At 57.0% G+C, this 57,671-nt stretch carries 48 protein-coding genes and 2 tRNA genes (1 of these 50 running past the window's edge); 19 read left to right on the top strand and 31 right to left on the bottom strand.

All coding sequences use genetic code 11. From position 1 onward, the window contains the following. The 7 genes in view from wtpA to QMC91_RS05955 are tightly spaced (at most 46 nt apart) and all read right to left on the bottom strand, a layout consistent with a single transcriptional unit that may run on beyond the window. Positions 1-950, bottom strand: partial view of a tungstate ABC transporter substrate-binding protein WtpA gene (gene wtpA / locus QMC91_RS05985; RefSeq protein ID WP_300236738.1) — the 5' portion only. 76 nt of this gene lie to the left of the window's left edge; 950 of the gene's 1,026 nt are visible here — the first part of the coding sequence; it begins with the start codon at positions 948-950; its stop codon lies beyond the left edge, outside the window. Further along, positions 947-1,519 (bottom strand): molybdopterin-dependent oxidoreductase, encoded by a 573-nt coding sequence (locus QMC91_RS05980; RefSeq protein ID WP_300236737.1) that lies wholly within the window; start codon positions 1,517-1,519, stop codon positions 947-949. The genes wtpA and QMC91_RS05980 overlap by 4 nt, the downstream gene beginning before the upstream one ends. Further along, on the bottom strand, positions 1,516-2,346 hold the full coding sequence (locus QMC91_RS05975) for an argininosuccinate synthase (protein WP_300236735.1): 831 nt from the start codon (positions 2,344-2,346) through the stop codon (positions 1,516-1,518). Before QMC91_RS05975 ends, QMC91_RS05980 begins: the two co-directional genes overlap by 4 nt. A 5-nt stretch (positions 2,347-2,351) precedes the next feature. Beyond that, positions 2,352-3,527 (bottom strand): metallophosphoesterase family protein, encoded by a 1,176-nt coding sequence (locus tag QMC91_RS05970; RefSeq protein ID WP_300236733.1) that lies wholly within the window; start codon positions 3,525-3,527, stop codon positions 2,352-2,354. A 7-nt stretch (positions 3,528-3,534) separates the two neighbouring features. Beyond that, on the bottom strand, positions 3,535-6,432 hold the full coding sequence (locus QMC91_RS05965) for a PEGA domain-containing protein (RefSeq protein WP_300236732.1): 2,898 nt from the start codon (positions 6,430-6,432) through the stop codon (positions 3,535-3,537). Between the two features lie 46 nt (positions 6,433-6,478). Then, entirely contained in the window at positions 6,479-7,582 is a 1,104-nt protein-coding gene (locus tag QMC91_RS05960) for a hypothetical protein (RefSeq protein WP_300236731.1), read from the bottom strand. Positions 7,583-7,593: 11 nt separating this feature from the next. Then, entirely contained in the window at positions 7,594-11,199 is a 3,606-nt protein-coding gene (locus tag QMC91_RS05955) for a molybdopterin-dependent oxidoreductase (RefSeq protein WP_300236730.1), read from the bottom strand. 223 nt (positions 11,200-11,422) lie between these two features. Here QMC91_RS05955 and cas1 point away from each other — a divergent pair, with 223 nt between their 5' ends. After that, positions 11,423-12,361, top strand: coding sequence for a CRISPR-associated endonuclease Cas1 (gene cas1, locus QMC91_RS05950; protein WP_300236729.1), 939 nt, complete (start codon positions 11,423-11,425; stop codon positions 12,359-12,361). Here the strand turns inward: cas1 and QMC91_RS05945 are convergent. From QMC91_RS05945 to QMC91_RS05925, 5 genes are all read right to left on the bottom strand, one after another. After that, positions 12,358-12,630, bottom strand: a complete 273-nt coding sequence (locus QMC91_RS05945; protein ID WP_300236727.1) for an acylphosphatase — start codon at positions 12,628-12,630, stop codon at positions 12,358-12,360. The two genes, cas1 and QMC91_RS05945, sit on opposite strands and share 4 nt — an antisense overlap. Further along, positions 12,627-16,184, bottom strand: a complete 3,558-nt coding sequence (locus QMC91_RS05940) for a hypothetical protein (protein WP_300236725.1) — start codon at positions 16,182-16,184, stop codon at positions 12,627-12,629. The genes QMC91_RS05945 and QMC91_RS05940 overlap by 4 nt, the downstream gene beginning before the upstream one ends. Before the next feature lie 449 nt (positions 16,185-16,633). Further along, the gene (gene glmM / locus QMC91_RS05935) at positions 16,634-18,013 is read right to left on the bottom strand and encodes a phosphoglucosamine mutase (RefSeq protein ID WP_300236722.1); all 1,380 of its coding nucleotides are present in this window, start codon (positions 18,011-18,013) and stop codon (positions 16,634-16,636) included. 15 nt (positions 18,014-18,028) lie between these two features. Beyond that, positions 18,029-18,778 (bottom strand): molybdopterin-guanine dinucleotide biosynthesis protein B, encoded by a 750-nt coding sequence (gene mobB, locus QMC91_RS05930; RefSeq protein WP_300236721.1) that lies wholly within the window; start codon positions 18,776-18,778, stop codon positions 18,029-18,031. Then, positions 18,775-19,335 carry a DUF5806 family protein gene (locus QMC91_RS05925; protein ID WP_300236719.1) on the bottom strand — a complete coding sequence of 187 codons (561 nt, stop codon included), beginning with the start codon at positions 19,333-19,335 and terminating at the stop codon, positions 18,775-18,777. Before QMC91_RS05925 ends, mobB begins: the two co-directional genes overlap by 4 nt. 1,182 nt (positions 19,336-20,517) lie before the next feature. Here QMC91_RS05925 and xerA point away from each other — a divergent pair. From xerA to QMC91_RS05905, 4 genes are all read left to right on the top strand, one after another. Beyond that, a complete protein-coding gene (gene xerA / locus QMC91_RS05920; protein ID WP_300236717.1) occupies positions 20,518-21,435 on the top strand; it encodes a site-specific tyrosine recombinase/integron integrase in 918 nt (305 codons plus the stop codon). A 146-nt stretch (positions 21,436-21,581) separates the two neighbouring features. Then, positions 21,582-22,517: an SDR family oxidoreductase gene (locus tag QMC91_RS05915; RefSeq protein WP_300236715.1), complete on the top strand. Its 936-nt coding sequence runs from the start codon at positions 21,582-21,584 to the stop codon at positions 22,515-22,517. Positions 22,518-22,626: 109 nt separating this feature from the next. Then, complete coding sequence (locus QMC91_RS05910) at positions 22,627-23,982, top strand: mannose-1-phosphate guanylyltransferase/mannose-6-phosphate isomerase (protein ID WP_300236713.1); 1,356 nt, start codon at positions 22,627-22,629, stop codon at positions 23,980-23,982. A gap of 96 nt (positions 23,983-24,078) precedes the next feature. Further along, a tRNA-Gln gene (locus tag QMC91_RS05905) sits at positions 24,079-24,151 on the top strand. A 328-nt stretch (positions 24,152-24,479) separates the two neighbouring features. Here QMC91_RS05905 and gyrA read toward each other — a convergent pair. From gyrA to QMC91_RS05885, 4 genes are all read right to left on the bottom strand, one after another. Continuing rightward, complete coding sequence (gyrA, locus tag QMC91_RS05900) at positions 24,480-26,909, bottom strand: DNA gyrase subunit A (protein ID WP_300236712.1); 2,430 nt, start codon at positions 26,907-26,909, stop codon at positions 24,480-24,482. After that, complete coding sequence (gene gyrB, locus QMC91_RS05895) at positions 26,899-28,869, bottom strand: DNA topoisomerase (ATP-hydrolyzing) subunit B (protein WP_300236710.1); 1,971 nt, start codon at positions 28,867-28,869, stop codon at positions 26,899-26,901. Before gyrB ends, gyrA begins: the two co-directional genes overlap by 11 nt. 200 nt (positions 28,870-29,069) lie before the next feature. Then, a complete protein-coding gene (locus QMC91_RS05890) occupies positions 29,070-29,384 on the bottom strand; it encodes a hypothetical protein (RefSeq protein ID WP_300236708.1) in 315 nt (104 codons plus the stop codon). A 204-nt stretch (positions 29,385-29,588) separates the two neighbouring features. Beyond that, positions 29,589-29,813: a hypothetical protein gene (locus tag QMC91_RS05885; RefSeq protein ID WP_300236706.1), complete on the bottom strand. Its 225-nt coding sequence runs from the start codon at positions 29,811-29,813 to the stop codon at positions 29,589-29,591. 128 nt (positions 29,814-29,941) lie between these two features. On the opposite strand from QMC91_RS05885, the gene QMC91_RS05880 reads away from it, so the two are divergent. Then, positions 29,942-30,364 (top strand): secondary thiamine-phosphate synthase enzyme YjbQ, encoded by a 423-nt coding sequence (locus QMC91_RS05880; protein ID WP_300236765.1) that lies wholly within the window; start codon positions 29,942-29,944, stop codon positions 30,362-30,364. A gap of 88 nt (positions 30,365-30,452) precedes the next feature. On the opposite strand, the gene QMC91_RS05875 is transcribed toward QMC91_RS05880, so the two are convergent. Next, complete coding sequence (locus QMC91_RS05875) at positions 30,453-30,716, bottom strand: UPF0147 family protein (protein ID WP_300236704.1); 264 nt, start codon at positions 30,714-30,716, stop codon at positions 30,453-30,455. Between the two features lie 62 nt (positions 30,717-30,778). Here QMC91_RS05875 and QMC91_RS05870 point away from each other — a divergent pair, with 62 nt between their 5' ends. Next, a complete protein-coding gene (locus QMC91_RS05870; RefSeq protein WP_300236702.1) occupies positions 30,779-31,153 on the top strand; it encodes an Sjogren's syndrome/scleroderma autoantigen 1 family protein in 375 nt (124 codons plus the stop codon). Here QMC91_RS05870 and QMC91_RS05865 read toward each other — a convergent pair. Both QMC91_RS05865 and glyS read right to left on the bottom strand, forming a co-directional pair. Next, positions 31,144-33,375, bottom strand: coding sequence for a DEAD/DEAH box helicase (locus QMC91_RS05865; protein WP_300236700.1), 2,232 nt, complete (start codon positions 33,373-33,375; stop codon positions 31,144-31,146). The genes QMC91_RS05870 and QMC91_RS05865 overlap by 10 nt on opposite strands. Beyond that, positions 33,372-35,105, bottom strand: coding sequence for a glycine--tRNA ligase (gene glyS / locus QMC91_RS05860; protein ID WP_300236698.1), 1,734 nt, complete (start codon positions 35,103-35,105; stop codon positions 33,372-33,374). The genes QMC91_RS05865 and glyS overlap by 4 nt, the downstream gene beginning before the upstream one ends. A 299-nt stretch (positions 35,106-35,404) precedes the next feature. On the opposite strand from glyS, the gene QMC91_RS05855 reads away from it, so the two are divergent. Next, positions 35,405-36,013, top strand: a complete 609-nt coding sequence (locus tag QMC91_RS05855; protein ID WP_300236696.1) for a LuxR C-terminal-related transcriptional regulator — start codon at positions 35,405-35,407, stop codon at positions 36,011-36,013. A gap of 58 nt (positions 36,014-36,071) precedes the next feature. Then, the gene (locus QMC91_RS05850) at positions 36,072-36,734 is read left to right on the top strand and encodes a metal-dependent hydrolase (protein ID WP_300236694.1); all 663 of its coding nucleotides are present in this window, start codon (positions 36,072-36,074) and stop codon (positions 36,732-36,734) included. Between the two features lie 19 nt (positions 36,735-36,753). Here the strand turns inward: QMC91_RS05850 and QMC91_RS05845 are convergent, their stop codons facing one another. Beyond that, the gene (locus QMC91_RS05845) at positions 36,754-36,966 is read right to left on the bottom strand and encodes a hypothetical protein (RefSeq protein ID WP_300236692.1); all 213 of its coding nucleotides are present in this window, start codon (positions 36,964-36,966) and stop codon (positions 36,754-36,756) included. Positions 36,967-37,239: 273 nt separating this feature from the next. Here QMC91_RS05845 and QMC91_RS05840 point away from each other — a divergent pair, with 273 nt between their 5' ends. Beyond that, entirely contained in the window at positions 37,240-38,214 is a 975-nt protein-coding gene (locus tag QMC91_RS05840; protein ID WP_300236690.1) for a TIGR00341 family protein, read from the top strand. 75 nt (positions 38,215-38,289) lie between these two features. After that, positions 38,290-39,543 (top strand): SLC13 family permease, encoded by a 1,254-nt coding sequence (locus QMC91_RS05835; RefSeq protein WP_300236688.1) that lies wholly within the window; start codon positions 38,290-38,292, stop codon positions 39,541-39,543. Here QMC91_RS05835 and QMC91_RS05830 read toward each other — a convergent pair. The 6 genes from QMC91_RS05830 to QMC91_RS05800 all read right to left on the bottom strand — a co-directional run bounded on the left by QMC91_RS05830 (position 39,491) and on the right by QMC91_RS05800 (position 44,295). Further along, complete coding sequence (locus tag QMC91_RS05830) at positions 39,491-40,108, bottom strand: Clp1/GlmU family protein (RefSeq protein ID WP_300236686.1); 618 nt, start codon at positions 40,106-40,108, stop codon at positions 39,491-39,493. The two genes, QMC91_RS05835 and QMC91_RS05830, sit on opposite strands and share 53 nt — an antisense overlap. A gap of 86 nt (positions 40,109-40,194) precedes the next feature. Beyond that, on the bottom strand, positions 40,195-40,383 hold the full coding sequence (locus QMC91_RS05825; protein WP_300236684.1) for a hypothetical protein: 189 nt from the start codon (positions 40,381-40,383) through the stop codon (positions 40,195-40,197). A gap of 129 nt (positions 40,384-40,512) precedes the next feature. After that, on the bottom strand, positions 40,513-40,989 hold the full coding sequence (locus QMC91_RS05820) for a pyridoxamine 5'-phosphate oxidase family protein (protein ID WP_300236682.1): 477 nt from the start codon (positions 40,987-40,989) through the stop codon (positions 40,513-40,515). A gap of 105 nt (positions 40,990-41,094) precedes the next feature. Continuing rightward, entirely contained in the window at positions 41,095-41,607 is a 513-nt protein-coding gene (locus QMC91_RS05815; RefSeq protein WP_300236680.1) for a metallophosphoesterase, read from the bottom strand. A 95-nt stretch (positions 41,608-41,702) separates the two neighbouring features. After that, positions 41,703-42,932 (bottom strand): GNAT family N-acetyltransferase, encoded by a 1,230-nt coding sequence (locus QMC91_RS09985; protein WP_366944381.1) that lies wholly within the window; start codon positions 42,930-42,932, stop codon positions 41,703-41,705. A gap of 13 nt (positions 42,933-42,945) precedes the next feature. Beyond that, complete coding sequence (locus QMC91_RS05800; RefSeq protein ID WP_300236678.1) at positions 42,946-44,295, bottom strand: ATP-binding protein; 1,350 nt, start codon at positions 44,293-44,295, stop codon at positions 42,946-42,948. 206 nt (positions 44,296-44,501) lie between these two features. Between QMC91_RS05800 and QMC91_RS05795 the strand changes: the two genes are divergently transcribed. The 3 genes from QMC91_RS05795 to QMC91_RS05785 all read left to right on the top strand — a co-directional run bounded on the left by QMC91_RS05795 (position 44,502) and on the right by QMC91_RS05785 (position 47,996). After that, entirely contained in the window at positions 44,502-46,094 is a 1,593-nt protein-coding gene (locus QMC91_RS05795; protein WP_300236676.1) for an NAD+ synthase, read from the top strand. Then, on the top strand, positions 46,091-46,795 hold the full coding sequence (locus tag QMC91_RS05790; RefSeq protein WP_300236674.1) for an endonuclease III domain-containing protein: 705 nt from the start codon (positions 46,091-46,093) through the stop codon (positions 46,793-46,795). The genes QMC91_RS05795 and QMC91_RS05790 overlap by 4 nt, the downstream gene beginning before the upstream one ends. Before the next feature lie 796 nt (positions 46,796-47,591). Beyond that, entirely contained in the window at positions 47,592-47,996 is a 405-nt protein-coding gene (locus QMC91_RS05785; RefSeq protein ID WP_300236672.1) for a pyridoxamine 5'-phosphate oxidase family protein, read from the top strand. A gap of 271 nt (positions 47,997-48,267) precedes the next feature. Here the strand turns inward: QMC91_RS05785 and QMC91_RS05780 are convergent. After that, a tRNA-Ser gene (locus tag QMC91_RS05780) sits at positions 48,268-48,352 on the bottom strand. Between the two features lie 40 nt (positions 48,353-48,392). Then, a complete protein-coding gene (locus QMC91_RS05775; protein ID WP_300236670.1) occupies positions 48,393-49,478 on the bottom strand; it encodes a hypothetical protein in 1,086 nt (361 codons plus the stop codon). Between the two features lie 28 nt (positions 49,479-49,506). Between QMC91_RS05775 and QMC91_RS05770 the strand changes: the two genes are divergently transcribed. After that, positions 49,507-50,493, top strand: coding sequence for an archaeosine biosynthesis radical SAM protein RaSEA (locus tag QMC91_RS05770; protein ID WP_300236668.1), 987 nt, complete (start codon positions 49,507-49,509; stop codon positions 50,491-50,493). Here the strand turns inward: QMC91_RS05770 and QMC91_RS05765 are convergent. The 3 genes from QMC91_RS05765 to QMC91_RS05755 all read right to left on the bottom strand — a co-directional run bounded on the left by QMC91_RS05765 (position 50,490) and on the right by QMC91_RS05755 (position 53,541). Further along, positions 50,490-51,719: a TIGR00300 family protein gene (locus QMC91_RS05765; RefSeq protein ID WP_300236666.1), complete on the bottom strand. Its 1,230-nt coding sequence runs from the start codon at positions 51,717-51,719 to the stop codon at positions 50,490-50,492. The two genes, QMC91_RS05770 and QMC91_RS05765, sit on opposite strands and share 4 nt — an antisense overlap. A 185-nt stretch (positions 51,720-51,904) precedes the next feature. Beyond that, positions 51,905-52,513 (bottom strand): NTP transferase domain-containing protein, encoded by a 609-nt coding sequence (locus tag QMC91_RS05760; RefSeq protein ID WP_300236664.1) that lies wholly within the window; start codon positions 52,511-52,513, stop codon positions 51,905-51,907. Beyond that, the gene (locus QMC91_RS05755) at positions 52,501-53,541 is read right to left on the bottom strand and encodes a histidinol-phosphate transaminase (protein ID WP_366944380.1); all 1,041 of its coding nucleotides are present in this window, start codon (positions 53,539-53,541) and stop codon (positions 52,501-52,503) included. Before QMC91_RS05755 ends, QMC91_RS05760 begins: the two co-directional genes overlap by 13 nt. Positions 53,542-53,702: 161 nt before the next feature. Here QMC91_RS05755 and QMC91_RS05750 point away from each other — a divergent pair, with 161 nt between their 5' ends. The 4 genes from QMC91_RS05750 to QMC91_RS05735 all read left to right on the top strand — a co-directional run bounded on the left by QMC91_RS05750 (position 53,703) and on the right by QMC91_RS05735 (position 57,428). After that, positions 53,703-53,879 carry a type II toxin-antitoxin system ParD family antitoxin gene (locus QMC91_RS05750; RefSeq protein ID WP_300236759.1) on the top strand — a complete coding sequence of 59 codons (177 nt, stop codon included), beginning with the start codon at positions 53,703-53,705 and terminating at the stop codon, positions 53,877-53,879. A gap of 10 nt (positions 53,880-53,889) precedes the next feature. Beyond that, a complete protein-coding gene (gene ftsZ / locus QMC91_RS05745; protein WP_300236757.1) occupies positions 53,890-55,014 on the top strand; it encodes a cell division protein FtsZ in 1,125 nt (374 codons plus the stop codon). A 366-nt stretch (positions 55,015-55,380) separates the two neighbouring features. Then, complete coding sequence (locus QMC91_RS05740; RefSeq protein WP_300236662.1) at positions 55,381-56,241, top strand: coiled-coil protein; 861 nt, start codon at positions 55,381-55,383, stop codon at positions 56,239-56,241. 59 nt (positions 56,242-56,300) lie between these two features. Continuing rightward, complete coding sequence (locus QMC91_RS05735) at positions 56,301-57,428, top strand: DUF373 family protein (protein ID WP_300236661.1); 1,128 nt, start codon at positions 56,301-56,303, stop codon at positions 57,426-57,428. Positions 57,429-57,671 lie beyond the last annotated feature (243 nt).

The raw sequence follows: 57,671 nt of genomic DNA, 5'->3' as shown, positions 1-57,671 counted from the left end.
ACGAACTCCACAAACATATGCGCCTCTTTTGGGTGTGGGGCGTTGCGCGGCACGGTGATTGCGTAGACTATCGGCTGGCCGATCCGCTCGCTACCGATGGACTGGAACCGCTGGAACCCCAGGTTCACGCGCACCGTCCTGTAGTAACCGGCGTGTTCCGCTGAGCCGAGATCGATCTCAGGCGGAAGATCGATCCAGTGGAGTCCGTGTTCCTCAGCGACGCTCCGATACTCAAAAGCGTAGTCGATCCCGCCGGCATCAAGGAGCGAGAGGAGGTAGATGCTCCCGTCCCGTATAGCGACCTTCTCGGTTGCGGGTCTCATCCGTTCGGGAAGGGTGATCGTGGTCATCCCGTCGGAGACGAAAGGTCTGATCGGGGGGTTAAATGCACCACCGATGATCGCCTCAAAGAGCCCTGGTTCGTTGTAGTAATCCTCTGCAAGCGCTGTCACCATCAGCGCCCGGTAACCGCAGGAATCGAGCATCGGATTTGAGAAACCCACCCGCACATCCGGCCTGGCCAGGATGTGATACCAGTTCTCAGGCGTGATCTCGTCTGCGCCCTTACTCCGGTCGGTGTAGGCGATCACGATCTCGTTCTCGGCAAAAGGGATGTACCAGTCGGTGTAGTTCTCCTCCCCCTCGCCCATCGGGATGTACATCATATCCGGGATGAGGGATGCATCTGCGACCGCGACGACATCTATGGGTCTCCCGAGGTCTGTCACCTGTCGAATGGCCTGGATACTCCCGTGCCCCTCGAGCTGGACGTCGATTTCGGGGTGCTGACTCTCAAACTCGGCCTCAATCTGCTCAAAAGGGTAGAGCAGGCTCCCGGCCGGGACAACCTTGAGGACTGTGCGTTCCTGATCGGAACCCATGCACCCTGCAGTGGATGCAAGGATGACGAGGAGACCGATCACCGCCAGGAGGGCTACACCGCGGGTCATCGCCTCTTAACCTCGATCTTCTCTACCCACTTCACCCAGGGGCTTCCCTCGGTGATAACATCTGGCGTTTCTGAGATGACAACCAGCCTGAGCGGACCGCCGTTGTCGTAGGCCAGGGGTTTGCCGTCACAGTCGTAGGCCAGGATGACCTGGAGCGGCGGTGAAGGGATCTCGTGGAGGTTCTCATCGAACGTGAAGAGTTCCACACCCCTCACCTGAACGCCATCAAAGACCCACATGTAGCCGTCCGGCGCTGAGACGTAGACGAGATCGTCCTCCCCGACCCCGCCCACCATATCGAGCAGGTCGGTCAGGAGCACACCCCGGTAACGGTTCGGGCCGTATCTGATTCCGACAGTGGAGACCGCGTAGCCGTAACCCTCGACGGCGTCCATAGCCCTGATCTCATCGAGGCTGAGCACAATCTCGGTATCGCCGATAATTGTCAGGTTCCAGGCCGGGTAGTCGTCACCGCCGGTCGTCGTACCGAGGCATCCGGCCGCGAGAGCCAGAAGGCCGATGGAGAGCAGGAGGAGGGCGGGGTATACCCGGCGGCGCACCGGAATCACGCTCCTCTCCTGGCGCAGAGGATTGCTGCTCCAGCGACCGCGAGAGCGGTCACCAGCAAGGAGAGCGGGGCCTCTGTCGGTTTGACCGTCCCCGCCGGGGTGGTGAGGGATCCCGCCAGTGCTCCTCTCTCACCCTGGTATCCACCGGTGTAAACCCTGATCTCGTCCACCCACTTCACCGTAAGACCGCTGGTCGAGGGGTATAGACCGTCGTAGAAGTGCTGGGCGGCAGCCGGGAGCGTCTCATGCATATCCCAATTCCCGTAGACATGAAGCCCTTCAGGGTTGGTGGAGTTGTCCGCAAAGAAGACGATCCTCATCCCTGTGTAGTAGTCGGGAACGTAGCCAACCCCCTGTCTCTCGCCGACCTCAGGATCGGCGCCGTTGTACCAGCAGATCCCTATTGGCCCCTGACGGGGATCGGGTTCGTAGATGTTCTCGTATGGGAACTCGACGTGGTAGCCGTCGACCGCCTTTACCATGATCTCATCACCGGGGTTTGCGCCGCCGACCAGTTCGACAAGGTCACGAAGGTTCGTCCCCTTAACGGCCCCCCTGTCCTTGAAGTTGGTCGTCTCGTTCGGGTCCCACTTGTCCCCCTCAAATACTGGGCCCTGATGATAGTAGCGGGTCACCCCGTCCCCAAGGACCGGGAGGTTCTCTTCCATCCAGCGATAGTCAACCGTTGTCTCGTTCAGGATGGTCTTACCATCGTCTCCGATCTTTACTATCCGCAGTTCGGTCGTCGGTGCCGCCGATACGGCGGCAATCAATACCACGCTCACGCAGAGGAGCGCGAGCAGAATCCGTCTGATCTCTGCATGCAAAACCATCATCTCCATAATTCTGGTAGTCTCGTCACACCTGCAACTGATGGGAAGACACTCCACCACCCGGGCGGGAGGCGGACGGTCTCAATGACAGTCCCCCGCGGGTAGAGCTTAACCTCATCCTCGATAACCCTTGCAACCGGTATCATATCCATGATGATCGATTCAGGGCTGACTCTCGCCCGGAGATACCCGAGCGTCCCCTCGCACCCCATCCGATACCCTTGAGGCTTCTCATCCGCAAGCGGGTAGAGGGGGGCGCCACCACAGCCGATAACAAAGTAGTCTGTCCCGTTCACGCTGTAGCGCTCGTAAGCGTGGGTGTGCGCGCTGAAGACCGCGTCAACACCGTTCTCTGAGAAGATGTCAGCCCACTCGCCCCTGATCGCCAGATCACCGCCGGGATGGCTACGGTCGGCGCTGAAAGGCGGGTGGTGGAACGCCACGATCTTTCGTGGCAGCGGGGATCTGAGGTCTTCCTTGAGCCAGGCCGTCTGGGTCGGCATATCCGCCCAGGCGCGATCATTGCTGTCGAGGACGGTCACGTGGAGGCTCCCGGCGTCAAACGAGTAGTATGGAGGGAGGGCAAAGATCCTGGTGAACTCCTCCGCCGTGCCGTCATGGTTGCCTGCCACCGGTACCAGGGTTGTGTTTCTGAGCACCGGTCCTGCCACAGCGAAGAACTCATCCCACTCTGAGTCATCGCAGACGAAATCCCCCGTGTGGATAAGAAAGAGGATCTCTTCCTCTTCGGCGATCCTCTCTGCCACAAGGCGGTGCCTCTCGGTCTGGGTGAAGAGAGGTTTCTGGCCACGGGTGTCACCGTATATGATACAGGTAAACTCCGGGTCACCGAACGTCCTGAACCTGCAGTCTCCTGTTGTCTCGTTCCCGCTGACCACACGATAATGGTAGGTCGTTGCCGGGGAGAGTTCGCTGAGATGGGCGTGCTGGATGCCTTTCTCAGTCCCGGATGATGGGACACGGCGGGTCTCGCCGCCCTCAACCGGGGTGTACTCCACCCATCCACCGGTCTCACCGGTCGCCTTCCAGGAGACCACTGCCGAGTCGCTCGCGGTGCTGGTGACATAGGGGCCCCATACGATCCCTGCCGACACTGTCTGAATGAGTAACAGCGCAACCGTCACAGTTGCAAGTAGATTACAGTAACGTTTCATCTCCCATTCACTCCTTCAGAGTTACCAGGCAGCGGGTCGTTGTCCCGGGTTTCACCAGGACGTCCTCCATGGTTCTGGAATCGTTCTCCGAGACTACCCTGACCTCGTAGGTGCCGATACTCATCCCGGTAAAGGTGTGCGGCGTCTTCTCACCTGTGTAGCGGCCGTAGAGGTATATCCGGGCGTCCGGGACGTTACTCTCGACCAGGAGATCGCCGCTGGTGTATTCCTTGAGTGTGCAGGTTATGACGCCACCGGTTCTCGAGCCTTCCGGTATCGTGATCACCTCTTCGGCGGGGAGGTAGCCCGGCATTGAGACCAGAATGCGGTGACGCCCGGGGGAGAGACCGTCTATCCGGCAGGGGGTTCTCTCGCCTGTTGGGAAACCATCGATGATAACGATGGCACCAGGTGGGTTCGACCTGACATTGAGGGATACGGTCTCGCCCTTCCAGGGTTCGATCACGAATTTCATGCCGTTCTCAACAGACGAAGGCATGTTATACGAGAGGTATTGCCCGTCGTGGAGGACGGTTGCCCAGGCCACACCGCCGCCCTCAATCTCTCCCTCGCCCGGTATGGTGCCGGCGGGGAAGAGTCCGTTTAAGGTGAACCTCTCTCCGCTGTAGACCTCCGACTCGACACGGACGGTCTTTTTATACGATGGCGCCACGCCGTCGAGATGGACGGGCGTGATAGCGTCCGGGTAGACCCAGGTCTGGACGGTCTCGAACCGGTAACCGGGATCCACCTCTCCTGCAGAACCTTTGCTCGCCTCGACCTGGATGGTGTGCAGCCCTTCACGGAGACCGTAAATCACCCGGGGTGTCTGGCGTAAGAGGTTCTTGTTGTCGAGTATGATCGTCATCCCGGGCGGGTAGGAGGTGACATAGACCCCGCCCGAGTGGTTCTTCTCGACCCGGCCATAGGTGGGTGTCGCAACCGGGGTTGGTCGGGTCTCTTCGGGGACGTGGGTCTCCTCAACCTCAGGGACGGTGGTCGTGTTCTGCTCCGGTTCGACCGAGAACCCGAAGATCCTATACAGGAAGTCGAGTATCCTCTCGATCAAAGACTTCGGAGTCTCTCCCGATCCTGGCGGAGGTCCAGAGGTCACCCCGGCGGTTGTCAGGCAGAGGATGATGTTCCTGATCACCGCACCCTCCCCTTCCAGGCGGAGTTCGTTTGATGAACCATTCAGACAGGACAGCACGTCATACTCCGTGACAACGGGTTCGTCTTGCGGGATCCCGGTTATGCTGTGGCCGTTGAACGAGGCAGTGATATTCCCGCTGCCCACGATCAGCAACCTGGCATCGGAGACCCTGGAGGTTTCAGGCATCGGTTCAAACCTTAAAGAGGTCGCCTCATCCAGGATGATAACGCCCTCACCTATCCAGCAGATGATGGAGGAGGATGCGTTCTCGTCCATTTCCGCTGTAAGGAGGAGACCATCGGCGGTGATCCCTGGCGGGCAATGCACGGTAAACGTGGCGTTGTCGCCGGTGAGGTTTGCAGCAAAAGTCGCGGCCGTGGCGGTGGCGTATCGCCGATCCAGGGCGACCCCCTCAAACTCCGGTTCACCGGCGCTGCTGTTATCAATGTAGAGGTAACAGCGTCCCTTCGCCCCGTCGGGAAGGTGGTAACTAACAACGCTCCCGTTGGAGGTCGCAGAGGTGTTTGCCGGGAGAACGTCAAGCCTGCCGCGAAACTCAAACGGCCCGAGCAGTGAAAACAGGGTGGCGTTACCCGGCGTTGCATTCATCGCTGTCTCCGAGAGGGTCTCAGGCACGTTCTCGTTTATGGAGGTGAGAACGAGATCCAGAATGCTGCATTCGTCCTCCTCAACAACGACCGTCCGGCTGACGTTCCAGTAACCAGGCAGCACAAGTTCGATCGTGTGCTCACCGACCGGCACCTCATCAAGGATCGTGTCGGTGAACAATCCGGTCACCTCTCCGTCAAGGATGATGCTGGCGTTGCTTGGAACGGAAGAGACTGCGATGCTCCCGGTGATGGGGGTGAGGTTGAACTCAACCTCCTCAACCCTGTTTGCTGCGACCATAACCCATCTCTCATCCGGTCGGATGTAACCCTCCTTCTCGACCACGACGGAGTGGCTCCCCACCTCAAGGCCGACGAGGGTGTGCGGGGTTTCATGCCCGGTATCTTCATCATCGAGAAAGATTTTGGCCCCCGATGGAGTTGAGGTCACGTGGATACTCCCTGTGGGCTCTTCCTCGCTGTAGATGATGATCTCGCTTATGTACTGGACGGAAAGCCCGGTTGTTGTTGGATACTTGCCGTTGTAGAAGTACCAGTACTCCTCGTCAAAGCACTCGTGCATGTCCCAGACACCGAACGCATGGACACCGTAGGGGTTTGTCGAGGTATCCGCAAAGAAGACAAGACGCATGCCCGAACGGTAATCGGGGACGTATCCGTCTTTGTCGTGATACCAGGTTATCACCATCGGACCCTGTCGGGATTCAGGTTCGTAGACGTTACGGTAGGGAAACACCCTTGAGAGTCCGTCCGATGCCTTGATCCTGACAGTCTCTCCTTCCTTCATCCCGCCGACGAGGTCACAGATATCCTTGAGGTCGGTTCCCTTCACCGCGCCCATATCCTTCTCGAGGACGTTTGTATCCTCTTCCGGGTTCCAGGGGTCGCCCTCAAATACGGGTCCCTGATGGTAGTAGTGGGTCACACCATCTCCCTGAACAGGGAGGTTTGACTCAAGCCATCGGTAGTCGACCGTTGTCTCGTTTAAGATGGTCACGCCATCTGCTGCATACCTGACGACATGAAGTTCGGTTGTCGCTGCCATGGCAGCAGGTGCTGCCAGTGCCAGCAACAGACAGAGCGCAAGGATCGCCTGGTACCGGACTGAATGTTCAGGTATCATAATTCTCCGTCCTTAAACTCAAACTATCATACAGATAACCTTCTGGCTATCTCCTCCTCATCAGGACGTATGCTGCAACCACGATGACCAGGATGATAACGATGGTAACGATCACCCCGATCGGAAACGCAGCCGGTTCTTCTTCAGATACAGGTGTAGCCTCCGTTTCAGGTGCCGGTGTAGCCTCCGGGGATGTCCACGCAAGCGCGAATATGCTGAAATGCGAGACCTTGGCCGTGATGGTTCGGGTCGCAGGATCGACCGTAGCCGCTATCTCCTGCCATTCGCCGCTCTCGGGGTTGTACCACATGACCACTGGCCTGAGACCTTCGTCGATCCGCGCCCACTCGTCCTCAGAGAGGGTATAGGTGAGGCTGATCGGCGGGTCGAAGGTTGCACCGTCAGGGCCGCATGAGAGGGCGATTGCGATACTCGCTCCAGGTGGTGCCGGCGGGACTTCGGCCGGGTCAGCCTTTGTGCAGATGACCGCGGTGAGAGGGTTGCCGGCCGCGTCAAGGGCGGTTGTGCCTTCAGGTATCGTCAATGCGGCAACCCCGTCCTCCGTCCTGACCAACACCGGTTCTAGCACCACGCCGTCGCTCGATGCGGTCAGGGTGGCCTCTTCTGTGAAGGCCAGGGGGGCGATGGGGGCCCCGGGTTCGTAGACGACCTCTGAACCAGAAGAACCGGAGGTGCTGCTCCCACCCCCGCCTCCTCCGCCGCCGGTGCTCCCGCCACCGCCACCGCCTGCCGGTGGCGTGGTGGGTGTGGCCTCCGCGGCAACGCTCAGATCAAGGGCCGTTACCGCACCGGAGGTGAAGTTTGCGGTCTCGCCGGCAACCCTGCCGTTGACCAGGAAGGTTATCGGCGCTCCTTCCTGGTCCGCGGTTGCCGTCACGATCAGTCGGTTCCCGATGCTCGGGTCGGGACCACCGTAGCGTCCCGGTTCCACAATCACGACAGAACCGCACTCCACACCATCGATCGTGGCGGTGATCTCGGTCCCTACCGGTGCCGCGGATCCGCCTACCATCACGTTCCCGTAGAACTCGTGCGGCAGAACGGGGGGAGACCCCTCCGTTGCTGCCGCTGCCCCGGCGACAAGGCCGAGGAGGAGCAGGAGCACGATACCGTGTTGCTTCAACCACATACCCTTCATCCTCAGGCCCCGATGGCAGCGAGCGTGTCGGCATCGGTCATGTAGACCCAGTAACCCTGCATCGGCTGCATCGTGCGTTCATCTCCATGTCGGCCGCTTGCACCCCGGATGATAGAGACCTCATACTCCTGGTTCTCCGCATCAAACCCGATCAGGGTGGTCCAGTGATCACCCAGAGAGAGCAGGGTGGTTGCAGCGGACTCGGGAACGGTGTCCGTGAACCCGATCGCGTTCCAGCCCATGCCAAGGTCCTTTGTGGGCGGGACCTGCGGACCACCCTGAGCGAATGTCAGCTGGACGGTGCAGGCCTCGTTTGCATAGACCCAGACGCCGTCAAGCGGCTTGAAGGCATCGGCCGAGGCCGCCGCTTTCCACTCCTGCGTGATCCCGTCATAGAGCAGGATCGAGTGGCCGGCGGTACCAACGTTGTCGTAGAAGATCGCGAACGTGTTTGCACCATCCATGAGACGTTTCGGCGTGGAGACGAAGTTCCAGCCCTCTTCAAGGCTGATCGTAGCATCGGCTTCAGAGGGTTCCTCGACGATCGGCACGCCGGTAAGCTCGATCTCATCGATGCTCCCTACCCTCTGCTTGTTGGAGGTCAAGGCGGAGCCGACGAGTTTGAGCGGCCAGGTCTTGCCGTCCTTCGGTAGTGGAGCGCCGTCGATCTCGTCGGCGACGATGATGTTGTTGTTCCGCGCCACAAACGAACTGTTGAATGTGGCGGAGAAGTCGTCATCAGTGCCCTTTATGCCGTCCTTGCCGTAGTCGATGACGGTCACGTTGTAACCCGCCGCCGCGAGATCGTCACGGAATGGATCCGTGCCGTAATCGTGCTTGTTTGCATCGTCAACCCAGCCGCATAGGAGCCAGAGCGGCATCCCTGACCAGACATGTCCCTCATCATCCGTCCAGGTGGCACCGTGCCCGCCCAACGCGCAGGCCTTGCCCGACTCGAAGTAGGAGCGACTGATGTTATCGGTGATTGCACCTCTCAGGAGAAGCGTCCAGTCCTCTCGTGCGCCGGGTTTGATCGCAATGGTTGCGATGTTCTTGTTGGAAAGACCGGCAGCCGATGGGTACTGGATACCGTCAGCCCAGTAGTAGTGCCAGTATTCTTCAGCCAGGCATGTCCGCATGTCATCGTTTCCAAAGATCCCGTCGGGCGTGTTGAAGAAGAGGCGCGGGCCGTCACGGTAGTCGGGGACATACCCCCGTCCCTCTGCCCACCACGCGACGATGGCCTCACCCTGGCGTTCGAGCGGTTCGTAGATGTTGGTGTAGTTGAGTTTGACACTGTAACCATCAGAGGCGATAAGTTCGATCTCACCACCAACTGGGATACCACCAACCAGGTCACAGAGGTCGCGGATCGCCGTTCCTTTCACTACGTCATCGACTTTGGCCGGGTCCACGTTGATGTTCTCATCCGGGTTCCAGAGGTCGTCTGGATCGAAGGTGGGGCCCTGGAACCCGAGTCTAACACCGTTGGGTGCGCCGTATACCTCCAGGTTCTCCTCCATCCACTGGATGGTCTTTGTCGTCTCGTTCAGAACGGTCACTTCGTCGGAGGCGTAGCGGACGATATGTATGGATGGCGGCTCCTCGGGCTCCTGGAAGTCGACGAGCTGGATCCGCTGGACGTTCTTCACGCTCAGGCTCCCTGTAACCCCCGCGCCGACCAGCTGGAGCGGATAGGCGTTCCCGGTGATCGGGGTGCCGTTGACCTTGTTTGCAACGATGTAGTTGTTCGGTTTTGCCAGAATATCCTGGCTTGAGAACTCCTTGCTGTAGGGGTTATCCCCGCCGGAGGAGACGATCACGGTGTAGCCGGTCTCTGCAAGGGGGACGTTGAAGGCTCCAGAACCGTGCATGACATCGTCGTCGACCCAGCCACAGAGGACCCTCAACGGGACGCCGCTCCATGTGCTGACACCATCGTTATACGTCACGGCGTGGTAGCCGCACTCCTCGAACTCTTCCTTTGTCAGGAGATCGGTGATCTTTGGTCCCTCAAGACTGAGCGTCCACTCCGACTCCGTGATCTCATCCGGGAGCCCCTCAAGGGAGATCGTGGCGATATTGCCGACCCGCTGTTTCCCTGAGGTCACGCCCTTCCCGACAAGTTTCAGGGGTGCACCGTTATCCTCGGTGAGCGGGGCTGCGTTCATCTTATTTGCAACGATGAACGAATCGTTACGGGCGATATCGGCGCTGCTGAAGGTGGCGTTGAAACCATCAATCGCACTCACACGCACGGTGTAGCCCGCGGCCGCTCGTGTATCGTTCAACGCCCAGTGATTCCCGGTCGCCACGTCGTCGACAACGGCTACCAGGTACCAGAGCGGGATACCGGTCCAGACCTGATCTTTGTCATCGGTGTAACTCTTGCCGTGACATGCAACACCCTCCTCGAACTCTGCCTGGGTGAGCGTCCGGTTGAAAGCGCCCACAAGCGTGATCTCCCAGCCTTCGGAAGGTTCAGGGAGGCCTATGAGTTCGATCGTGGTGATGCCACCGATCAACTGCCCTGAACCGACGCTCGGACCGACGATCCGGAGCGGCCAGCAGGGTTTGTTCTTATCGCCGATGGTTGCAGGGAGTGGCTCGCCGTTTAAGGTGTTTGCGACGATTATCCCGTTGTTCCTCGCGACGCTTGCGCTATCAAAGTTGATATCGTAATTGTCGATTGAGGTGACCTTGATCGAGTAACCCTGCGCAGCGAGGTCGTCGTTGAAGGCGCCGGAACCGTGCCTTACATCGTCGTCGACTAGGCCAATGAGGTACCAGAGAGGCATTCCGCTCCACACATCACCGTTACCGTCGGTGTATGTGGCGGCATGTCCGCAGGCCACACCGTCCTCAAAGTAGTCCTGGTCGACCTCCTCCGTCCGTGCACCGATAAGAGCGACGCTCCATGTGGCTGGTTCCACCGGTGTCTCATCCGAGTCCTCGAGACCCACAGTGATCGTGATCAGCGCTGTTGCATCCTCCGGCGTCGGGTCACCGCCGTAGCAGAAGACGACCTGATCGCCTTCGGCAAGTGCCACGACGTTGATGCCGCCATCGTGGTTGCCATATCCATCCTTCAGGTCGCCGTTGACGTAACACGCCCACTTGGCCTTGCTTTTGATGTAAAGGTATCCATCGATGTCATCGAGCAGGAGGACTTCATCATATGCCCATCGCTTGTCGGTGACGTTGTAGGTGAAGCCCTTCAGTTCCGAGACCTTCTGGAGGGCGCCAAGAGGTGTCCGGTTGCTGACGGTGTAGGTCTCTCCGGAGTTGTATGCTGTGCACTCGAAAGTGCCCTCATCCAGCGCAACTGTTCCTTTGAAGAGAACGGTCTCGTCAGAGAGGATACCGGCGGATTCTTCATCCGGTGTCACCAGCGGTTCTTCCTCAGGTGTTACCCCAGGTTCCCCGTCGGTAGTTACCGTCAGGTCGTCGTCTGGCGCCACTTCAGAAATCAGAGTGGCATCCGCGATACCATCTCCGGGGCTCGCGCTCACACCCGGGAGAGTCTCCCCGACTGCCGGCAGTACCAGCAGCGAGCATAACAGCAGTACGAAAAGAGCGTACTGAATCTTTTTCGCCTTTTCATTCATGGAATCAACCCTTTTTGAGTCATCCCCTTTCCTGGACCCATTCCAGAAAAGTAACGATTTAAACTGGAACCGGGCCATGTAAATATTTTACAGTTAATTAACCCGCATAAGTTAACCAGATTATACCAGGGTCCCCTCCAGCATCGTAAAGACCTCACCATATCCGCCCAATCGATGCATTAATCATCAAAAACACTCCAATACTCATTTCCGGAGTGACTGGATGGCAGCAACGGGAACCTGGCTCCCTGTCTTCGGATATGGAGGGCACATAAAGGCAACGGCACAGGAGGTCATTATATCACGTGGGAGCGAGACCTGGCGTTACCCCCTCGACAAAGTGAAACACCTCCTCATAGTCGGCGGCCATACCCTCCATACCTCCGCGGTGACAAATCTCCTCAAATCCGGCGCTGCCATCACATTCTTCGATATCGACGGCACACCCGTCGGATGTCTCTACCCATACGGCTACCGCCAGGACGAGGAGGTAAGGCTTGCGCAGGAACGGGCCGCGCCACACAGGTTCGCCCAGCCACTCGCCCGGGCAGCCCTCCAGTCCAGGCTCCTTCTGCTTGGAGAACTCTCTGACCACCGTGGGGAGACGATCTTTTATTCCGGGGAACTCGAGTTCCTTCACCAGGTCAGGGAGGAACTCGAGGTCTCGGTCACGATGGAAGAACTTCGGAGACTCTCACGCCTGACCGCCGACATGTACTATGAGATCCTGGCCCGCACAATCCCGCCAGAACTCGGGTTCCGGCGCAGAACAAAACCTCCGCACACCGACCCTGTCAACACCATGTTCTCGCTCGGCTACGCGATGCTGTATGGAAACTGCTGCGTCTCGGTGGTCGGCGCACATCTCAATCCCGACCGCGGTATGCTCCATGAAGGCCCCGGGGGTCTTGTGTATGACCTCATAGAACCGCAGAAAGCCTCGATGGTAGACCGTATCGTACTTCGGTTCGCAAGGGAGGGTGTGTCCACTGACGATTACGAGTGCGGGGAGAAGAGATGTTACCTCGATCCTGCTATTGTGAACCTGCTGACCGCAGCGCTCCGCGAGTCCATCGACCAGAACCGTCTTGACGCCCAGGTACGCATCCTGCGCGACGCTCTACTCTCAAACGCTGAATTTCAGGTGCTCTACTGGTATTAACCGCTCCGCAGGATGCTGAACTCTGAGAAGTTGATGAGAGGGATCTCCCGCTGGACGATCTCACGGATTATAACATGCGGGCAACTGTAGAGCATGGAGACGAACTTATCCAGGATACCTGGATCGGCGGTTGCGATAACGCGAACCCTGCCGTCCGGCAGGTTCATCACCTCACCCACGACACCGAGATTTGTAGCGATCCTTTTGACGCATGCGCGAAACCCAACGCCCTGAACCCGTCCTGCAACACTTATCTCGATCGTCTTCACAGCCAGTACTCCTGAATGATCCTTATGGACATATCCAGTTCGTCATATATCGATTCTCTTGTTGCCTGGTCACGGATGTTCACCACCACGCCCACTGCCAGATCCAGGAGATCGCCTGCGTGGTCCTCGTAGCGCGCTGAATGGAGACGGCAGGCCATATCTCCTAGCGCGATCGCTCGTCGTGAGAGAGGTCTGATCCCGCCAGCCTCCTTTAGCGCACATTCCAGCATCCTCTCCGCTATCTCATGCTGTCCGGCGTCACGGGCGAACACATAGACCTCGGTGTAGTAGATCACCCTCTTCAGCCGGTCGTGTGTTGCGCCTACTGCGCGGTCGAGTGCCACCAGATCTTTTGTGGTGCAGTTGCCACGCCGTAACCGCTCGCGGAACTCCAGGATCCTGCCATAGACGGTGCCCTCCCATGACCCGGGAGCGATCTGATCCACCTGAACCGTGAGAATATAGCGGATTCGCTCATCCTCGATTGAGGAAGCGATAGCGGTTGCGCGTTCCCTGGCGGAGGAGTTGCCGGTTGCGCGGTAGAGTGAGTAGAGCAAACCGGCCACCCACAGTTGCGTCATGGCAATAATGAACGGAATCCGGATAGAACCAGCGGCACTCTCCATGCTCTCCAGGATCAGTTCGATCGCATCCTCATCGCCAGATGTCTCAGCAAACCGCGCTACATGAAATAGCAACGGGAGCCTGACGTAAACGGAAGGTATGCCTGCTACAGTCTGAGAGATTATAGAGAGGATCTCCTTTCTCGCCGCAGGTTCGTCAGCCATGTCATAGACCACTGAAAGCGCGTCCACGTAGTCGACCGGGTTGCCTATTCTCTGGGCCTGCTCGATCGCCCATTGGAGATCTTTTTCCTCACCGTTTGCAGCACAGATCTCCCTGAAGGCATGGATCAGATGCTTTCTGACGAGATCTTCTCTCTCCTCTCCGACGGACCCGACCATATCTTCTGCCTCATCAAGGTAGTCTCTGGCCTCTCTGGGGTCGATACCGGCCATGAGGCCTGCGAGGTCGGAGAGCATGATCGCACGAACCGCCGGGTCGGGGGTCTCGTTGATGGTCTCATGTAGCCTCCTTATGGTACTCTCAGCCCGCTCTCTCTCGTCGAGAACAAGGTAGGCGCTCGCAACACGGTAGATCCCGGAGTAGCGTGCATAAAGATCGGATGTGTGCTCGAATAGACGGTGCATCAGGTCGAGCACCGGCAATGAAGCCGTAGCCCCATTGAGTCCCTCAAGGAGGTATGCTGTTGCCTCATAGGGGTCGGCGGAGTCGAACTCCTGTGTCCGCTCTGTGAAGGGTGTGAGGATCCTCTGGATCATCGCGGTCCGTTCATACTCGTTCTCGATCTCCAGGGAGAATAGAGCCATTGGGATCACCAGGACGGCGTCCCTGGACTCCTGCATCTGTTCGAGCATGATATCGATGCAGTCTCCTATCCTTATCTGGAACGCCGCATCCGGTGTTCTGGTCTTGAGGAGGCTGAGCGCAGTCTCAAAAGGATCCAGGACGCCCTCGAATAACGCGGGTCTGGCACTTGAGCGGTTGTCCACGATCCGGATGCAACCGACCCGGACGTAGCCCTCGATGAGGGTCGCGAAGAGGTGCTGGAGAGAGGGATCGTGGGTCTCAACCAGGATGCGGGCCGATTCATCCAGCGCCTGGAGTGAACCGTGCTCTACCCCATATGTGATCAGTCCCTGAATAATGCTCTCCATCGCGATCATACACAGATCCTGTGCAAGCAGAGAGGTCAAGAGGATCCGCATACCCCGGAGCAGGTCAGGGTAGGCTTCCTGGACGGCAAGCGCGGTCACCTGGTTCGCGATACCGGCAAGCGTACTGGCCAGTCTCTTCTGTTCTATGATCTTGCAGGCGAGAGCGATTGAGGCCTGGAGGAGATGACGGTCGTTCCTGTCGGCGCCGATCCGCGCCATATCGATTGCGATCTTTGAGAACGCCTCCTCTCGCAGACCATGATCCGTGATCTGGCTCAGAAGGTCCAGCAGTGCGGCGGGTCCTTTATCCTTGATGAAACCGCGGTCGAGCAGGACGATGCTGCACTCGAGGAGAAGTGTGTCCTGTGATTGGTGCAACGCTGCGAGTTCCTTTATGGCCGGTATATGCCCGGCAACCTCATCGAGACTGCACTTCCTGCAGAAGTCGGTCAGTGCCTGCTGGATCAGTGTGTCGGCGATCCGGGTCTCCTCTCCGGCGAGGAGGATCTCGCGTATGAACTCTATCTCGTCGCGTCGGATAGCTTCTATGACCAGTTTGATGGCTGTCTGGAATAACAAAGAGTTGCCTTGCGGGTTACCCGCCTTCTTCAGGACGAGAACCGCCTGCCGGAAGTCGTCAACCCGGTATAGAGTCTCGCTGATCTGGTGGTAAAGCCTGGCGGCCTTCGCCCCGTCGCTGTATTCATCGACCAGCGGCACGATATCGGAGAGAACGGCCGGGTTGCCGCTCCTGGTGGCGATGGCGATCCCGGCGTTGACGATATCCTCGATGGGTGGAGGGGTGCTCTCTCCATGGCGGGCGACAAACTCAAACATCTTCTCAAGGAACCAGTAGTCCCCGCTTCTTTCCGCCTTTGCCAGGAGTTCATGGGCGATTACCTGGCCTGCCCACGGTTTTTTATCGGCAAGTTCCGTGAGCCGTCTGTATGTATCTTTCCTGTCCTTCTGGTGGTCGAGGAGCCCTACGGTCAGGATCGCCAGGATCTCTGCCATTCGTTCCTGTCGGATCTCGCGAATTGAGTCCAGAATATTCGCTATATCAGCGATCTCTGCTTTGAGGGGAGAACGCCAGGCGCCGTTCACGATATCGGAGATAGTGCCGGTGCGCTGGATCTTCTGTTCAATTCCGGCGGCGATCGATAGCCCCTGGATCAGGAGGCCCCGGTCTTTCGACACCATACCGACCGTGGCGATCGCCCGGGCCAGCCCGGCGCTGAGCTTCGCTCGCTCCGAGAGGGTGCTGATCTCTGGGAGCATCGCGAGAACGTGCTGCAGGATCTCGACGTTGCGGTGCTCCTCGCCGTAACGGATCAGGTGGGGGATGATCTCAGAGAGAATCTCCGAGCGGTATTTGCGGATGCTGATGGCCTCGAGAGTATTTAGCGCTCTCTCGATGTACTGCTCCTTACCCGTGTCTATTCCGCGAAGAACCAGTTCACCTGAGATCCTGGCGAGTATTTCTGATTGCTGGCCCTTTCGATTGAGTTTGCCAACCAGGGTAAAGATAGCAGAGATCCAGGCTTCGTCTGCGCTATCGATATACCGGGTTATTGCGCGGCGGGATGCTTCGGTAACCTCTTCTTCTGTCGGTTCGGTGACCAGGTTCAGTATATCTGGTTCTCCTCTCTCAAATGCCACTCCCGTGATAGCGGCGTTTACCTGCGCATAGAACTGTCGCTTTCCTTTCCTGGTGCGGGTCGTTGAGATCTCACGGACGGCTTCTTCAAGTTCCTCAGGATCGCCGGAGGTTATGGCGGATTTTACCATCTCTTCTATCGGTATGCTCCTATCCATCTCCTCTAGACCTCCGCGGTGGTCTGTCCTGCCAGGCCGTCACCAGACATAAGATTGTCATGCCACTATATGAATATTTTTTCTTGATGTTCCACATTGTTTCGTATTGAAAGTGATTTAGTGATTAAAATGGCTGGTTGCGTGAAAAATAATGACCAATATAAATCGAGAAATTAAAAAAAATTCACCAATCCCGTTACGGAAAATTGCAGGAAGATCGGGTTGGGTGGGGCGTGGTATCGCCGGTTGGTGGGGGTGTTCTGTATCCACGGAAGAGAGTGCCAGAGGACACGTCAAGACGGGGGCGGGGGATGCTAAACCACCCTCCCCGTCAGCCCCTCAACAAAAGGGCAAGTTGCCATCGATACAATCTCCAGGAGCGCACCTCCAGCGTTTAGAGTGAGACCCTCAGACAGTCACCACTAACTCCCCGATACGCTCCGCGGCATTTACGATCTATCAGCAGTGGGAACTCTCTTCGTTAGCACCCGCGCAATCTCCTGGTAGAGGCCGTCTGCAACGCGCGGATCCTTTGCCTCGACCATTATCCTGATCATCGGTTCTGTGCCCGATGCCCGCACCAGTGCCCAGGCGTTCTCTCTAAGGATCTTTATTCCGTCGATCTTCTCGATCTTCTCCCCGGAGAATGCCTCCTCGACAGCGCGAACGACCGTATGGGGATCGTTGGTATGATACTTCTCTTTGATCAGGTGGTATGCGGGAAGGTCGTCTATGATCTCAGAGAGTTTTCTGCCTTTATGGGTCGCGAGAACCGCCACCATCATGGCGGCGGTCATCCCGCCGTCCCGGCAGAACTGGTGGTCGGGGTATATCAGACCTCCGTTTCCTTCACCCCCAAAGACGACATCCTTTCCTGCGGCTATCAGTTCGATCATCCTCCTTGCGACATAGATGCTCCCCACGGGTGTGTAATCAACGCTGCAACCGTGCCTCTCTGCGATCTCCCTGATAAGGCTGGATGTGGCAACCGGGGTGACGATGATGCCGCCGGTCTTTTTCGAGCAGATATAATCCTCGATCAGCCCGAACTCGCAGTTCTCCTCGACATAACGACCTATTTCGTCGATAAAGGCCGCCCGATCAGCGTCACCGTCGTGCGCGACCCCGAAATCGGCGCCGGTGGCAACGACCATCTCAGCTAGCGGTTGCAGACCCTGAGGGCTCGGTTCGGGCATCCGGCCCGGGAACGTGCCGTCGAGACGGGCGTTGATCGTGTGAACCCGGCAACCCAGTCTGGCGAGTATGATCGGGGTCGTGAGCGCTGCCGGCCCCGAACCGGGATCGACGACAACGGTCATCCCCTCTCCGATACCGGGGGGGAAATGAGACGTAACAGCCTCTATGTAGTTCTCAAACCTTTCTGGAGCGATGGTCTCTCTGCCTACCGTGTCCCAGGTGGCCAGATCGAACTCTTCGGTAAAGAATCTCTCCTCGAGCTTGATGGTCTCCTCATCCGACATCTCGGTGCCGTCCGGTTCGATCACCTTCACGCCGTTATACTCCGGCGGGTTGTGTGATGCGGTGATCATGGCACCACCGGAGAACCGACCGCTCTTTATGATGTACTGCAGCGCCGGGGTCGGGAGGATACCGAGATCCAGCACGTCGCAGCCTGTCATCAGCAGCCCCGCCTTTAGGGCGTGGCTCAGGGCCTCGCCGGACGTCCGTGTGTCCCTGCCGACCGCGATAGTCCCCTTCCTCATCGATCCAAGCGCTGCGCCGATCTTATAGACGAGCGTGGGTGTCATCGTCTCCCCCGTCACTCCGCGCACACCGTTTGTTCCAAACATCCGCTTCTTCTTTTGCATCTACTTCATCACTCCTCAAACACCGTGTAACCCTCGTTTCAGACGGTCAATGGCACTCGCTGCCGCCGCAAACGCCTCCTGCCCGTGTTCTGCGAGTATAGCAACATATGTTATATCTTCTCCAGCATAGAGCCGCCCTTTTCTGTGGTAAACCCTGGCACCAAGGACTCCGGGAACGCTCTCGATCTCTCTCTGGACCCTTTCTGCCAGGTCATCGAGGCTCTCATCAAACTCGAGGTGATCGGTGCGCTCCTCCCCCATCCACTCCCTGACGATACCGTTGAACGTGAGGACTGCCCCTGCATGTGAGATATCGCAGTCGCGCTTGAGTTCCCTGACAAGTCCTTCCATGGTGTAGAAATCCTCGAACCTATCGAGGGCGGCGAGCAAGTCGTCGACGGAGGGGTTGCGTAGCACGGTGTTCTCACATTCGATGTCGCCTATCACGATCCGCGGGAACACCCTGGTCTTGAACCCCTCAAGGATGGCATACCTGACACCGGCGTTGCAGAGGATCTCGAGGGCGGCGTTGAGATCGGTCTCCTGCATGATGAAGACCGACTTCTCCTCATCGATGCCACAGGATATAGCAGCATCTGATTCATAGTATGCCGTGGTGTCCTTGCCGGGCTCGATAAAGAAACCGTGATGCCCAAGGTGTTTAACCACGCCAACGGGCCCGTCTGCGGAGAGCGCACCGATCAACCGCTTTATGAAGGTGGTCTTCCCGGCGTTTGAGGCACCGACGACCTGTATGATCTTCAATTCTCCTCCTCCTTCTCTTCCCTGTCGCTCTCTGCTTCCTGCTCATCTTCCTGACCGGGTCGCGCCTTCAGGATTACCGAGGCGGCCTCGGCCACGCCACGCATCACTTCGGTTATACGGTCCTCGATATCGATCTCGTCGTCGAGGTTCAGACTTGTCCCTTCAACCTCCAGCAGAAACCGGGCAACCTCGCTTGCCTCGAAGAGGATCTCGTCGAGTTCTTCAGCGGTGAAGAAACCGCACATTGCGCCGTAGAAGAATGTGGCACCGGATTTCTTCACCTTCTTCTTGAACGAACTCCGTGCCTGGTTGACCGCCTGCGGGGTGTAGGTGTCGATCATGAACGGGCAGAGTTCTGGAAGGTTTTCGCCGATAAACGTCATCTCCGAGCCTCCAGCGGTCTTAAAGTCTGCACAGAGGCGCGCGATAGCCCATTCACGGGCGGTGATGTAAGTGTGCTTGCGCAGGAACTGGTTGACCCGCTGGTAGGTGGCGCCGTCTACTTTCTTGAATTTCTGGTAACGGTTAGGGTCTTTGAAGTTCTCAGGATCATCCATTTTACCTATCCTCTTGTTGGTTTTGCTATTTCAATAAGTCTGGTCTGAAAGGGTGGGCCGGAAATTCAATTCTTCACTGGTTTTTCAACCAGGATATGGTTTGGGGGAGCGGGTCTCAGATTATTGCCGCCCACTTTTTGAGGTACGGTAGCCCAGCGTTTTCGGCGAAAGCGGATCCGGTTGAGCGGCAGACGATATAAAGGGACGTTACGCCTCCTCCTCTAAGGGGTGTGATACTACACCGATACGAGACGAGAAAGGATGTCGTCTTCAAGTTTCAGCGGGTCCGCTCTGAAGTTCTCGTTTCCACTTCCTTGCAAAACTTCTTGGGTCAGTCGCCGATCACTGCCCCCGATGGGGGGAGGTGGTTCAGCGAAAGAGAGTGGATGGTCTAAGTCAGATATATAGCAACATATGGTTTATGCGTAACTTTGTGGTTACCTCCCCCGGTACTGTTCCGCAGGGTAAGAAGGCGTCCTGACGCGCTATATTCTGTTTCTGGCGTTCCGGGAGAGTGTTTGAGTATACCATTCTATCAGCGCTGGAACCCTCTGGTTCCCGGCGTTCTGGCTCTCAATAATGGAGGACTACTACGGAGAGGATCAACTGGTTGTTCTTCCGTCCCATGACCCTGAATTGCAAAATTGGGTGGGGCAACCCGCAATCCGATGAGCAGAGCGCATTTCCCTGTGATCTTCGATCCAGGGCACCTTCATATCGCACTTTTAAGCCAGGATCATACCCCTTGTTGAATAAGATGGTCACCAGATGAAGAGATCTGACGCCTATGCTCATTTGTGGAGATTGTTTATGTGCGACAGAAATCGACGACTGGTATAGAGATATTTTTTTATATATCACTTTTTACTTTCACACCGCGCGGTAAAGGGTTCATATGCCTTCAGGGTAATGTATTCAACAGGGTTCTGCCCCCTCTTCCACCAGAGGGGGGCGACCCTCATCATACCTCCTAACTCCGAACCAATCAGCACCACTCCAATAATCTTTTTTAGAGAGTCGAACAGTCCGGGGCGTTCTGACTGTGGATCGAGGTTGTCTCAACTGCCTGACCAAAGGAGCGTCACCGGATCCGTTCCCGGTCGCGTCGGTGTCAGAGACAGGTTGCGCGGAATAGGCATTTACCGCAATTTTGATATACATTGGTATTTAATTAATTTTCCAATGGAAAACGCCTATTTCTCAGAATGGATGGATCGGTTCGGGGGTTACCTCCGGATGCGGAACTACTCTCCCCGAACCATCGAGAAATACCTCCAGACCATCAGGCGTTTCGCACGCTACGCCTGGATCCGGAAAAACCTGGATCCCGATGGCACTGGTTTCGATGCGGATCTTCTCGACGACGCCCCGCTGGATGCAGATGTCAACGTATCCACAGCGCTTGTAACCGATTTCTTCTCATACATCACCGAAAAGCGGAATTACAGGCCGCGGACGCTCCACCGGATGATCTCGACGTTATCATCGTTCTACCGCTACCTCTATGTTCAGGGCGCTGTTGCCGCAGACCCCATGATCGGGGTAGAGCGCCCCCGGATCAAGAATCAGGAGTTAAAATACCTCAAACACAGTCAGGTTATCCGCCTGCTAAACACTATAGAGGACGAGCGCGACCACCTCATAGTTCGCTTGATATATGCAACCGGCGTCCGGGTATCGGAACTCTGTTCCATAAACATCGAGGATATCGATTTTGAGGAGCACACGATCCGGGTCAGGGGAAAGGGGGACAAGATAAGGATGGTATTCGTAGACGACGAGACTCTTGAGGAGATCGAGCAGTTTATAGGCAACAAGATCGCAGGCCCGCTCCTCCCTGGTCAGCAGGGAAAGCACCTCTCGCCCAGGACCGTCCAGCACATATTCAGGCAATACGCTCCTCCAGGGATAACACCGCACAAGATCCGGCATTCCTATGCAAGCGAACTCTACCGGCGTTCAAGGAACCTCCGTGTCGTGCAGGAGAACCTGGGGCACACATCCATCAAGACGACCGAGATCTACCTGCATACCGACATAGATGAACGTAAACGCGTCTATCAGCAGTATTTCCCGCTCTCGAACGGGAAAGATGAGTAGCGGAATGATCCTTGCCAGAGGGACAGATAAACCATATGATGCTATATGCAACAACCAGGAAGAGACTGGCCCATACCTCCGGCCCACTCCTGGTTTTGGCCGCTTCCCGGCAACGCTCAAATCAGAAGAGCGCCTAACATACCGGTATGCGTTACATCGTCACCGGAGGGGCGGGGTTCATCGGTTCCAGTCTCGCAGATCGACTGGTGGCCGACGATCATGATGTTGTGATAATAGATGACCTCTCTTCTGGACGTCGGGAGAACATCGAGCACCTCCTCGACCATCCCGGAGTGACGTTTGTGGAGGGGAGCATCACCGACCTGGATCTGCTCCTCGATGTCTCTGTTGGTGCAGACGGAATATTCCATCAGGCGGCCATCGCGTCCGTCCCCCGTTCTGTTGCAGACCCACTGGAGACAAACGAAGTGAACGTGACAGGGACGGTGAACCTGCTCTGGGCCGCAAAAGAGTGCGGTGTCCCGGCGGTCGTGGCCGCCTCCACGTCGGCGATCTACGGCAACAGCCCGGTATTTCCCAAAGAGGAGAGCATGACACCAGAACCGCTCTCCCCCTATGCTGTCTCAAAACTCGCGGGTGAACATTACGGCAGGGTCTTTTCTGACCTCTACGGCATCAGGACGGTGTTCCTGCGTTACTTCAACGTCTACGGGCCCCGGCAGGACCCGAACTCTGAGTATGCCGCAGTGATCCCGAAGTTTATCACCCGGTTGCTCAAGGGTAACCCGCCGATAATCTACGGCGACGGAGAGCAGACCCGTGACTTCATCTTCGTCGCCGATGTGGTGCGTGCAAACATCATGGCGATGGAAAGCAGCGCATCAGGGGTCTTTAACATCGCCGGCGGAAGCAGGATCAGCCTCAATCAACTTGCATCCATCCTCTCGACGGTTACCGGTGTAAACCACCGGCCGGTTTATGATCCGCCTCGAGTGGGGGACGTGCGCGACTCGGTCGCCGCGATATCCAGTGCCAGGGAGGCTTTTGGTTTCTCTCCCGCCTACACCCTCGATGATGGTCTCCGGGAGACGGTGGCCTGGTTCCGGAAGATGATGAGATAATACGGTAAGGTCTCACCAATCAGTCTGCGCGGCAAAACCTCAGGTCTTTATCCTCAGTAAGTATAAATTAGACTACAACAACCATGCCTTGCGGCACGGGGTCGATTCCATGAAGACGATCATACTTGCAGGCGGGAGCGGCACCCGTCTCTTCCCGCTCTCGCGTGAGCACTATCCAAAACAGTTCATCCATCTGCTCGACAACGATTCACTCTTCCAGAATACCGTGAAAAGAGCGCTCCTCCTCTCCACCCCCCAGGAGATCACGATAGTCACGAACGCCGAACACCGCTTCCTGGTCAGAGACCAGCTCGCCGCCATCGGGTGCAACTGTCGCGTCCTGGTGGAGCCGGTGGGCAGGAACACCCTCCCGGCGATCTATTACGGTGTTCAGGAGATAGTCCGGGAGGATGGTCCTGACACTGTCGCCGTCCTCCCCTCGGATCACCTGATCACCGCAACGAGGGAGTTTCAGGAGGCTTTCCGCCGGGCAGAGCGGTTTGCAAAGGATTATCTTGTGGTCTTCGGGGTGCGGCCGACCTCACCACACACCGGATACGGCTATATCCGGCCCGGTGAGTCTCTCGGTGACGATGGATCGAGGGTGGATGCCTTTGTCGAGAAGCCCGACCTTGAGACCGCCATGAGATACGTCACCGAGGGTTACCTCTGGAACTCCGGGATGTTCTGCTTTGATGCAGGGCTCTTCCTCTCCGAGTGCGAGGTCTGCGCACCGGAAGTTGTCAGGGCGTTTGAGCAACCACTTGAGGATGCCTACAACAAGACACCTGCCCTCTCCATCGACTACGGGGTAATGGAGAAGACCCGGCGGGCGGTGGTTGTGCCGCTCGAATCTGACTGGAATGATGTTGGGAACTTCGATGCGGTCTACGCCGCCCTGCCAAAGAACGGTGATGGTAACGCCGTCCGCGGTGAGCATATCGGGATCGACTCCTCCGGGAACCTGATCATCGCCGACAGCCTTGTGGCCACCGTCGGTGTCCATGATATTGCCATCGTCGAGACGAAGGACGCAATCCTGGTTACCGCACGCAAAGAGGCGCAGAGGGTCGGCGAGATCGTGAAAGCCCTCCGCGATAGGGGGGATACACGTGCGCTATTTCACACGCAGGTTCACCGCCCCTGGGGTTCCTACACGAACCTGGAGGTGGGGCGGTCGTACAAGATCAAGCGGGTTACCGTCCCGCCAAAACGACGGTTATCGCTCCAGATGCACCACCACCGTTCGGAGCACTGGGTGGTCGTCACCGGATGCGCTGAGGTGACGATCGGCGATAAGACCTTCCTGGTCAGGAACGGCGAGTCCACCTTCGTCCCGGCGGGAAAGGTTCATCGGCTTGCAAACCCTGGTATACTGCCGCTCGAGCTGATCGAGGTTCAGATCGGGGAGTATACCGGCGAGGACGACATAGTCCGGTTCGAAGACGATTTTGATAGGAGATAGTGCCGGCAGGCACCCACAAAAACCGATATAATCCCATGATGCATACCAATATGGGCCGGCAGCCAGAGGTAGATGCTGCCCCGGTCTGGTTCTCCTACCCCCGTAGTGTAGTGGTCAATCATGCAGGACTTTGGATCCGGCGACGGCGGTTCGAATCCGCCCGGGGGTATCTGATTGTGTTTATATCTCTACGGTAAGAATGGTCCAGTGTTTTGAGTGAACATTCAAGAATCAGTTCTCCAACCTGGGAGGCATTCAAGTCCCTCAACAGATAGAGCAAGGACACTATCAAAAGGGTCAAATAATTCCACGAAATTCGCAGGATGCGTGGGTGCAGGTATTTCATGAAGATTCGCGCAGTGCCGCCTATCCAGAGAATAACGGTATTTGGGTTTTGAACCCTTCTCTGATGATTCCGGCGGTCACAAATAAGTAGCAGGAGTTCCTGAATGCTGGGAATTAGCCCTATTCTGATCCTAAAATGAACGTGTGGGCGCCTACTCCTCGTCTCTGTCCTCTGCATTCAGGATCGTGAACCCGACAACACGGTCACCGTCATCGAGTCTCATTATCCGGACACCCCGCGTGCCCCGTTTCTGGATCGAGATCTCAGAGACCTTCGTCCTGATCACGATCCCGGACGCGCTCATAACGATGATCTCGTCGTTCTCATAGACCGCCATCGACCCGACGACACCGCCGCTCCGGGCGTCGACAACGATGTTTCGCACGCCCAGCGTGCCCCTCCCGTGACCGCGGAACTCATCAAACTCAGTCCGCTTCCCAAAACCCTGCTCGGTGATGGTGAGGAGATGATCCCCTTCCACCACCGATACCGATTGCAGCGCATCACCGTTGCGCAACCTGATCCCCCGGACACCCATGGCGTTCCGGTGGACCGGGCGGACAGAGTCTTCATCGAACCGGAGACTCTGACCGAACCTGGTCGTCAGGATCAGTTCCTGGTTGCCGTCGGTCATCTTCACATCCACCAGTGCATCGCCGTCCCGGAGGTTGATGGCGTTGATCCCGGTCTGACGCGGTCGTGAAAACTCATCAAGTGCTACCTTCGCGACCGTACCGCCTCTCGTTGCAAAGAAGAGGTAGCGGTCAGGTCGGAACTCCCTGACCGGGATCACCGCCGTCACCCGCTCATCTCCAGCGAGGGGCAAGAGGTTGACAAGCGCTTTGCCTCTGCCCGTCCGCTGCCCCTCCGGGAGGTCGTAGACCTTCAGCCAGTAGACTCTTCCCCTGTCAGTAAAACAGAGAAGGTAATCGTGCATGTTCGCAACGAAGACTCTCTCCACACCGTCATCCTCTTTCGTGGCCATGCCTATGACTCCACGACCGCCGCGACGCTGGTTCCGATAGGCATCCATGTCGATCCGCTTGATGTAGTTTGAGGAGGTGAGCGAGACCAGCATCGGTTTGTCCTCGATTAAATCCTCCTTCTCAAGTGTCTCGACCGCTTCCACGATCCTGGTTCTCCGGTCATCACCATAGCGGGTGATGATATCGCGAAGTTCCTTCCTGATCTCGGCGAGGACGTTTGCCTCGGTGGAGAGGATCGTGCCGAGTCGCTCGATCTCCGCAGCAAGAGCGTCGCGCTCGGTCAAGATCTTCTGCTGCTCAAGCGCCGCAAGCCGCCGGAGTTGCATCTTCAGGATGGCGTCCGCCTGCACCTCGTCCAGCGTAAACTTCGCAACAAGCGCTTTCTGTGCCTCTTCAGTCGTACTTGAGGCCCTGATCGTCGCAATTACCGCATCGATATTATCGAGGGCGACGAGGAGACCGTGGAGGATGTGCATACGCTCCTGTGCTTTCGCGAGATCGAACTCAGTCCTCCGCCGGACAACCTCCACCCGGTGTTTAAGGAACTCGCCTATGATCTCCTTGAGGTTCAGGGTGCGGGGCTGGCGATCGACGATCGCCAGGTTGATGATCCCGAAAGACGATTCAAGCGCTGTGTGTTTGTAGAGGTAGTTGAGGATCACCTGTGGTGCCACCCCTCGCTTGAGGTCGATCACGATCCGCATCCCCTCCCGATCAGACTCATCACGGATATCGCTGATCCCTTCAATCTTTCTGTCGCGTACTAGGGAGGCGATATGCTCGATCAACCGCGCCTTGTTAACCTGGTAGGGGATCTCGGTGATGACGATCCGCGGTGTTCTGCCCTCCTCCTCGATCTCCGCGACACCGCGGATCACACACTTCCCCCGTCCGGTCAGGTAGGCGTCCCTGATGCCCTCGGTGCCCATGATGATCCCGCCGGTCGGGAAGTCCGGTCCCGGCATGATCCTCATCAACTCCGTTGTAGAGGTAACGGGGTTATCGATTACACGACAGATCGCTTCGCAGACCTCGCGAAGGTTGTGTGGAGGCATGTTTGTTGCCATCCCGACGGCAATCCCGCTTGAACCGTTTATGAGGAGGTTTGGTATCCGTGCAGGGAGAACCTCCGGTTCTTCAAGCGACCCGTCGAAGTTCGGAACCAAATCAACCGTCTTCTTGTCGATATCAACCAGGAGTTCCTCCGAGATCTTCGTGAGGCGAGCCTCCGTGTATCGCATGGCCGCAGCGGCATCCCCGTCGATCGAACCGAAGTTCCCCTGACCGTCCACCAGCGGGTAGCGATAGGTGAATGGCTGCGCCATCTTCACCAGGGTGTCATATATGGCCGCATCACCGTGGGGGTGGTACTTACCCATCACATCTCCGACAACACGAGCGCTCTTCCTGTAGGGTTTGTCGCTCGTGTTGCCCATCTCCCACATGGCGTAGAGGGTGCGCCGGTGGACTGGTTTGAGGCCGTCCCTCACATCGGGGATGGCGCGGCCGATGATCACGCTCATCGCGTAGTCGATGTAGCATGACTTCATCTCCTCCTCGATGTTGATCGGAACAACCTGCTGCTCAGATGTCAAGGTTGCTCACCTCTTTTGCATGCCGACGTATGAAGTCCCGCCTGGCGTCCACATTCTCTCCCATCAGTTTCTCGAAGATAGCGTTTGCGTATGCGGCGTCCTCGATCCGCACCTGCTTAAGGATCCTGTTTGCCGGGTCCATCGTGGTGCTCCAGAGTTGCCCTGCGTTCATCTCGCCAAGACCCTTGTAACGCTGGATTGAGACGCCCTTATCGCCCCACTCAGCCAGGATGGCCCGGAGTTCCTCCTCACCGTATGCGTATCGTTCCTGTTTACCCCTGGCGACCCTGTAGAGCGGTGGCTGGGCGATGTAGATGAACCCTTTCTCAATGAGTCCTGTCATGTAGCGGTAGAAGAACGTCAGGAGGAGCGTCCGGATGTGCGCCCCGTCCACATCGGCATCTGTCATCAGTATAATCCGGTGATAGCGGGCGCGTTCCGCATCGAAGGTGTCGCCGACACCTGTGCCAATGGCGGATATCAACGCCTGAACCTCGGCGTTCTTCAGGATCCTGTGCTCAGAGGCCTTTTCAACGTTCAGGATCTTTCCCCGCAACGGAAGGATCGCCTGGAACTTACGGTCCCGACCCTGTTTGGCCGAACCCCCGGCAGAGTCGCCCTCCACAATATAGAGTTCGCTCTTTGCCGGGTCACGCTCCTGACAATCGGCAAGTTTGCCAGGTAGCCCGGTCGATTCCAGCGAACTCTTTCGCCTGGCGAGTTCACGCGCGTTCCTGGCAGCCTCCCGCGCTCTCGCGGCCGCCATTGCCTTCTCCACGATCGTCTGGAGGGTTTTTGGGTGCTCCTCAAAGTAGTCGGTGAGGGAGGAGTAGACGAGTGAGTCCACAATACCCCGGACGTTGCTGTTTCCAAGGCGCATCTTGGTCTGCCCTTCAAACTGTGGGTTTGCCACCCGGGTGCTTATTACGGCGGCAAGCCCCTCTCTGACATCCTCACCGCGGAAGAGGGTATCGCTGTTCTTGATCAGGTTATTCCGGCGGGCGGCGTTGTTGATTGCCCTCGTTATGGCGCTCCGGAACCCCTCGAGGTGCGTTCCTCCCTCCCGGGTGTTGACGCTGTTGACGTAGGTAAAGACTGTCTCCGTGTATGAGTTGTTGTACTGAAGAGCAACCTCGACCTCGACCAGGCTCTCGGGATCACTCTTCTGGAAGTAGATGATATCGTCGTGGAGTTTCTCCTTCCCCTCACCAAGGTGGGCAACGAACTGGCGGATACCGTCCTCGAAGCAGTATGTGACAGAGTCACCGGTGCGCTCGTCCCGGAGTACGATCTTAAGCCCGCGGTTTAAGTAGGCGAGCTCGCGGAGACGGTGATCCAGCACGTCGTAATCAAATTCAACGGTCTCCAAGATCGAGCGGTCGGGCTGGAACGTTATCCGTGTCCCCTTGAGTCGTTCATAATCTATCTCTTCTGGAGCGGGGGTGCCGTAACGCGCCTCGTATCGCTCTCTCATATCGTCTTCGGTCTCGGGGCGACTCTCAAGTGGCTTTGCAACCTCTCCCCGCCGGAACTGCATCGTGTATACGTTGCCATCACGGTAGACCGTTGCATCAAGCCAGGATGCAAGGGCGTTGACCACCGATACGCCGACGCCATGCAGCCCGCCAGAGACCTGGTATGTACTCTTATCGAACTTCCCACCGGCGTGAAGCACTGTGAGAACAATCTCGAGAGCGCTCTTGCCATAGCGAGGCATCATGTCGACCGGGATGCCGCGACCGTTGTCTTCAACAGTGACCGAACCGTCACGGTTTATGGTCACCATGATCAGGTCGCAGAAACCGGCGAGAGCCTCGTCTATGGCGTTGTCCACGACCTCGTAGACGAGATGGTGCAGCCCACGAGTATCCGTGCTGCCGATATACATGGCAGGGCGTTCGCGTACAGGTCTCAGGCCTTCCAGTACCGTGATGTGAGAGGCATCGTAGATCTCGGTCATCCATTGACCTCCGCTGAAACGAGCGGTGCCCCTATCGCAGCAAAACTCACAGTAAATATTTGGTTTAGGGACACTTATACCTGTGGCTCAGGGGAAATTGCCGTCATTCACGCATATCCCGTTGCTCAGCGGTCCAGAAGATCGCACCACTACAGCAGGTCCTTGCGCCTGTGCCCCGCCTGGAGGTACACCTCCGTTCATCAGTCGTACTTCCCCACGTCAGGCTCGGCGATCCCGAGTTCCCGGTCGATCGCGATCGCGAGACGGTTGAGGAGGTGCTTTATGTCCGCTGCATCCTCTTTGTCCATGATGCCTGGCTGATGCCAGATCACCGCCTTACGGAGCCGCTCGACAAGTTCCTCGATCTCAGTCCCTCTGAATCGTTCCGGAAGGATAAAGTCATTCAGGTGGTCTGCAGCGCCATAGAATGCTCTTTCCGGTGGAAGGCCAAAATGCCGCGAAAGCAGCATAAGGTTGACGATGAATCCTCTACCAAATTCGCTTTTGGCGGGCATGATACCCTATGTGCCGCGGGGCAATATGAAAGATCCGTTTTTTGTGCACAGGATCGGATCTCATCGGATCTTCATTTTCTACCGATGGCGAAACCTTTACAGTTCCACCGGGAATGGAAGAGGGTTTTCTCCAGGTCATGGTGAAAAACCTCTCCCCGGCTATTTAAACCCGGCCGAACCCCCCGCTGCCGGTATAGCCTAAACTCAAAATTCGTGCTTTGCGAAGTAGCGGAGCGCCTCAGGTCGGTGCCTTTCAAGTTCGTTGAAGAAGTGCTTCACGAGTTCTGGATCGGAGTCGTTGATCGCCTCTTCAAGGGTGTGTATCAACCACCCCTCAATCTCCTGCTCTGAATCCATCGCATTCAGCACGACGACAACCGCCTCGTCCACATCCTTTCTGTTGTTCCACCGATAGGGCACGTCCACCATCTCCTGAGAAGAGATGTTCACCGTCCTCCATATACGGTTTGTGGCCCCGATCTCCTTAAAGCCCCCGCCGCATTTATCACGTTGCAGGAATATAACGGAGCATGTCAAAGAGGTAGGTGTCAGCGATGATGTACCGCCGGACAATCCAGATAGATACACACGGAGAGGGGGAGATCGTCAACCTCACACCACGGATCGCAGAGGTTGTCGACGGGAGCGGCGTGCGGGAAGGCATTGCAAACATCTTTGTCTCGGGTTCGACCGCCGCCATCACCACCATCGAGTATGAGCCCGGCGTGCTCTCTGACCTTTGCCGGGCGCTCTCGGTCATCGCACCAGAGGGCATCCCCTACGCCCACGATGCAGCCTGGGGCGATGGTAACGGTCGATCGCACGTCAGAGCGGCGATCGTCGGCCCATCACTCACCGTCCCGATCATCGGAGGCAAACTTGCGTGCGGGACATGGCAGCAGATCGTCCTCCTGGAGCTCGACGTCCGGTCGCATCGCCAGCGCACCGTTCACGTCACCATCATGGATGAAAACCACTAAGAGAGGGCAGATAGAGGGTTCCGGTCGGCAAAGCCGGCTAATCCCCTTTTCCGTTATGACTCTGCCGGGATCAATTAATTTGGACGATTCAGTCAAGAGGTACCGTTTCAAGTTGAGATACCAGTTCCCAGATCCTTGTCCGTGCATGGACGGGCATGTTCGGGTCGTTACTGACCTCGTCGATCATGGAGATCGCGGTTGCGGCACGAAGACCGATACTCTGCGACGCGTCAAGGAGAACAGATTTTGTCGAGTCTGCAACACGCCGGATGTTTCGTGGTATGGTGGAATCTTCGCTGATATTCTGCAACATCTGGATGCAGATCTGTATTGTTTCGTCTGGACTTGCCATGAGAATAACCCCTCTATTATTAATGCCATCCAGACATATATAGGTTAAAGGAGTTAAGCAAAATGACGGTTGAGCGGGCCGATGAAGTCATGGCAGAGTATCTCCTCAAAGGAGGGAAGATGCTTGCAAAATCCTGTAAGGTCTGCGGCTACCCTCTCTTTGAATACAAGGGAGAGACGCAGTGTGTCGTCTGCCCTCTTATGGAGTCAGGGGAACCCCATCCTGCCTCCGAACCCACCGCACCTGCCCCGGTTCAGATCCCGCAAATTGCGACAAAACCCGGCGAACCGGACGGTCTGGTGGCAGCCGAGATCGAGCGGACGATCGTCCACCTCTGTGAACGTGTCAGGGGTGAACAGAGGGCTGAAGACTGCCTGACGCTAATGAAGGCGGTCGAGCGTGGGGCCAGGGCCCTCGCAAGACTCGGTCAGCGGTAAGGTCTGCGGGCGAGATCCCATATGGCGCTGGCGGTCTTCTCCCCGATCCCGTCCACCGCCATCAATTCCTCTGGTTCAGCCTCGATTACCGCCTTGAGCGAGCCGAAATGCTCAAGGAGGAGTCTTGCACTCTTTAAACCGACGTTAGGGAACGCTGCAAGCACATACTCCTGTTCTTCCCGGCTCGATCGGTAGGACTTCTTCGGGTGCGCCTTTCGCTCCCCCCGCTCACCTCCCTCGCGCTGTGCAAGGACATAGAGCGTCTCAGCGGTGTCATCCGGATCACGCGTGCGGATCAGTGCCACACCCATATCAACCATTATGGCGGCAAGCGTCCCCCTGATCGCGTTCGGGTGGATGTTTCTAACCGCGTAGAGGTCGTCGGACCCCTCGATGATCAGGACGGGGCGTGGCACGGCATCGGCCATCGCATGAATCTGCCCGAACAGGTCACGTTCAACGAGGGTTGTCACGAAGTCCTGCACCGTCTTTCGTTCAATTAGTATTCGATCCCCTATGGCGTAATCACCGAGATCGAGTCTTTCCAGCGAGATCGATGCCCCGAGTTCGTGCAGGCGCTCGACAACCCTGGATGAGGTCTCCCGGTCATCGACTGTTATAGCAGGCCCGGACGATGTGAACGTCAGGATCTCCGTCTGCCGGGTGGTGGGGCTATGAACTGGAGCCGCACTCATCATCTTTATGCCCCTCATCATAGCCCGTTCCCTGTTCTGGCTCACGTAACGAAACGTCTCATCAGAGGTTCCTTTCGTCACCAGGACGATGATCGTGCCGCTGCCGCTCCTTCCTGTCCGGCCTTTGCGCTGGATGCTCCTGATCTCCGAGGGGACGGCCTCGTAAAAGATCACCATATCGGTCGATGGAACGTCGAGTCCCTCCTCCCCCACAGAGGTTGCGATCAGGCATTTAAGTTCCCCTGCCCGGAACCGGGCCAGGGTCGCGATCTGCTCTTTCTGCGAGAGTCCACGCTCCGCGTCCCTGGACGCCTGGCCGACGAACCGCTCGCAGGGAATACCTGCCGCAGTGAGAGTATCGACCAGCGTCTGGACAGTGTCGCGGTAGGTGGCAAAAACAATGATCCGGCTATCCGGATGCACTGCCAGCTGTGCCTGGACGAGTTCGCGGACGATCGAGGCCTTGGGGTGAAGTTCCTCTTTCCACCCCGCCACGGTCTCGACCAGTCTCCGATATGCTGGATCTGAGACAAGTCGTTTGCTTGCCTTGCTCCCGGAGTTCGAGGCGCCCTCCGCGCCGAGCCTTGCAAGGTAGAGTTTAAGCGCCTCGCTTCCCTGCGTCTCGGCAAGAGATATGGCATGGCGGAGTTTCATGCACTCCGCATGCAGTGATGCCGCAATGAACCCGGAAGGGTCGCGAGACTGTATTCGCTGCTGGATCTGAGCGTTCAATGCGTTTAAAGCTTTTATCGAGAGTTTATCGACTTTTGGAACCTGGTAATTGAGTTTTGCAAGTTTCTCAAGCCGTGACTCCAGAAGTCGCCTGAGGGTCGCGAGCGCCTCCTGGAGTTCTGGCGGAAGGTCGACGTTTATGTAATGGATCTCGCGTTCGTGGATGTAAGGGAGGACATCCTCATCTGTCTCCACCCTTGTCTCGACCGCCTCGATGCGCAGGTTCTCGCAGACCTCCTGCACCTTCAGTCGGTCACCGCCGGGTGATGCGGTCATCGCAAGAACCAGCGGGCTCTTTGCCGTGTTGCAGTAATGGTTGGCGATGAAGACGTAAGCGTAGTTACCGACCGCCCGATGGCACTCATCCACGACCAGCAGCACGACGTCGGTGAGGCTGTACCTCCCTGACAGACAGTCGTTCTTGATCACCTGTGGCGTGGCAAAACAGATCCGGCACGCTTCCCACGCCTGCGCCCGCTCTGCCGGAGGGGTGGCCCCGGTGAACATCGCAAAATCTGACTCCTCCGGTTCGGTCGCCTCGCGAAAAAGAAGGTGTTGCCTGAAAAAACGGAGATGCTGCTCGACCAGGGGCTTTGTTGGTGCAAGCACAAGCACCTTCCCCTGGTGAGAGTAGAGTCGGGACGCCGCGACTATGAGCGCTACGGCGGTCTTCCCGAGCCCTGTCGGGAGGACAACCATTGTGTTCATATCGAGCGCCCTCAGCGCGATTGAGATCTGATAGCGCCGCTCCTCGATGCTCTGCGGTCGGATCAGCGGGTGGGAGACGTAGTTCATACCTTACTGAGTTCGTGGAACGTAACGTTGCCGGCGATGAGGGCAGAGAGTGTCCCGGGCAACCGCTCGATCGGCACCCTGACCTGCTCCATACTGTCACGGTCTCGAATGGTCACCGTGTTGTTCTCCAGCGTGTCGTGATCGACGGTGACGGCAAATGGTGTCCCGATCTCGTCCTGTCTCCGGTAACGACGGCCGATTGCACCGGAATCATCATACTGGGCGAGGATACGGTGTTGCAGCAGTGTATCCGTGATCTTCCGCGCGATTGTATCGAGTCCGTCGCGGTTCATCAGAGGGAAGACAGCGACCTGGATGGGTGCCACTGCCGGCGGGAGTCTGAGCAGACGTCGGGTCTCGCCATCAACCTCATCCTCAGCGTAGCTATGCTCAAGGGCGACATAGAGCATCCGGTCGATGCCGTATGACGGTTCGATGACATGGGGCATCACCTCTTCACCCCTGATTTCCACCTCCTCTTCTCGGACCTGGTAGAGGTCGGCGGAAATAAAGATCTCTTCGCCGTCGATGGTGATGCGGACGCCGTCCTCGCCGGGCTCTGAGACCGCCAGGGCCTCCACAATGGCTTTCGCCTTATCGCGGAACCTGGGGCCGATCACGCCCATATCAGGCACAATCCGGCGCTTTTTAACCACACGAGGCTCCCCGTAGGGGATAAAGATGGTCATCGAGGTGCCCGAGTGTTCCGCGTGAGAGCGCAGGTCGTAATCGGTGCGGTCGGCGATCCCGACGATCTCGACCCATCCGAAACGTTCGGAGTATACCTCGGCGTCCCAGCAGTCGGCCGCGTAGTGCGCCCGTTCCTCTGTCAGGTGCTGTCGGAACCGGAGTTTTGCTGGATCGACCCCGATGTATGTCAGGATCTCGTGTGTCAACGCTATGTAGTAGGCAACATACTCGTTTGCTATCAACCCCATGTCCACAGCGGCACGCATCGTCATCGTGACCGGTTCAACGTTCTCCGCCTGCCTTTCCATGGTGAGGAGGGGCACGGTGTAATCGGCATAGCGGTGGAAAGATGGGTGGTTCTTCTCTTCGGGGTGGACAAAGATCTCGGCCTCCGCCTGGGAGAACTCGCGCAGACGGATCATCCCCTGCCGGGGTGAGATCTCGTTGCGGTAGGACTTCCCTATCTGGACAGCGCCGAAAGGAAGTTTGTCCCGGTAGAAGCGGAGGAGTCTGGGAAAATCGGTGAATATGCCCTGGGCGGTCTCCGGGCGAAGGTAACCCTTTCGCTGGGAACCCGGGCCTATGGTCGTCTGGAACATCAGGTTGAACGCAAAGACGTCTGCTTCGCCCAGCGGTTCGTTACAGGACGGGCATGGCAGGTCGCGGAGCGTCGCCCGGAGCGCTTCACTTGAAAGGGTGCCGGCGTTCTCGATACCGTGCTCCTGCGCAATGTGATCCGCGCGGAGGTACTCACCGCAGTGCGGGCACTGCACCATCTTGTCGGCGAACTCTTTCACATGGCCGGATGCGACAAAGATCGCCTCGGTTCCTATTGTGGGGCACTCGATCTCGTAGTAACCTTCCTGAAAGACGTAGAATGAACGCCAGAGATTCTCAATGTTCCGCTTTAACATCGCCCCGAGAGGACCGTAATCGATAAACCCGGCGACCGACCCGTAGATCTCGGATGATGGCCAGACAAAACCGCGTCTCCTGGCAACATCCATGACTTTTTCGTAAATATCGCTCGTCTCGGCCATAGTATTAATATAAAATTGCGCGGCGATGCTAATAAAGAATAGTCCCCCGACGCGGGAGATCTCCTCTCACAGTGCCGGAGGGGGGAGTGTGTGTTCTGTTATCGAGACGAACGCAAAGGTGGGAGGTCACCTGCCGGAAAAAATTCCCGCAGTTTGCGGGTTATATGACAAGTTTTAAATGTTAAAGGTTGTAATGTAGGGAACATTGCACCCCAATATTGGGGCAAAGTATATATCAGGGTTATCATGAGTAACCTCATTGACCAGACAGCGGATTTACAGAACTTAGGGAGATGGACATGGCAGAAGACACCCGCAAGCAGCAGCTCCTGGAGCTGTTTACGACAATAACAAACAAGAAAGCAATCGTCGAACCGATGAGAAAGGTTCACGGGACTCTGCGGGATCGTGATGCTGTTGAGCGTGAGATTGCCCTGATCATGCGAGAGATACTCGATCGGGGTTATTTTAAGACCAAACTCACCCCGCGGCAGCTTGCAAAACTTGTGGTTGCGTACTACGATGGTATGAACGACACCGAGATAGCCAGGGCGCTGGGCGATGAGAAGTTGAGCAAGACCGTGGCACGTGCCAGGGTTCGACTCAAACTCTTCCGGGACCTTGATTTCAAGATGCCGTTTGACCAGGAGAAGTTGCTGAAACTCCTTGAGTCCGGCAAGACCATGAAAGAGATCAGCGAGGAGTTAAATGTAAGCCCATCGACGCTCCGTGAGTATCGCCACGTGATCGAGCAGAAGAGCGATACCACGCTCGTTCCCTACCTGGAACGGATCCGGGATGTGATGGAGGACAGAGATCTATCTGAGGCGATGACGCGCGGTGTCGCGAACGATGGCCTGAGCGAGGCGATTGATATCACCGAAGCGATCGACATGGGTGAGTTCTGACCCTCATCCGCCCCCACCTCACTTAACATTTTTCAGGCCTCAGATCTATCTCTTCTTCATGAAGGTAACCTGGGTAGGTCATGCATGTTTTCTACTGGATGGATCGAAGCGTGTCCTCATCGATCCGTTCATGCCTGGAGGTAGCCTCAGTAAGGAGCCTGACATAGTTGCCGTGACGCATGCTCATGGGGATCACCTGGGCATCGCTGCGCAGTTGAAGAAAAAGACGGTCGCCATCGCTGAACTTGCACAATACCTGACGACGAAGGGAGTCCCTGCTGAACCGATGAACATCGGGGGTAGCATCACCGTTGACGGTGTCCGTTTCACAATGACGCCTGCGCTTCACTCATCCGGACTGGATAGTGAGGGGGGCGGGTTTTATGGCGGTGCACCCGCCGGTTTTGTCATCACAATGGACGGCGTCAGCGTCTACCACGCCGGGGATACTGCGCTCTTCTCGGATATGCAACTTATTCGCGACCTCTACCGACCGGATGTGGCACTCCTCCCTGTAGGTGGGTGTTACACGATGGGGCCAGAGGAGGCGATGATCGCGGCGAGATATACAGGGGCGCGACTGGTTATCCCTATGCACTACAACACCTTCCCTGCAATCCAGCAGAACCTGGATGAGTTCAAGAAGACGATCGAGCGGACGACGCCGATCCGGGTCGCTATACTCTCGCCAGGGGAGAGCATCGAGGTCAACCCCGAGTGATCCGGGGTGCGAGTAAGGGTTATCGCAGCGTAAACCCCGACTGGAAGTGAGCGGGAGATCTGGAGTCCGGTGAGCGACCAGATGGTGGGGCGATCGACGAAGGACGATCAGCGGGAGCGATCTGATAGTCCAGCACATATTGCCGGGAAAAGATAGCGAGTTTGTAGTTCAGATCGTTGATCTGCTGGTATCGCATCTCCCCTGAAGCGCAGCCGCGAAAGTTTAACGTCATCCACGATCATTGTACACGTCACATAGAATGATGCTGCCCTGGATCGCACCGAACTCTGGGGATAAGACCCTGTACAGGCAGCACTGGTATGAATGGCGAGATCTTTCGTCTCAAGTCCTCCACATAAGCGTGTGGCGGTCTTGTGACCCCCGTGTTCGAGCTCGATCGGTAACAATATATGAATACCACCTACCGGGTCGATTGGTCGATCTTAAAGTTTATTTCCGGAGATTCACCTCCGTTCGACAGAACCGAGATCAATGAAGCAGACGTATGAAGAAGATTGTCGTTCATGTACGGAAAGACGGCTACGAGAAAGTAAAGGAGGTTCTGGAGGGGGTTCACTACACAGAAGTGCTAATTCAGGACGTTCACGAGTTCACCATATACGCGCCCGATGAGCACCTGGATGATCTGATTGAAAAGATCCAGAAGGTTATCGATCTACGCTACAACGAGAACCTGATCGAGGTGTCCACACCGGATTTTGTCATCTCTTCCCGCCTCAAACGCGCCGTGAAGAGCATAGAGAAGAAAGAGGAGAAGACGCCGGTCGAGAAACTGCTTGACAGTATAAGGCCGTATGGAGAACTCGACCTTGAGAAACTTGCGCTGACCTCCATTGCCGGGCTGATCGCTCTCTCCGGGCTGCTTCTCAACAACCCTGTGATCATCATCGGGGCGATGCTGCTCTCCCCGATCATAGGCCCGATCTATGGGTTCAGTATATATGTTGCTCTCGGCATGGTCCGGGAGTCTCTGCGATGCCTCGGTGTCCTCGCTGCGCTGCTCCTGAGCGTCTTTGCCCTCTCCGCGGTTGCCACATTTCTGATAAATCTTGCCATACCCCTCACCATGACTGGGGAGATTGCCTCACGGGTTGTGGTGAACCCCATCTACACGCTGATGGCAGTTCTCCTCGGATTTGCGGCGGTGCTGGCGTTCAACCGTGGTACTTCGGAGGTGATTGCCGGGGTTGCCATCGCTGCCGCCATCATACCGCCGATGGCCGTTATGGGTATCGTTCTTGTAATCCAGCCACTGAGCCTGATCGCCTCCGCGCTCCTGGTTGGCGGGCAGGTTGTTGGGCTGATAGTCGGTGCGCTTCTGGCTGTGGCCATGCTGAAGATAAGGCCAAGGAGTAGCCGCGACCGGGCGATTGCACAGCGTTACCTGAAGCGGTCGGTCGCCCTGATCGTGCTGCTATTTGTCCTCCTCCTCTGGATCACCCTGATCATGGCGGAGTGATCTCAAAAGTAGATCTTTTTCCGGGAAGCAGGCAAACCATCGATCGCGCGAGGGTCCCCCTCTCCCGGTGATGCCATGGGCACACTTATACCACTTATCGTTCTCATCATCGTCTTCATCCTGATCGCTGTTCGGAGGATCGGGAACGTCGATCTCCGGATCTGGCAGGTGATGCTCTTTGGCGCGGTTGTGGTAGTGCTGACGGGATCGATCACGCCGCGCGATGCGCTTGCGTCCATAAACACCGATGTGATACTCTTCCTCTTTTTTATGTTCATTATCGGTGAGGCGCTCGTCTCAAGTGGTTACCTCTACCACCTCTCCGTTCGCCTCCTCTGCAGGGCAGGATCTGTCCGGAGTCTGGTCTTCCTCATCCTTATCGGCGCGGGGGCGCTCTCGGCGCTCCTGATGAACGATACCCTCGCGGTCGTTGGCACCCCGCTGATGATCTACTTCGCACGGCGGCACGGGATCTCGCCGAAACTCATGCTTCTTACGCTTGCTTTCGCCATAACAACCGGGAGTGTTGCAAGCCCCATCGGGAACCCCCAGAACCTCCTTATCGCGCTCTGGGGCGGCGTTACAAATCCGTTCATCACTTTCCCGCTCTACCTTGGCATCCCGACGGTGATCTCACTCCTGCTTACGTACTGGTTTCTCCGCCAGGCGTTCCCCGATGAATTTAAATCCACCAGTCAGCTCATCCACTGTGAGGAGGAGATCCATGACCCCGCTCTTGCAGCCCTTACCCGTCTCTCGCTCGTTCTGCTCGTCCTTATGATCGCCGCCAGGATCGCCGTCGTCATGCTCGTCCCGGGATTTGAGATCCCGCTGACCTGGGTCGCGGCGATTGCGGCCATCCCCATCCTGGTGGGTAGCAGACGGCGGTTTGAGATCCTCCGCCGGATCGACTGGCCGACACTGGTCTTCTTCGCAGCCCTGTTCGTCCTTACGGCAAGTGTCTGGGATTCAGGCGTCTTCCAGCCGTTAATGGAAGGGGGAACACTCAGCATGGGCACCGTCCCTGTTATCATCGCTCTGGGCGTCATAGTCTCTCAGTTTATCTCGAACGTCCCCTTTGTTGCCCTGTTCCTCCCGGCCATATCACATGCAGGAGTTTCCACCGTGGGTATGATGGCGCTTGCGGCCGGCAGCACAATCGCCGGAAACATGCTGATCCTGGGGGCGGCAAGCAACGTCATCATAATCCAGTGTGCGGAGCGTGAAGGGGAGACGCTGACGTTTGCCGGGTTCGCGCGAGTCGGCGTCCCGCTCACTATAGCCCAGGCGGTGGTGTATGCGGTCTGGCTCTCGGTTGTCCCCGTTTAGAGGTCTCGAACCTGTGGCATTCCATCGATCCAGGTGGTGCCTCAAGGTCAAGGGAGACCGAACCGAATCTGACGGACGCAACGGAAGTCGGGTCGAAAGGCGGGGCTAAGACTGTAAGAATGTGTTCTTTTGGGTCAAACTCGTTGAAGATCCCGAGCACGATGACATAGTTCTCCGGGTCGTTGAAGGAGACCAGCCCTCCGGAAGCCCCTGACAGGTTGTCAGGGTCGGGCACCCTCCCCTGTAACCCCTGCCCCCTGAGCGCGATCTGCTGCACCCATGCACCGGCAAAATAGGAGGGGAACCACTCCTCACGGTAACGCCGCCGTTCTGACGCTGTCCTGGGGACGACCACGAGATAGACGGGGATTCGGTGAGTCTGGATATCGGGACGGCGCGCGAAGTTTGCAAGCACCTGTTCAAGTTCCCGGCCGTGCTGGAGAGCGACGATGTGATCGGGGCGGAGAAGGTCGATCAACTGGATCTGGAACTCGAGGCCCATCCCCCCATGGAGAAGGCCAGGAGAGTCGATCAGGGTTCTACGAGCACCTTCCTCCAGGGCCATCTCAACGAGGCGTTTCGCCCCGGTAAGTGTCTGGACAGGGTGTGTTGGGCCCGGGGTGGAGGATCAACCCCCGGTCGTTGGAGGGCCTATCCAGGACTGCCCCGCTCGCAGTCGACGCAGGCAGTCCGCGTCTCTGCTGCCGCCTTTCCGAGGAGGTGGCGGCAGAGCGTAGTCTTTCCTGTGTCCGTCGCCCCCACGATATAGACGCTCTCACTGAGATCCGACTCCAGGAGTGCTGCAGCAAGCCCTCCCCAATCTTCGCTGATACAGATCACGGCATTTGCGCCCCCATGGAAGAACTGTTGCGTTCATGGAGTATAATGCCTGACGCAATAACCGCTATCCCTGGAACTCTGAAAGCGGTCGGCAACCTAAGAGTGGCCGCAATTTTTTCGCCGTCTGGGTCAGAGGTTCTTTAAGGCGACTATATCCTTCACACCGGTCAGTTTCCAGATGTTCGAGCGCTCCTCGGATGCAATAGCCTCGATCGGTTCCTCGGGCTTGTGGCCGAGCGCCGCAAGGATGTTGCGTGAGAGGTTGTGCTCTCTGATCATCTCCACAAACCTCTCCCGGATGATCTTCTTCTCGATAGCGTCCTCGACCTGAACCAGGTAGCCCTGCATTGTCACGAAGGTGTAGCAGGAGAGGTCGCTTGAATACTTTTCGATCTCTACGGATACGTAGGGGTGCTGCCGGAAAAGATCATTCTTCCGGCCGTATCTGGTTGCCATGAAGTAGAGAAATTTTCCATCAAACACATACAGGAATGGGGCGATATAGGGGTATTTTGCGCCCTGGAATGCGATACGACTGAGAAATCCCTCCTCGATGAGTCTATCATACTCCGCCCTCTCCATGTTGGGTATCTTCACAATCTCCATGGGGTCAGCCCTCTTATGGCGGTAACCTGCGAAACCACATATATGTTTCTTACTGGCCTACCGGGATAACCAGGTCCTTGCCTCCTGCCAGAACGCACCACACTTCTACGGCCCTTCGTGGCCGGGTGTGAGCAGTTCGACGTTCCTGGTCACCGTATCCAGCACGGCGATGGTCGACCGGCCGGTCAGGTAACCGCAGGCCTCACCGGGGTTGATGATAAGCGTCCCCGAGAGTCTGCTCACCGCGGCCTGATGCGTGTGGCCGTGGACGATAACATCGAAGGTTTTCCGCCTGATGAGCACTTCCAGGAGTTCCTCTTCGTCGCCGTGAAGCAGCCCAATTGCCAGGTCGCCAGCGCTTACGCAGGCGAAACGTCCACGCAGGCTGAGTTGGTCGTGCTCGTCAAACCGTCTCTGCAGAAGTCGATGGTCGCCGTCGTTGTTCCCGAGGACGCCGATCATCGGCGATTGCAGATCAGCAAACCGCGGGATGACAAATGGGGAGACGTAATCACCGGCGTGGAGCACCAGATCCACTCCTTTCGCGTTCAGGGTTCTTACGGCTGCATCCACCTTCTCAAGGTTGTCGTGGGTGTCAGCGAGGATTCCTACCAGCATTAAGTATCTCCTGGCGCTCGCACGTGATATATGGTTGCCTGCCCTGACGCTGTGTGCTATCATGGGGGGTTCTGTGGCTGAGGGAGGGGGGTGCCTCACTGGATAAAACGGACAGGGGGGCGGCGCATCGGCTGTACATTTACCCCCTCCATCTCCCCCATAGCAAACGCATACCTCTCCCAGATGGTGGGCGGGAGATCGCTCTCCGGTATCGAGACAAACCCATACTGGCCATAGAAGTCGACAAGTTCCCTGACAGCGTGCATGTAGAGGGTGTCATGCTGACATGCCTCGACCAGCGCGTTCATCGCGCGCCTGGCATACCCCCTGCCACGGAACCTGATCGGCGTGAATACACCGTCCACCTCGTATCCGTCCGGATGCCTCCGGCACCTGGCGACGGAGACCAGTCTGCCATCGGCAAAGACCCCGAATATCCGATCGGTCTTTGGGTCGGCCTTCAACCCATGATAGTCCACCCAGATCTCCTCTGCAAGCCTAAACTCCTCGCTCCGCAGTTCGCGGGTCTCGATCTGTACGTGTATAGGGATCGCGAGCACAAGCAGCGGTCTTTTAACGCAGGTGGCAACAGCGCCAGTGACGCTTCCGAGCGTGGCCGCTCCCGCGGCGTCACGCCTACCTATGCGCGGCATAACTACCATGGAGGCCTCGAACTCCTCAGCCACGGCACAGATAGTGCGCGCCGGATCACCGGTGCGTGTCAGCACCTCAACCTCTCGACTGGGGGTTGCAAGTTCCACCCTTATGGCTGCGAGCCGATCGGCCACCTCCTGTTCCGTACGCCCTGGCTCCATTACATTTAGGAGCAACGCCCCCCCCACTCCGCCAGAGTCGCGCAGAAGCGTGCGGATCTCGGGTGCGGGGTCTGCAAGATCTGTCGGTACCAGCAGCCTTGCCCAAAGGGGTGGGCCGTTCCTTGCCGACTGAGGCATGATCAGGACGTCCACCACGGCATCCCGAAGCAAAGTGGCCGCGATGTTCCCGGAGAAGAGGTTCCGGAAGAGTCCGGGGTCGCGAACTCCTATAGCGATCAGGTCCACATTATTCTCTCTGGCGATCTGGAGGATCCGCGCCGGGATATCCGTCTTCACCTCTTCCACCACCACCCTTGCGGTGCAGCCCTGGCTCTGCACGGTCTCCTTCATCCGGTTGAGCGCCTCCTCCCCCGCCGGCGAGAGGTCGGTCGATCCTCGCAGGGCGTGAAAGAGGATTACCTCACGAACGCCAGGAACCTCGCCGATCCTCTCCACCATTGTGGCGGAAGTCTCTGAGAGGTCTGTCGGAATAAGCACTTCTGGAAACATCTTCCAGCCTCTTTCAGGTTATCCTGTAGCCGTCCGGCGGCACGTGGATCACAAACCTGGCACCCTCGCCAGGCGTCCCCGTCTCCCGGATCGTCATGTTTGTGATGGCGAGGATCTCCTTTGTCAGGAAGAGCCCGAGCCCGCCACCGCTGCCGAAGCCATACTCAAAGATACGTTCTTTATTTTCCTCTGGAACGCCCACACCATCATCCTCGACGTAGATGGCAAGCCCGTCGTCCAGGATCTGATACGTGATAACGACCGAGGATACGGTCTTCCCGTGCTGGATGGCGTTCTCGATCAGGTTTGAAAAGACCCGATCCAGCATAGGGTCGGCAAAGACCTCAAGCCGTTCCACCCAGGAGCGGATGGATACTCCTGGAGGTATCAGCAGACACGATGTCGCCCGCCTGATCACCTCCTGCAACGGTTGCCAGTCCGCTGGCCGGAGACCGAGGTCCTGGTAATCCCGTGCGATCTCCACCCGACGTTGCACCAGTCGTGCACTCTCCTCCAGATCCTCAAGGTAGTGGTGGAACGCCGGGTCGTCGAACTGCCGCATTCCCTGGGTGATCTGCCCCAGGAGTTGCGAGACCGCTGCAGCAAGGTCCCTGTGAGTGAGCCTCCCGAGCATGTTAAGTTTGGCGTTTGTTCGACGGAGCGTCTCCTTGGCGTTCTTAAGAGCTGTGATATCTACCAAGGTGAGGACGATCCCCCCTCCATGGAGCCGGCCGGCCGAGAGGAGCGCGTGGACGGTACCACCGTCGGTTCGGCGCAGGGTTGTCTCAAAACCGTAGACGGCGCCTCTCAGGTCAATATCCGACTTCAGGCTCTCCCAGATAGCGGGGTCATCAAAGAACCGGTTGATTGGTTCGCCCTTTAGTTTATCTGTTGTGGAGCCAAAGAGCGAGGCGCCAACGTAGTTCACCTCCTCAATATGCTCTCCGTCTGCCTCCGTTGCGATAATAAACGTTCCGGCCTCTGAGTTATCGAAGATGCCTCTATACCGTTCTTCGCGTTCTCGCAGCTGTATAGAGAGAAGCGATATGACAGCACCGATGGCGACAAAGACAACCGCCCTTGCAATCGCCTGGACCAGCAGACCCGCCTCTCCGCTGATAAATGGGACGCTTATCACCAGGTATCCAAGGGCAAGGCCAAGCGAGAAGGGGACACCCCGGCGGGGGTACCAGTAGGCGCCGAGGACTATCGGCAGGTAGAAGAGGTGCGGAAGGACAGTGGAGATGCCTGAAAAGAGGCCGGCGACGTTTGCGGCAAAGACAACGATTACCGATGCGGTGAGCAGAAGGAGACGGCGTGTCTCCCTTGCTGCAGTCCGACGCCGGGGGGTCAGTCCGCCCACCCCCGACCAGTCTTGAATACCATTCCATGGTATGTTCTCTGCATACTCTCTAGAGGGCGCTATGATCTTTGCTGCATAAAAGGTATATGATCTGTCCTGGTCATCGGGCGTAGCGCGGTGCCTGCATACCGTTCCACGGGAAGAGGGGCAGGAAAAGACATATGCCAATCGTTCTGCCATTAATGATCAGACGTCCAGGAACCCCCATGAAGATCTCACTCCTCCAGCTGAATGCCGTTGTTGGCGACCTTGTCGGGAACGCGGGGCAGATAGCAGCAGGTGTCCGGGAAGCGGCCCGGGATCGACCGGACATTATTGTCACACCGGAACTCTCGCTGACGGGGTGCCCTCCACGGGATCTGCTGCTGCAACCAGGGTTTGTTGCGCGAGGTCTCTCTGTGTTGGATGAACTTGCTGCAAGCCTCGCCGACGCGCCACCGGTCATCATCGGCCTCCCGGTACCGAATCCAGCAGGTAGTGGTCGCCCCCTATTTAACGCCGCCGCTATTATCAGGGGTGGAGAGGTCGCAGAGATATTCCGAAAATCCTCCCCTTCTCCAGGCGTCCTGAATGAGGATCGTTACTTTGAGACTGCAGACCGGGAGGTCCCGTTTATCCACGTTGGCGGAAAGACTGTCGGCGTGGTCATCGGCGAGAGAATCTGCTACGAGGGCCCGATGCCGGAGGTGATCATTAACCCCGTCGCATCGCCGTTCACCGTCGGGAAAGCACGCCTGCGGGAGGAGTACCTCTCAAGGTTTGCCAGAGAGCACGGGGTTGCAGTCGCGTTTGTGAACTCTGTCGGCGGGAACGATGACGTTGTCTTCGACGGCCGGAGTGCCATCTTCAATGCCGCCGGCAGGCTCGTTGCCCGCGGTGCGCCATTTGACATCGATATCGTTACCGCTGATCTCGCCAGCCCCTCTCCAGAGTCTCTTGCTCCGGATGACCATGTGCCTGAATCGGAGATATGGCGGGCGCTGGTTCTCGGTACCAGGGACTATGTCCTGAAATGCGGGTTTACCTCGGTTGTCATCGGCATCTCCGGTGGGATTGACTCATCGCTTGTAGCCGCCATAGCAGCCAGTGCGCTCGGGCCAGAGAACGTTCTCGGGGTGCTTTTACCATCCCCCTACACCTCCGCTGCGAACATAGAGGATGCAGAACAACTTGCGGAGAACCTGGGGATCCGGAGATGCTGTATACCGATAACGCCGATGATGGAGACGTTCTCTACCAGACTTGCCGGCGTATTCTCAGGCATGTCCCGGGACATCACCGAGGAGAATCTGCAGGCCAGGATCCGGGCGACGGTATTGATGGCCATGGCGAACAAGTTTGGTTTCATGCTCCTTGCGACCGGGAACAAATCGGAGATTGCGGTGGGTTACTGTACACTTTATGGCGACATGGCGGGCGGGCTTGCCGTTATCGCCGACGTTCCGAAGGTGATGGTATACCGTATTGCTCGCTGGTTGAATGCCGGGCACCCGGTCATCCCGCAGCGTGTTCTCGAGAAACCGCCTTCCGCGGAACTACGGCCCGGGCAGGTGGATCAGGAGACCCTTCCACCTTACGATCTCATGGACGCAATCCTGCAGCGCTACATCGAACGACTCGAGTCTCCTGATGAGATTATCGATGCTGGCTACCCGCAAGAGACCGTCTGGAAGGTTGTCCGGATGGTTGAACTGGCTGAGTTCAAGCGCAGGCAGGCGCCGCCAGGGATCCGTGTGACCGACCGGGCGTTCGGGACGGACTGGCAGATGCCGATCGCTGCACGACCATGGTGGAGATGATGAGATCGAGCCTGGCCGACGACCTCCTCGCAATATACAACGCCCTCCGTTCAGCTTTCGGCCACCAGCATTGGTGGCCCGCAGAGACGCCCTTTGAGACGATGATCGGGGCCATACTCACCCAGAACGTCTCCTGGACGAATGCGGCGCAGGCAGTTCGGAACCTGGATGAGGCGGGACTGCTCGACCCCCACGCCCTTGCCACGGCCAAGACCTCCGAGATCGCCCGCCAGATAGTCTCATCCCGCTACTACAACCAGAAGTCGGAGCGGATCCGCGAGTTCTCCCGGATCTACGTTGCAGAGTTCGGAGCAGACCCAGAGGTTATGGCGGCCATGGATACCGACGAACTGCGCAGGCGTCTCCTTGCCATCCGTGGCCTCGGGAAGGAGACGGTGGACACCATCCTCTTGTATGCCTGCGAAAAACCGGTCTTTGTTGTCGATGCCTACACCCGACGGGTATTCTCGCGCTACGGTCTGCTGCCGGAAGGCGCGTCATACGACCGGACGCAGCGTCTTTTCGCGGAGAACCTGGAGCCAGATGTGGGCCTCTTCAACGATTATCATGCCCAGATCGTCCACCTGGCAAAGACCACCTGCAGAAAGTCGCCGCTCTGCGACCGCTGCCCAATCCGTGAGATCCATAAGTTGTTATGCTGCGCAAAGACCGGGTCTATTGTGTGTGCCGGCAATCCCTGATATAATGGGGTCTTTATGCCATCCCGCTCCAGCGATAAACCTCTCCCCGGCTGGTGGCAGGGGGATGTGCATTCCCGCAGACCGGCCTTTTATCTGCATCTCCGGATGACCTGTTTTTCCAGATAGACTCTATTCTGTTCTTTGTCAGTTTTTCAGGTAGAATTAACCTGAGATTCCTGTCTAGCCCCCTCCAAAACTATCTGGATCTTCAGCCTTATTTTGCCGTTAGATCCGCACTTCAAGGCTCAAAGATCGCTCTCCTTGTAAAACTACACTCGCTCTGAGGCCTGATATTGGATCCTGGTAGTTTAAAACCGTTAAAAATGTGCATCATCTGCGTTGTTGGCGGGCAATTGCCAGAAACACGGGGAGAGAACTCTGGAGAAGACCCATGCATGGCCATCCCGGGTGGCGGGTTTGGTCAGCGAAAAATGTCCCTGGTAACACGTTAAGACAGGAGCGGGGGACGTTCCGTCCTCCTCTCCCCGTCAGCCCCTCCACAAAAGGGCGATACTCCATGGATACAGTGTAAGGGTGGGTATCTCCAGCATGTGGGTGAAACCCTCCCTGGCACGGCCTTCCCTGCTATCGCCGATCACTGCCCGCCCCCTTGAGGGGGGGTGCGGTCAAAGAAAGACGTTCAGTGGTAATCTGGCAATCGTCGAGCATGCTGCTGGAAAAAGGTGGAGTTTTTTTTATAACCCAGATCGTTGATATGATGGCCATCCCCTACCCCAACTCTTGTAGGGATCCCATTTATATATGTGCAGTTGAGAGTGTATACCTGTGAGAGACGATGGTTGCACTGACTGAAGAGATGAAAGCGGCTTTCCGCACTATGAAGGCCTATCCGGTCGCCACTGCGTCAAAAGAAGGATGGCCGAACGTGGTACCGATCGCGTTCGTGGAACTTGTTGATGATGAGACGATCTGGATAGCGGACAACTTCATGAAGAAGACGCTTGCAAACGCCCAGGAGAACCCCAGGGTCGCCATCTACATCTGGGGTCCGGAGACAAAGGGCTGTTTCCAGATCAAGGGCGAGGTCGAGATCAGGACGAGCGGCCCGGACTTTGAAAAGATGCAGTTTACCGTCCGTTCGAAGATGGCAAAGGCACCGGCAAAGACCCTGCTCATAATGAAGATCCGGGAGGTCTACGAGTGCACGCCCGGACCAAAGGCAGGAGAGAAGATTCTGTGAACCACACCCTGCCATTCCCGGCAGGGTGTTTTACACCTTCACCACGATCGGCACCTTCCCGACCAGGTATCCTGAAAAACAGCCTCTTTTGTGATCGTTCCATAATCCGGGAGAGGGTTCATCATGCGTTCATCCTCAACCGGCATTTTGCGCGCCGGTCGATGGGAGTGTCCAGGGGATCTTTCAGCAGCAAGTCTGGTGAAACGCCCTCTCCTGAGAGTGAATACACCCTGTAATCGGACCCCGGGAGATATTTGTGCAATAAAATTAACGCCGGGAGGGAGATTTGAACTCCCGAGGTGCAGAGCACCAGCGGCTTTCAAGGCCGCCGCCTTACCGGACTAGACTATCCCGGCCTGCCTTAACCTATTGATCGGCGTACAAAAAAAAGATTGTTCATCCCCGCCGGGCGAGAACTAGAAGAAAAATGGCGAGGAGCGCAAGGAGAGGCGGTAGTGGCGTTGACGGCGTGGGCGTTGGGGTCGCGTCCCCGAAGAGAGAGGGCGCGGTCTGACTCACCCTGACTGCCCTGGCGTTTGCTGCAAAGACCTGCACTGTAGCATCATCACTGTAACTCAGCGGATAGACTTTCAGGTATATCGTGCCGCCCTCTGTAGCAATCTCCACCTTTTCAGGCTCAAGCATGCCTTTCTCGTTGACCCTGTGGCGCTCGTTCTTCTCGTCGATGTACTCCAAGACCCAGTCGAACCCGGACGAGGTTGTTATTGTTACCGTCCCGCCCGGTGTCTCCACCTCGAAGTAGGCTGGCGCGGAACGACTGGCAGGAGCGGTTGCGGAGAGGACCACCGGGGTTGCTGTTGGTTGCACGGCACCACTCACAACAAACTCACGGCTACCTATGTAGCCTCTGGCGTCGTGGAAGGTTACCTCGTAGGTGCCACCGACCGATATTGGTACCTCCACGGAGAACGCCCCGTTTTTGTCGGTCGCAAGATAGGTTGGTCCGTAGACGATAAAGCCACCGTGTTCAACCCTGATCTGCACACCAGCATCTCCCAGGTCCGCGATAGAACCCCGGATATCCAGAGTACCGTCAAACTCCTGGGTGAGAGGAGAGTCTATTGTGATAATCCCTGAGCGATCGATCAGCGTTACCAGCTGCTGCGTCTTCGAACTGCCTCCAAACGTGGTCTTTGTGGGGTCGATGATCTCAATCGAGTACCGCCCGGGTTCAAGCCCCTCTGTCTCGAAAGTCGCGGAGAACGTCCCGTCTTCCTGGACGACGATCGTCTTCCTGTCCACCTCGCGCTTGGTGTACTGGGCGTAGTAGAGGACGATCTCGGTGCTGAACCCGGGGTTAAGCGAGGGTCTCGGCTGTCCTTCCAAGGTCGAAGTCCCCTTGACGACGAGCGGGTCGCCGACGTAGACCTCCTGTGGCGCGTTGATAGAGACGTATGCGGCCGATGCGGGTGTTATGAGCACCAACGCTACGATGAGTGTCAACCATGCGATCCTTTTCATACCATTAGATCAACGGATATGGGGTATAATGCTATCCCATTTGACCGAGAAACCGCTGGCATCCTGGCGCGGGAAAGACCACCACAACGGCCGGATCCTGGAAACGCTGACGGTTATCTTTCGAAGCGGAGGCTGCTCCTGGAACCGTTGCCGGATGTGCGGCTACCGACACGAGCGTTACGCCGATCTTTCCGGGGACGAACTTGCCGAACGGATCATCCGTCAGGTTCGCTGGGTGAAAAAGAACTTTCCCGACGACGACTACCAGATGGTAAAGGTATTCACGTCCGGCAGTTTCTTTGACCCCATGGAGGTACCTCCAATCGCACGCGACGCCGTTGCCGAGGCGTTCCGTGGCAAGGCCTTGATCGTCGAGACACGGCCGGAATACGTTGAGGCCGATCCTGTTCGCGAGTTTCGTGATGCGATCGATACCGGGACGTTGGCCATGCCTCTTACAATCGCCATGGGTCTTGAGACCACAAACGACCTCATCCGGGAGAAGAGCATTGATAAGGGGTTCACCTATGCCGATTTCCTCCGCGCCACAGAGATCGCTCACGCCTCGGGAGCAGGCGTTAAGGCCTACCTGATGATGAAACCGCCTTTTCTGACGGAACGTGAGGCGCGCGATGACATGATCCACTCCATCATGGATCTCGCTCCCCTGGTCGAAAGTATCTCCATGAACCTCTGCACCGTCCAGAGCAGGACCGAACTCGAGCGCCTCTGGAGAGAGCATGCCTACCGGCCGCCATACCTCTGGAGTGTCCTGGACGTCCTGATTCAGTCACCGGTGCACATCCTCTGCGATCCCGTCGGTGGCGGGCAGATGCGTGGTCCGCACAACTGTGGTGCCTGCGATGGCCAGATTGTGAAGGGGATTGTTGACTACTCGCTGAACAAAGACGTCGGTCTCCTGCGCGCACTTGCGGAGATGGAGTGCGAATGCAAAGAAGAGTGGAAGTTTGTGCTTGAGCAGGAGGAGCCTCACTGCATGCCGCTTACCCGTTAACGCCCCTCCAGTTCCTCAAGTTGCTCGCAGAGCAACGGGAGGAACGTCCCTGCGTCGCTTACAACGCCAATAGCCTGCGTCGTGCCCCGGTCCATCAGTTTCGTCACCGAGGCGGGGTTGATATCGACGCAGACGGTCTTGACATAGGATGGGAGGCAATTCCCGACGGCGATCGAGTGGAGGAGCGTCCCCACCATCACCACCATCGAGAGATCATGAATATGCCGTCGCATGGCGTCCTGCGCCTCTACAACATCTCTAATCACATCCGGGAGCGGGCCGTCGTCCCTGATGGAACCGGCAAGCACAAACGGGACGCCATTTTTTATGCACTCATACATGATTCCGCCGGTGACAACCCCCTGTTCGACGGCGTTCTTGATGGAACCGGCTCTCATAATCTCGCTGATGGCGCGTATGTGGTGCTTGTGCCCACCGGTGATGAGCGTGCCCGTTTTGATGTCCATCCCAAGCGAGGTGCCGTAGAGGTTTGACTCTATATCGTGGGTGGCGAGGGCGTTCCCGGCAAAGAGAACATCGATGTATCCCTTCCGGATCATCATCGCGAGGGCATCGGCCGCCCCTGTGTGGACGATGGCAGGGCCACCTACAAGCGCGATCTTCCCGCCCTCCTTCTTCAGTTTCAGGATCTCGCGAGCGATCTTTGCTATGATCGCCTTGCTCGGTCGCTCAGATGAGACAGTCCCATGCATGAACTCAAACGTGCTGGACCTCCGCGGACGCTCCGGGTAGACAACCCTGACACCGGTCTCGCTGACCACGACGAGATCACCCGCCCTGATCTTGGATATGGGGGTGCAGATCGCACGTTTCTCCGTCTCATCGATCACGATGTGGCAGTCCATCTCGATATTCTCTACAGGCAGCCATTCCCCTTTGTACTTCACGTAAGTTGGGTGGTTGGTGGTCGAGTAGAACCCTTTCGGGAGTATACGGTCACCCTCTGCCGGTACAAGGATGACATCGTCGACCTCCGGGGTGCGCGCGCCCAGTCGGTGGAGCTCGGAGAGAATGGCATCAAGTTGTTGATCGGTAGTAGCGGTCACGCGCAACCGAGCGTAACTGGTGTCGGTCTTCAATTTTCCGACGTTGAATGTAACAATCTCAAATTCACCGCCCATGTCCATGATCCTGTCAAAAACCATGGTCATGATGCCTGAATCGATAATATGCCCCTCTAATTCGATTTCCCGGCAGGGTCTCATATATAAACGTGGGTAATTGTCCGATAATAGGGTTTCCCCGTCCCTCTTTCGAGCATAGTTAAAAGAGCGTCCAGACACCCGAGAGGGCGCGAGGCCATTGGAGAACCACCTGCACAGAAGTCAGAACTGGAAACGTCTGGAATTGAGTACAGGAAGTGGGTTATAGAGGCGAAAAACGCCGCGGACTACTTCTGACGATCCCCGCAGAGATACCGCTGCACCACCGCAAGTTCCTCGCGTGTGTTTATGTTGAAAGCAAGCCTCCGGTCATGCAGGAGAACCTGCACCTCCTCCTCTGGCGTCCCAGCTTCCCGACTGGCTGTAAGAATGTTGACCCCGGCGGGGCAGGCGGGAACACCGCTGATTATCTCTGTGTATTGCGTGCGGCAACCATGCTCAAGACAGAGATCGCGGGGCACCCAGGTGGAGCATGCCGGCAGTCCCGAGCGGCGCCAGGCGGCCTCGATATCCGCAATAATCTCGGCTGCAAGGCATGGCAGATCGGATACACAGGTGAAGAGAGGTCTTCCCTCCTCCTCAAGGTCGGCCACAGCGGCATTGATGTCCTCAACGTAGCCAAGCCCTTTTGCGTCGTAGATGGTGAGGCCCTGTGCCCGGCACCAGTTCTTTGTGAACGGTGTCCTGTGTGAGGCCACAACAATCACCTCGTGGCCTGCGGTGGAGAAGGCATCGATCACATAGGAGAGCATCGGTCGCCCGCAGATGGTGACTAGGGGTTTTTCGCCCATCCCGAGCCGCGACCCCTCCCCGCCGGCCATGATCAGTGCAAGCATGCTTCGAGAGCCTCTATGAGTTGCCGGTTCTCCTCGCGGGTTCGTACGGCCACACGTATATGGTGGGGGAGCCCGAAAGACTGGCAGTCCCGCACCAGGATGCCCCTCGAGAGGAGACGTTCGCTGAGCATTCCAGACTCCATCGGGATCTCGACCAGGATGTAATTTGCCGAAGGTGGCGCGCAGACGAGACCGAGTTCCTCCAGCCTTCTGGAAAGCCATGCCCGTTCTTCTCCAATTCGCTTCCTTGACTCTTCCAGGAGATCGTAGTGGCAGAAGGCCTCGATCGCAAAGGACTCGGCGAACGTGTTCACCGTCCAGGGCAGGCGCACCCTCTCAATCCGGTCGATGAGTTCGGGGTTGCCAAACCCGTAGCCAAACCGGATCCCCGGGACGGCAAAACTCTTTGTGAGGGATCGCAGCACGAAGAGGTTCTCGTGGGGCAGATCTACAAGGCTCTGGCGCGGGTCGGCGAGCTCTATGAATGCCTCGTCAAGGAACAGGTAACCGCCGTGCCTTGCAACTGTATCAAGCGCCCGGCAGACTTCCATGCGGGAAAGGAGAGCACCGGTGGGGTTGTTCGGGTTGCAGAGAAACCGGACGGTGGCGCCTTCGTCCCCTCTGACGCACCTGCCACCGGCGAGCCTCACAGCAACCTCATACTCGGCAAACGTGGGTGTCTCGATACAGGCGGCATCACCAGGTCCGAGCACCGCGTAGCAGAACGCGCGGATCAGCTCGACCGATCCGTTCCCGACTGTTACCTCCGCGGCATCACGCCCGAACGTCCTGGAGATCACCTCTTTCAGCTCCTCATACCGGTCGTCCGGGTAGTCTTTCAGTGCCGAAAGATCAGGAGTCCAGGGGATATCTGGAGGGTAGGGGTTCATGTTCGCGCTGAAGTCAACTACATTCTCTGTCGTCTCACGGCTGCGATGCCAGCGCACCCGGCCGCCATGTTCCGCTCTCTCGGGAAGATACTCTCGCATATCGATGGCAAACCTTTGAGGATATTTTGTCGTCTGCAACCCATAAAATCGTTATCCCGAACAAAGAAACATATCGACAGGTTTATATCCAATACAAATGTTATTATGGCTTATCTGATACAATCAGACAAAAGGAGTACAATTGTCTGACAGTTGTCTGCTTAAAGGCTGCTAATTGTCAGATATGAGTGATTGGAATGATGGATCGGATCACTATCAGATTGCCACGACAACAGGTTGAGATGCTCGAGAAGCTGGTGGAGGCAGGTGAGTTCCCCACGGTATCGGAGGCCGTGCGATATTCTGTCAGAGCGCTTCTTGAAAAGCATGGAGACCGCGTCATGCGCGAGGCCGATCAGATCTCATTCAACGGTTAGGAGGTATATGATGCAGACGATCATTAACGAGGCGTTGAAGCACGCAGAGCGTGAAAAATATCTGAAATCAGAAATGGACGAGGCCGAGGATGACATCCTTGGCCAGCCGCGCATTGTCATCGTGGGGTGCGGTGGTGCGGGGAACAACACAGTCAACCGCCTTTACCACATGCAGGTTACCGGTGCCGAGACCATCGCGATCAATACGGACAAGCAGCATCTTGACATGATCCGCGCCGACAAGCGGGTTCTTGTCGGCAAGTCGCTCACCAAGGGCCTCGGGGCTGGCGGTTTCCCGGATGTTGGCAGGCGCGCAGCCGAGATGGCCCGACCGACCCTTGAGGCTCTCCTCTGTGATGCGGATCTGGTCTTCATCACCGCCGGTATGGGTGGAGGTACCGGCACGGGCACAGCCCCGGTTGTCGCACAGATCGCAAAGGATCAGGGGGCGATTGTCGTCGGGATGGTCAGTTATCCCTTCCAGGTTGAGAAAGCCCGGCTTCTCCGTGCGGAAGAGGGGATGGAAGCGCTCTCAGGCGCTGCCGACTCGGTGATTGTGCTTGACAACAACCGTCTTATCAAGTTCGTCCCCAACCTGCCTCTCGGTCAGGCCTTCTCTGTAATGGACCAGCTCATCGCGGAGACCGTTAAGGGAATTAGCGAGACGATCACCGAACCGTCGCTTATAAACATCGATTACGCTGATGTGCGTGCCATCATGAGCAAGGGCGGGGTCGCCGTGATGCTGGTCGGTGAGAGCAAGCAACAGAACAAGGCAGAGAGCGTCGTTCATGAGTGTCTCAACCACCCATTGCTTGACATCGACTACCGCGGAGCAACGGGGAGTCTCATCCACATAACCGGTGGCAACGACCTGACCCTCCAGGACGCAGAGGAGATCGCAAGCTCCCTGACCTACGAACTTGACCCCCACGCCGACGTCATCTGGGGGGCACGGGTGAACAGCGACTTCGAAGGTAGAGTCCGTGTCATGGCGATCATGACCGGTGTGAAAAGTGCACAGATCCTCGGAAACCATCGCGCCTACGATCAGGTCTCGTCAAGACCTGTGGTATCAGCCAACAGGCGCCTGGCAAAGGATGCCGCGAGCGGGCACCTTATTGATTTTATGTGATCACTCCTCCCCTACCCTCTTTCATATTCTTTTGAACCGGGTCGGTTGAGAGCGACGACGGCTTTTTTCGCCACTGCGAAATACTTAAGACGACAGATGACATTTGAGATATAGACGTTCTTGTATAATCCTCCCCCGCACGGGGTGTGTTGTGCAGGGCAGAGACCGCTAAGGTCTGCGGTGCCAGGGTACCGGGGTTGAACACATGAGCAGGCAGATGAGCGATGGTCAGGATCGCGAGTCCGGAAAAGTCTTTTCTTGTGATGTAACCGCTACACGAGTCCAGGCGTTCCTGCAGCAGTATGGAAGTGGTCCCCTGCGGGTTGGGTTATGAAACAGGTACCGAATGTCGAGGATTGGTAAAGAATGCTGAACGATCTGATTGAAAAACGAAAAAAAATTCTTGCGGAGTCTGAACAGCACAAAAACCGGCGTAACGAGTTGAATGCACTTGCCAGCAAAAACGCCCGGGAACGCAATGAGCTGAATGCCCAGACCCGCGAATATGTAGAGGAGGCGCAACGACACAAGGAAGAGCGGGACAGGATAAATAAGGATGTCCAGGCGCTGAAAGATGAGAGAAACAAGTATAACGAGCGTGCAAACGTCCTCTTTGAGGAGATCGAGGCTTTCAAGAGGGAGCATGGCAACCTCCAGAACCGGAGCATCAAAGAACTGCAGAAGCAGATCGAGCACCTGGAGTTCAAGCAGCAGACCGAGGTCTACAGCACCGATAAAGAACGAGAACTGATCGAGAAGATCAAGCACCTGAAAGCGCTGGTGAAGGAACAGGAGGCCGAACTCGAGCAGAACAAAGAGATGCGGGCGAAACTTGCCGAGGCCAGAGAACTCCGCAGGCAGGCCTCTGAGATCCATAAAAAGGTCACAGAGATGGCTGAACTCGCCCAGCAGCACCATGACCTGATGGTTGAGGCTTACCGTAAGGCCGACAAGGCTCGCGAGGAAGCCGACCGTGCTCATCAGAAATTTGTCGAGGCTCAAGAGGCGGCGGACGAGGAGCACAGATTGTTCATCGCCTGTCAGAAGGAACTCCGTGATTACGATAAGGTTATATCTGGTCTTAGAAAGAAGACCAAGAAGACCAAGGTTACCAGGGAGCAGAAAGCCGTCCGGAAAGAGGCGGAACGTGTCTTCCAGCAGTTCCGCGACGGTGAAAAGATTACAACCGACGATCTGCTCCTGCTACAGCGTGCAAAGCTCATCTAACACTTTTCTTTTTTGTGCCCTGATAATTATTTAATAGTTCCAGCAAGATGTTCTAGTGAATGGCAAAAGAGCGGACGCTTATCCTCTGTGTCGATCGCGATGATGATCTCGGCTTTAAGGCCGGGATCGAAGGTCCCATCATGGGCAGGGAGGGGTGCCTGCATGCAGCGACATCGCTCGCCCTGGCCGATCCGGAGGATTCCGATGTCAACGCTCTCTTCGAAACTATCAAAATCTATGATGAACTTGCCGCGCGGGGAGAGGAGGTTGCCATCGCTATTATCTGTGGTAATCACATGAACCTGATCGAGGGTGACCGACGTGTTGCGACAGGCCTCGATACTGTCCTCAAGGTAACCGATGCGACATCCTGTATTGTCGTGACGGACGGTGCAGAGGATGAGTATGTTATGCCGGTCATCCAGTCGCGGGTGCCGGTTAGCAGCGTGCGGAAGGTCGTGGTCAACCAGATGCCGAACCTGGAGGGAACATACTACATCCTGAGACGTTTCCTTGACGATCCGAAGGTCTCAAGGATTGTGCTTGTTCCGATCGGGCTTGCCATGCTCCTTTATGCGCTGGGTTATCTGCTTGGATACCCTGAGGTTGCAATCATCGTAGTTGTCGGTGTTATCGGCATCTACCTGCTCTTTAAGGGGATGGGAATTGACGAGTTCTTTAGTTACCTGGTAAAATCGTTGAAAGCATCCCTCCATGGTGGCAGGTTTACTTTTGTCTCATACATTGCCGCAATACTGCTCTGCATAGTCGGTGTCATAATGGGGCTTGTCAGCCTTCTGGAGTATTACGTACCTTTTGGCATCGTCATCCAGGTTCTGGCATTCATCTATGGGGCGGTGGCCTGGTTCGTTGTGGCAGGCCTGGTTGCATCGGTGGGAAAGATCATCGATATCTTCTTAAACGAGCGTGAGACCATCCAGCGTGTGATTGCCCTGCCGTTCTTTATCCTTGCAATAGGGGCCATCGCCTATGGGGCAAGCGTCTATATACTCTCGATCAGCAGCGATATTCCGGGGTTCCCGGTAACGAGCGCGGATGGGGTAGTCTACATTGTCGTCTCGATCATAGGAGGACTCTTCTGCGCATTCTTTGGTGTTTACCTGCAGTCGTTCCTGGGCCGACTGGTAAGAGAAGGTGAACTGTTTGCGCCGAAGAAAGAGGCTTGAGGCCTGATCTGGGTGGGTGCCAACCGCCGTCTGATGTCCCGCCGATTTCTCGTAAATAGGCCGTTTAAACATACTTTTCGAGACCTTACCCTCTCACCTACCCGGCATTGCGGCAGATATTCTGCTACCGGAGCACCACGGTTCAGTAACGCTGCATAAAGCGAAGGATCCCTTTCTCCACCCCCCGTGGGGCGGGGGCAGAAACAGGATCTCGGTGATGGGGTTGTGTTGACACAGGAGAAC

It is taken from the genome of Methanoculleus sp., assembly GCF_030019085.1.
In the GTDB taxonomy this organism is placed as follows: Archaea; Halobacteriota; Methanomicrobia; order Methanomicrobiales; family Methanoculleaceae; genus Methanoculleus.
This window is presented reverse-complemented; position numbering and strand designations above follow the sequence as displayed.

What these genes read in the sequence shown, in the direction of transcription:
- QMC91_RS05970 (WP_300236733.1), bottom strand. Translation starts at nt 3,527, where the DNA reads ATGAAACGTTACTGTAATCTACTTGCAACTGTGACGGTTGCGCTGTTA.
- QMC91_RS05965 (WP_300236732.1), bottom strand. Translation starts at nt 6,432, where the DNA reads ATGATACCTGAACATTCAGTCCGGTACCAGGCGATCCTTGCGCTCTGT.
- QMC91_RS05960 (WP_300236731.1), bottom strand. Translation starts at nt 7,582, where the DNA reads ATGTGGTTGAAGCAACACGGTATCGTGCTCCTGCTCCTCCTCGGCCTT.
- QMC91_RS05955 (WP_300236730.1), bottom strand. Translation starts at nt 11,199, where the DNA reads ATGAATGAAAAGGCGAAAAAGATTCAGTACGCTCTTTTCGTACTGCTG.
- cas1 (WP_300236729.1), top strand. Translation starts at nt 11,423, where the DNA reads ATGGCAGCAACGGGAACCTGGCTCCCTGTCTTCGGATATGGAGGGCAC.
- QMC91_RS05940 (WP_300236725.1), bottom strand. Translation starts at nt 16,184, where the DNA reads ATGGATAGGAGCATACCGATAGAAGAGATGGTAAAATCCGCCATAACC.
- glmM (WP_300236722.1), bottom strand. Translation starts at nt 18,013, where the DNA reads ATGCAAAAGAAGAAGCGGATGTTTGGAACAAACGGTGTGCGCGGAGTG.
- QMC91_RS05925 (WP_300236719.1), bottom strand. Translation starts at nt 19,335, where the DNA reads ATGGATGATCCTGAGAACTTCAAAGACCCTAACCGTTACCAGAAATTC.
- xerA (WP_300236717.1), top strand. Translation starts at nt 20,518, where the DNA reads ATGGAAAACGCCTATTTCTCAGAATGGATGGATCGGTTCGGGGGTTAC.
- QMC91_RS05915 (WP_300236715.1), top strand. Translation starts at nt 21,582, where the DNA reads ATGCGTTACATCGTCACCGGAGGGGCGGGGTTCATCGGTTCCAGTCTC.
- QMC91_RS05910 (WP_300236713.1), top strand. Translation starts at nt 22,627, where the DNA reads ATGAAGACGATCATACTTGCAGGCGGGAGCGGCACCCGTCTCTTCCCG.
- gyrB (WP_300236710.1), bottom strand. Translation starts at nt 28,869, where the DNA reads ATGACCGAGATCTACGATGCCTCTCACATCACGGTACTGGAAGGCCTG.
- QMC91_RS05890 (WP_300236708.1), bottom strand. Translation starts at nt 29,384, where the DNA reads ATGCCCGCCAAAAGCGAATTTGGTAGAGGATTCATCGTCAACCTTATG.
- QMC91_RS05885 (WP_300236706.1), bottom strand. Translation starts at nt 29,813, where the DNA reads ATGGTGGACGTGCCCTATCGGTGGAACAACAGAAAGGATGTGGACGAG.
- QMC91_RS05880 (WP_300236765.1), top strand. Translation starts at nt 29,942, where the DNA reads ATGTACCGCCGGACAATCCAGATAGATACACACGGAGAGGGGGAGATC.
- QMC91_RS05875 (WP_300236704.1), bottom strand. Translation starts at nt 30,716, where the DNA reads ATGGCAAGTCCAGACGAAACAATACAGATCTGCATCCAGATGTTGCAG.
- QMC91_RS05870 (WP_300236702.1), top strand. Translation starts at nt 30,779, where the DNA reads ATGACGGTTGAGCGGGCCGATGAAGTCATGGCAGAGTATCTCCTCAAA.
- QMC91_RS05865 (WP_300236700.1), bottom strand. Translation starts at nt 33,375, where the DNA reads ATGAACTACGTCTCCCACCCGCTGATCCGACCGCAGAGCATCGAGGAG.
- glyS (WP_300236698.1), bottom strand. Translation starts at nt 35,105, where the DNA reads ATGGCCGAGACGAGCGATATTTACGAAAAAGTCATGGATGTTGCCAGG.
- QMC91_RS05855 (WP_300236696.1), top strand. Translation starts at nt 35,405, where the DNA reads ATGGCAGAAGACACCCGCAAGCAGCAGCTCCTGGAGCTGTTTACGACA.
- QMC91_RS05850 (WP_300236694.1), top strand. Translation starts at nt 36,072, where the DNA reads ATGAAGGTAACCTGGGTAGGTCATGCATGTTTTCTACTGGATGGATCG.
- QMC91_RS05845 (WP_300236692.1), bottom strand. Translation starts at nt 36,966, where the DNA reads ATGACGTTAAACTTTCGCGGCTGCGCTTCAGGGGAGATGCGATACCAG.
- QMC91_RS05840 (WP_300236690.1), top strand. Translation starts at nt 37,240, where the DNA reads ATGAAGAAGATTGTCGTTCATGTACGGAAAGACGGCTACGAGAAAGTA.
- QMC91_RS05835 (WP_300236688.1), top strand. Translation starts at nt 38,290, where the DNA reads ATGGGCACACTTATACCACTTATCGTTCTCATCATCGTCTTCATCCTG.
- QMC91_RS05830 (WP_300236686.1), bottom strand. Translation starts at nt 40,108, where the DNA reads ATGGCCCTGGAGGAAGGTGCTCGTAGAACCCTGATCGACTCTCCTGGC.
- QMC91_RS05820 (WP_300236682.1), bottom strand. Translation starts at nt 40,989, where the DNA reads ATGGAGATTGTGAAGATACCCAACATGGAGAGGGCGGAGTATGATAGA.
- QMC91_RS05815 (WP_300236680.1), bottom strand. Translation starts at nt 41,607, where the DNA reads ATGCTGGTAGGAATCCTCGCTGACACCCACGACAACCTTGAGAAGGTG.
- QMC91_RS09985 (WP_366944381.1), bottom strand. Translation starts at nt 42,932, where the DNA reads ATGTTTCCAGAAGTGCTTATTCCGACAGACCTCTCAGAGACTTCCGCC.
- QMC91_RS05795 (WP_300236676.1), top strand. Translation starts at nt 44,502, where the DNA reads ATGAAGATCTCACTCCTCCAGCTGAATGCCGTTGTTGGCGACCTTGTC.
- QMC91_RS05790 (WP_300236674.1), top strand. Translation starts at nt 46,091, where the DNA reads ATGATGAGATCGAGCCTGGCCGACGACCTCCTCGCAATATACAACGCC.
- QMC91_RS05785 (WP_300236672.1), top strand. Translation starts at nt 47,592, where the DNA reads ATGGTTGCACTGACTGAAGAGATGAAAGCGGCTTTCCGCACTATGAAG.
- QMC91_RS05775 (WP_300236670.1), bottom strand. Translation starts at nt 49,478, where the DNA reads ATGAAAAGGATCGCATGGTTGACACTCATCGTAGCGTTGGTGCTCATA.
- QMC91_RS05770 (WP_300236668.1), top strand. Translation starts at nt 49,507, where the DNA reads ATGCTATCCCATTTGACCGAGAAACCGCTGGCATCCTGGCGCGGGAAA.
- QMC91_RS05765 (WP_300236666.1), bottom strand. Translation starts at nt 51,719, where the DNA reads ATGAGACCCTGCCGGGAAATCGAATTAGAGGGGCATATTATCGATTCA.
- QMC91_RS05760 (WP_300236664.1), bottom strand. Translation starts at nt 52,513, where the DNA reads ATGCTTGCACTGATCATGGCCGGCGGGGAGGGGTCGCGGCTCGGGATG.
- QMC91_RS05750 (WP_300236759.1), top strand. Translation starts at nt 53,703, where the DNA reads ATGGATCGGATCACTATCAGATTGCCACGACAACAGGTTGAGATGCTC.
- ftsZ (WP_300236757.1), top strand. Translation starts at nt 53,890, where the DNA reads ATGCAGACGATCATTAACGAGGCGTTGAAGCACGCAGAGCGTGAAAAA.
- QMC91_RS05740 (WP_300236662.1), top strand. Translation starts at nt 55,381, where the DNA reads ATGCTGAACGATCTGATTGAAAAACGAAAAAAAATTCTTGCGGAGTCT.
- QMC91_RS05735 (WP_300236661.1), top strand. Translation starts at nt 56,301, where the DNA reads ATGGCAAAAGAGCGGACGCTTATCCTCTGTGTCGATCGCGATGATGAT.